At 72.1% G+C, this 57671-nt stretch carries 42 protein-coding genes (2 of these 42 cut by a window edge); 14 read left to right on the forward strand and 28 right to left on the reverse strand.

Going from position 1 to position 57671, the window contains the following annotated elements; translation table 11 throughout:
• A protein-coding gene (locus tag OG570_RS36300) for a discoidin domain-containing protein (protein WP_326953382.1) crosses the window boundary here: on the reverse strand, positions 1-3587 show its 5' portion. The gene continues 19 nt to the left of window position 1, outside the view; 3587 of the gene's 3606 nt are visible here — the first part of the coding sequence; its start codon is at positions 3585-3587; its stop codon lies beyond the left edge, outside the window.
• A gap of 331 nt (positions 3588-3918) precedes the next feature.
• A complete protein-coding gene (locus tag OG570_RS36305) occupies positions 3919-4353 on the reverse strand; it encodes a winged helix-turn-helix transcriptional regulator (protein ID WP_326953383.1) in 435 nt (144 codons plus the stop codon).
• 133 nt (positions 4354-4486) lie between these two features.
• Here OG570_RS36305 and OG570_RS36310 point away from each other — a divergent pair, with 133 nt between their 5' ends.
• A complete protein-coding gene (locus tag OG570_RS36310; protein WP_326953384.1) occupies positions 4487-5683 on the forward strand; it encodes a thiolase family protein in 1197 nt (398 codons plus the stop codon).
• 385 nt (positions 5684-6068) lie between these two features.
• Here OG570_RS36310 and ligD read toward each other — a convergent pair whose 3' ends face one another.
• Positions 6069-7022: a non-homologous end-joining DNA ligase gene (ligD, locus tag OG570_RS36315; RefSeq protein ID WP_326949495.1), complete on the reverse strand. Its 954-nt coding sequence runs from the start codon at positions 7020-7022 to the stop codon at positions 6069-6071.
• A gap of 39 nt (positions 7023-7061) precedes the next feature.
• Here ligD and OG570_RS36320 point away from each other — a divergent pair, with 39 nt between their 5' ends.
• The gene (locus tag OG570_RS36320) at positions 7062-7901 is read left to right on the forward strand and encodes a PHP domain-containing protein (RefSeq protein ID WP_326953385.1); all 840 of its coding nucleotides are present in this window, start codon (positions 7062-7064) and stop codon (positions 7899-7901) included.
• Positions 7902-8095: 194 nt separating this feature from the next.
• On the opposite strand, the gene OG570_RS36325 is transcribed toward OG570_RS36320, so the two are convergent.
• The 7 genes from OG570_RS36325 to OG570_RS36355 form a co-directional block, all read right to left on the reverse strand.
• Positions 8096-10135, reverse strand: a complete 2040-nt coding sequence (locus OG570_RS36325; RefSeq protein ID WP_326953386.1) for an MDR family MFS transporter — start codon at positions 10133-10135, stop codon at positions 8096-8098.
• Positions 10136-10481: 346 nt separating this feature from the next.
• Positions 10482-10937: a GNAT family N-acetyltransferase gene (locus OG570_RS36330; RefSeq protein ID WP_326953387.1), complete on the reverse strand. Its 456-nt coding sequence runs from the start codon at positions 10935-10937 to the stop codon at positions 10482-10484.
• A 47-nt stretch (positions 10938-10984) separates the two neighbouring features.
• The gene (locus tag OG570_RS36335; protein ID WP_326953388.1) at positions 10985-12148 is read right to left on the reverse strand and encodes a glycosyltransferase; all 1164 of its coding nucleotides are present in this window, start codon (positions 12146-12148) and stop codon (positions 10985-10987) included.
• Positions 12148-12954 carry an alpha/beta fold hydrolase gene (locus tag OG570_RS36340; RefSeq protein WP_326949490.1) on the reverse strand — a complete coding sequence of 269 codons (807 nt, stop codon included), beginning with the start codon at positions 12952-12954 and terminating at the stop codon, positions 12148-12150. Before OG570_RS36340 ends, OG570_RS36335 begins: the two co-directional genes overlap by 1 nt.
• Positions 12951-13256 (reverse strand): acyl carrier protein, encoded by a 306-nt coding sequence (locus OG570_RS36345; protein ID WP_247051642.1) that lies wholly within the window; start codon positions 13254-13256, stop codon positions 12951-12953. Before OG570_RS36345 ends, OG570_RS36340 begins: the two co-directional genes overlap by 4 nt.
• On the reverse strand, positions 13253-17563 hold the full coding sequence (locus OG570_RS36350; protein ID WP_326953389.1) for a beta-ketoacyl synthase N-terminal-like domain-containing protein: 4311 nt from the start codon (positions 17561-17563) through the stop codon (positions 13253-13255). The genes OG570_RS36345 and OG570_RS36350 overlap by 4 nt, the downstream gene beginning before the upstream one ends.
• Positions 17564-17568: 5 nt before the next feature.
• Positions 17569-24405, reverse strand: a complete 6837-nt coding sequence (locus tag OG570_RS36355) for an SDR family oxidoreductase (protein WP_326953390.1) — start codon at positions 24403-24405, stop codon at positions 17569-17571.
• 760 nt (positions 24406-25165) lie between these two features.
• On the opposite strand from OG570_RS36355, the gene OG570_RS36360 reads away from it, so the two are divergent.
• Both OG570_RS36360 and OG570_RS36365 read left to right on the forward strand, forming a co-directional pair.
• On the forward strand, positions 25166-26305 hold the full coding sequence (locus tag OG570_RS36360; RefSeq protein ID WP_326953391.1) for a threonine synthase: 1140 nt from the start codon (positions 25166-25168) through the stop codon (positions 26303-26305).
• Positions 26302-26919, forward strand: a complete 618-nt coding sequence (locus OG570_RS36365; protein ID WP_326953392.1) for a helix-turn-helix transcriptional regulator — start codon at positions 26302-26304, stop codon at positions 26917-26919. Before OG570_RS36360 ends, OG570_RS36365 begins: the two co-directional genes overlap by 4 nt.
• Here OG570_RS36365 and OG570_RS36370 read toward each other — a convergent pair.
• Positions 26916-27818, reverse strand: a complete 903-nt coding sequence (locus OG570_RS36370; RefSeq protein ID WP_326949485.1) for a glutaminase — start codon at positions 27816-27818, stop codon at positions 26916-26918. The genes OG570_RS36365 and OG570_RS36370 overlap by 4 nt on opposite strands.
• A gap of 170 nt (positions 27819-27988) precedes the next feature.
• On the opposite strand from OG570_RS36370, the gene OG570_RS36375 reads away from it, so the two are divergent.
• The 3 genes from OG570_RS36375 (at position 27989) to OG570_RS36385 (ending at position 33024) form a co-directional block, all read left to right on the forward strand.
• The gene (locus OG570_RS36375; protein WP_326949484.1) at positions 27989-29380 is read left to right on the forward strand and encodes an amino acid permease; all 1392 of its coding nucleotides are present in this window, start codon (positions 27989-27991) and stop codon (positions 29378-29380) included.
• Positions 29381-29528: 148 nt separating this feature from the next.
• Complete coding sequence (locus OG570_RS36380) at positions 29529-32342, forward strand: glycoside hydrolase family 2 TIM barrel-domain containing protein (protein WP_326953393.1); 2814 nt, start codon at positions 29529-29531, stop codon at positions 32340-32342.
• Between the two features lie 97 nt (positions 32343-32439).
• Positions 32440-33024 (forward strand): hypothetical protein, encoded by a 585-nt coding sequence (locus OG570_RS36385; RefSeq protein WP_326953394.1) that lies wholly within the window; start codon positions 32440-32442, stop codon positions 33022-33024.
• An 18-nt stretch (positions 33025-33042) separates the two neighbouring features.
• Here the strand turns inward: OG570_RS36385 and OG570_RS36390 are convergent, their stop codons facing one another.
• Complete coding sequence (locus OG570_RS36390) at positions 33043-33732, reverse strand: TetR family transcriptional regulator (protein ID WP_326953396.1); 690 nt, start codon at positions 33730-33732, stop codon at positions 33043-33045.
• Positions 33733-33823: 91 nt separating this feature from the next.
• Here OG570_RS36390 and OG570_RS36395 point away from each other — a divergent pair, with 91 nt between their 5' ends.
• Positions 33824-34969 carry an FAD-dependent monooxygenase gene (locus OG570_RS36395; RefSeq protein ID WP_326953397.1) on the forward strand — a complete coding sequence of 382 codons (1146 nt, stop codon included), beginning with the start codon at positions 33824-33826 and terminating at the stop codon, positions 34967-34969.
• Between the two features lie 27 nt (positions 34970-34996).
• On the opposite strand, the gene OG570_RS36400 is transcribed toward OG570_RS36395, so the two are convergent.
• The gene (locus OG570_RS36400) at positions 34997-35674 is read right to left on the reverse strand and encodes an NUDIX hydrolase (RefSeq protein ID WP_326953398.1); all 678 of its coding nucleotides are present in this window, start codon (positions 35672-35674) and stop codon (positions 34997-34999) included.
• Positions 35675-35759: 85 nt separating this feature from the next.
• Between OG570_RS36400 and OG570_RS36405 the strand changes: the two genes are divergently transcribed.
• From OG570_RS36405 to OG570_RS36425, 5 genes are all read left to right on the forward strand, one after another.
• Entirely contained in the window at positions 35760-36761 is a 1002-nt protein-coding gene (locus tag OG570_RS36405) for an SPFH domain-containing protein (protein ID WP_326949479.1), read from the forward strand.
• The gene (locus OG570_RS36410; protein WP_326953399.1) at positions 36758-37627 is read left to right on the forward strand and encodes a hypothetical protein; all 870 of its coding nucleotides are present in this window, start codon (positions 36758-36760) and stop codon (positions 37625-37627) included. Before OG570_RS36405 ends, OG570_RS36410 begins: the two co-directional genes overlap by 4 nt.
• Before the next feature lie 90 nt (positions 37628-37717).
• Positions 37718-38020: a DUF6403 family protein gene (locus OG570_RS36415; protein ID WP_326949477.1), complete on the forward strand. Its 303-nt coding sequence runs from the start codon at positions 37718-37720 to the stop codon at positions 38018-38020.
• Between the two features lie 22 nt (positions 38021-38042).
• Complete coding sequence (locus OG570_RS36420; RefSeq protein ID WP_326953400.1) at positions 38043-39383, forward strand: hypothetical protein; 1341 nt, start codon at positions 38043-38045, stop codon at positions 39381-39383.
• Positions 39380-40249: a hypothetical protein gene (locus tag OG570_RS36425; RefSeq protein WP_326953401.1), complete on the forward strand. Its 870-nt coding sequence runs from the start codon at positions 39380-39382 to the stop codon at positions 40247-40249. Before OG570_RS36420 ends, OG570_RS36425 begins: the two co-directional genes overlap by 4 nt.
• Here the strand turns inward: OG570_RS36425 and OG570_RS36430 are convergent.
• The 14 genes from OG570_RS36430 to OG570_RS36495 all read right to left on the reverse strand — a co-directional run bounded on the left by OG570_RS36430 (position 40237) and on the right by OG570_RS36495 (position 56200).
• The gene (locus tag OG570_RS36430; RefSeq protein ID WP_326953402.1) at positions 40237-42459 is read right to left on the reverse strand and encodes a glycoside hydrolase family 15 protein; all 2223 of its coding nucleotides are present in this window, start codon (positions 42457-42459) and stop codon (positions 40237-40239) included. The two genes, OG570_RS36425 and OG570_RS36430, sit on opposite strands and share 13 nt — an antisense overlap.
• Positions 42460-42760: 301 nt before the next feature.
• Positions 42761-43459, reverse strand: coding sequence for a TetR/AcrR family transcriptional regulator (locus OG570_RS36435; protein ID WP_326953403.1), 699 nt, complete (start codon positions 43457-43459; stop codon positions 42761-42763).
• Positions 43460-43494: 35 nt separating this feature from the next.
• The gene (locus tag OG570_RS36440) at positions 43495-44595 is read right to left on the reverse strand and encodes a glycerate kinase (protein WP_326953404.1); all 1101 of its coding nucleotides are present in this window, start codon (positions 44593-44595) and stop codon (positions 43495-43497) included.
• The gene (locus OG570_RS36445) at positions 44592-44969 is read right to left on the reverse strand and encodes an allophanate hydrolase-related protein (protein ID WP_326949471.1); all 378 of its coding nucleotides are present in this window, start codon (positions 44967-44969) and stop codon (positions 44592-44594) included. The genes OG570_RS36440 and OG570_RS36445 overlap by 4 nt, the downstream gene beginning before the upstream one ends.
• A 9-nt stretch (positions 44970-44978) precedes the next feature.
• A complete protein-coding gene (locus OG570_RS36450; protein ID WP_326953405.1) occupies positions 44979-46433 on the reverse strand; it encodes an NCS2 family permease in 1455 nt (484 codons plus the stop codon).
• A gap of 124 nt (positions 46434-46557) precedes the next feature.
• On the reverse strand, positions 46558-47040 hold the full coding sequence (locus tag OG570_RS36455) for a nucleoside deaminase (RefSeq protein ID WP_326953406.1): 483 nt from the start codon (positions 47038-47040) through the stop codon (positions 46558-46560).
• Position 47041: 1 nt separating this feature from the next.
• Positions 47042-49345 (reverse strand): xanthine dehydrogenase subunit D, encoded by a 2304-nt coding sequence (gene pucD / locus OG570_RS36460; RefSeq protein ID WP_326953407.1) that lies wholly within the window; start codon positions 49343-49345, stop codon positions 47042-47044.
• A complete protein-coding gene (locus OG570_RS36465; RefSeq protein ID WP_326953408.1) occupies positions 49342-49812 on the reverse strand; it encodes a (2Fe-2S)-binding protein in 471 nt (156 codons plus the stop codon). Before OG570_RS36465 ends, pucD begins: the two co-directional genes overlap by 4 nt.
• The gene (locus OG570_RS36470; protein WP_326953409.1) at positions 49803-50672 is read right to left on the reverse strand and encodes an FAD binding domain-containing protein; all 870 of its coding nucleotides are present in this window, start codon (positions 50670-50672) and stop codon (positions 49803-49805) included. The genes OG570_RS36465 and OG570_RS36470 overlap by 10 nt, the downstream gene beginning before the upstream one ends.
• A gap of 259 nt (positions 50673-50931) precedes the next feature.
• The gene (gene gcl / locus OG570_RS36475; protein WP_326953410.1) at positions 50932-52623 is read right to left on the reverse strand and encodes a glyoxylate carboligase; all 1692 of its coding nucleotides are present in this window, start codon (positions 52621-52623) and stop codon (positions 50932-50934) included.
• A gap of 1 nt (position 52624) precedes the next feature.
• Entirely contained in the window at positions 52625-53512 is an 888-nt protein-coding gene (locus tag OG570_RS36480) for a 2-hydroxy-3-oxopropionate reductase (protein WP_326953411.1), read from the reverse strand.
• A complete protein-coding gene (locus OG570_RS36485; RefSeq protein ID WP_326953412.1) occupies positions 53509-54327 on the reverse strand; it encodes a hydroxypyruvate isomerase family protein in 819 nt (272 codons plus the stop codon). The genes OG570_RS36480 and OG570_RS36485 overlap by 4 nt, the downstream gene beginning before the upstream one ends.
• Before the next feature lie 374 nt (positions 54328-54701).
• Positions 54702-55214 carry an NADH-quinone oxidoreductase subunit NuoE family protein gene (locus tag OG570_RS36490; RefSeq protein WP_326953413.1) on the reverse strand — a complete coding sequence of 171 codons (513 nt, stop codon included), beginning with the start codon at positions 55212-55214 and terminating at the stop codon, positions 54702-54704.
• On the reverse strand, positions 55211-56200 hold the full coding sequence (locus OG570_RS36495; protein WP_326953415.1) for a 2-dehydropantoate 2-reductase: 990 nt from the start codon (positions 56198-56200) through the stop codon (positions 55211-55213). The genes OG570_RS36490 and OG570_RS36495 overlap by 4 nt, the downstream gene beginning before the upstream one ends.
• 248 nt (positions 56201-56448) lie before the next feature.
• On the opposite strand from OG570_RS36495, the gene OG570_RS36500 reads away from it, so the two are divergent.
• Positions 56449-57186: a GntR family transcriptional regulator gene (locus OG570_RS36500; protein ID WP_326949460.1), complete on the forward strand. Its 738-nt coding sequence runs from the start codon at positions 56449-56451 to the stop codon at positions 57184-57186.
• Positions 57187-57217: 31 nt separating this feature from the next.
• On the opposite strand, the gene OG570_RS36505 is transcribed toward OG570_RS36500, so the two are convergent.
• Positions 57218-57671: the final stretch of an OFA family MFS transporter gene (locus tag OG570_RS36505; protein ID WP_326953416.1), read on the reverse strand. The gene runs 926 nt beyond the window's last position; the window shows 454 of its 1380 coding nt (coding positions 927-1380); its start codon lies off the right edge, out of view; its stop codon occupies positions 57218-57220.

A 57671-nucleotide genomic window follows, 5' to 3' on the forward strand; every position in this document is an offset into this window, starting at 1 on the left:
AACGTGCTCGTCGTGTTCCGGATGTCCTGGACGTTGTTGCTCAGCGTGAGCCCGGTGAACGTCGCCGAGCCGACGGCCGGGCCCTGACCCGGTTCCGGCAGCTCGTTGGCCCAGATGCCGATCCCGGACTTCGCGTCGAAGGCGTCCCCGCTGCGCTGGGCCCCGCTGATGTTCACGTTGGTGAACACGGTGTCCTGCACGGAGTTCTGCGGCTGCCCGCCGACGTAGTTCGTCTGGAACATGATCCCGCTGTAGGTCGGGCTCTGGATGTCCACATCGGACACCCGGATCCCGCGGAACTCCTTGGAAGCGGAAAACATCCAGATCGCCGGGAAGGTCTGCTGGCCCCAGAAGTGGCCACCCGCCCGGACGAGCGAGGCGTTCTGGACCGTCGTCGGCTGCGGCCCGAACCCGAGGAACGGGTAGCCGAAGTCGAGCGAGCTGATCGTGATCGCCGAGTACGTCAGCGTGTCCGCGATGTAGAGGTTGCGGAAGGTGTTGTTGTACCCGCCGTAGACCGCCAGCCCGGCCGCGCGCCACGGGGTGAGCGCGGTCAGGTTCTCGAACACGTTGTCGTACTGGTTGCCCTGGTTGATGTCCGTGGCGGCGAACAGCGCGAAGCTGTCGTCACCGGTGGACCGGGCTTCGTCGTTGACGACGTGGTTGCCGGTGCTCCCGTTCGTGAGGTTGATCCCGTCGGCGTAGGTGTCGCGGATCCGGGAGTTCTTGATCGTGGTGTTGTCCACGTTGGTGCCCCACACCATGACCACCTGGTGCTCCACCCAGATGTTGTCGATCGTCAGGTTCGCGACGTTGGCCAGGTTGAACACCTTGCCGGGGCCGTCGATGCGGGAGGTGTAGTTCCCGAACACCGCGAACCCGCTGACCGTCGACCCGTTGGCGGTCGACTGGACGTCGAAGCCGATGTCGGTGTTCTCCTGCCCGGCGGGCGCGGAGAACTTCGTGAACCACGGCCCGGCGCCGATCAGCGTGATCGCCTTGCCGTAGACGTTCACCTTGCTCGACAGCGAGTAGTTCCCGGCCGGCAGGTAGACGCCGGTGAGGGTGCTGTCCTGGCGAACCTTGTCCAGGGCGGCCTGGACGTCCTGCTGCGTGAACCCGGCCGGCACGGCGAAGTGCGCCGGGTCCGGGTTCGCCTGCGCGGTGGCCTGCTCGAAGTTCACGAAGTCGATCGCGTAGTTCGTGCTGTTCGCCGCGTCCTTCTGCAGCTTGATCTTGCTGCCCGCCGGCACCGTGGTGCCGAGCAGCGCGCTGGCCTCGTCGTAGATGTGGCGCGGCCCGGTGCCCGGCGAGTTGCCCGGGCCGGTTTCGGCGCCGTAGAGCCACGCGTAGTGCGAGGTCAGGTCGACCGCCTTGAGGAAGGTGCCGTTGACGTAGACGTCGATCGTCGAGTTGATCCCGCCACCGCCCGCCGAGTCCGGGATGGAGAAGCGCGTGACCAGCGTGTTCGTCGCCGCCCGCGTGGTGAACTCCACCGAGGAGCCGGTCGAGTTCAGCGTGACGGCCTTGCGTCCGGACGCCTCGCCGGCGAGGTCGCCGATGGTGCGGTTCGGGCCGACCACGGCCGCACCGCCCGCGAGGACGCCGTCCTCGGCCTCGTACATGTCGTAGGGCATGTTCGCGCCCTGGCCGACGAACAGCGTCTGCGTGCTGGTGTTGTTGGCCTGCTTCACCGGCAGCTCGTTGGCGTCGTTCGCGACGACCGTCTTCACGGTGTACTTGCCGTTGGCCGCCGTCCACGTGCCGACGTTGACCGGCGACGCCGTGGCCCCGGCCGCGATGGCGCCGGAGTACGAGCCGGTCAGCGTCTTCACGACGGTGCCGCTCGTGTCGGTGAGCGTCACGGTCACACCGTGCGCACCGGACGCCGACGCGATCGTGCCCTGGTTGCGCAGCGTCACGCTGAAGGTCACCGTGTTGCCCGCCGACGGGGAGTTCGGCGACCAGCCGGTCGCCGCGACGAGGTCGGAGCTCTGCACCGGGCTGACGACGAGCGCCGTCGAGCCGGTGAACGAGTTGTTGTTCTCGTTCTGCTCGAGCACGGCGTTGGCCTCGTCGACCTTCGCGGTCAGCTGGTAGCTGCCCGCGTTCTGGGCGCCGATGTTCGCCGACACCGTCGTCGACGCTCCGGCGGCCAGCGCGCCGACCGCGGCGGTGCCGACCTTCGTGGTGCCGAGGTAGAGGTTGACGTTCGTCGCGCCCGCGGCCGCCGTGCCGGCGTTGCGGACGGTCGCCGACGCCGTGATCGCGTCGGTCTCCACCGGGTTCTGCGGCGACCAGGACACGCCCGAGACCGTGAGGTCCGGGTTGGGCGCGGGGACGCCGATCACCTGGAACTCCGCGGTCTGCCCACCGCCGGCGCCGGAGTTGGCGGTGACGCGCAGCCGGACGTCGGCGACGCGGCCGCTCAGCGGGATGGTGACGCTGTTCCCGGTGCTGGGGTTGAAGTTGTACGTCTGCGCGGCGGCCAGGGTCGTGAACGTCGAGGACGCCTGCTCACGGCCTTCGACGGCGATGGTCTGGGTGCGCGGGCCCCACGAGGCGTCCGGGTTGAGCTTGACGACGACCTGGCTGAGGTCGGCGTTGGAGCCGAGCCCGACGGTCAGCAGGTTCGGGTAGGTCCCGCCGCCGCCCTCCCAGTACGTGCTGGTCGAGTTGTCGTTCGCGTTCGTGGCGACGAACGTGAACTCCGTCGACGACGCCGTGATCGGCTTGCCGACCGCGAGGTTCGTGCCGACCTGGGTGCCGTTGCGCGTCACCGTGTTGCTGTTCGCCGACTGGTTGCCCGCGGCGTCGTGCGCGCGGACGTAGTAGGCCACGGTCGTGCCGTCGGGCTGGCTGTCCGTGTAGGTCAGGACGGTGCCCGCGACGCTGCCGCGCAGCGCGTTGTTCGCGTAGACGTCGTAGCCGGTGACGCCGATGTTGTCGGTCGAGGCCGACCACGTCAGCCGGAGCTGGCCGCTCGCGGGCGCCGTGTAGGCGAGGTTGCCGGGCGCGGACGGGGCCTGCGTGTCGCCGCCGGAGGTGCTGCCGTGCACCTCGAACTCGGACAGCTGCGCGGCGGGCCAGCCCGTGTTGGCGGTGACGTTCAGCCGCACGTAGCGGGTGCTGCCGGTGACGTTGATCGTCACGGTGTTGGCCGTGGCCGGGTCGAACCGGTAGCCGGCCGACGCGACGAGGTCGCTGAAGCTCGTCCCGTTCGTGCTGCCCTGCACGGTGAGGGTCTCGGTGCGCGCTTCCCAGCCGGCCGGCAGCTTCAGCACGAGCTGCGCGAGGTTCGTGGTGGCACCGAGGTCGGCCTGGATCCACTGCGGGAACTGGTTGTTCGCGCTTTCCCAGTAGGTGGCCTGGTTGCCGTCGCCGACGTTCGAGGCGGGGTACTCGGCGATCTGGCTGCTGGCCGTGTAGGTCGCCGACGCGGCCTGGGCAGCGGGCTGGACCGCGGCGGCAGCGGCGGGGACGGCGGTCGCGGCCGGGGCGCCGCTCGCCGCGACGGCGGGTGCCGCCAGGAGCAGGGACAGGGCGGCGTAGGTCGCCGCGCGCGACAGGAGTCGCTTCGTTCTCATGGGGTTCCTCTGATCCGGGGAGGACGGGGAGACGACAGGAGCGAGGACCGGCCCGCGGAGCGCGGGCACGGCGGAGACCGGGGAACGGACGGGCGCGACCGGACGGGCCGGAGGCGCGCGTGGGCAGGGCGAAGCAGCCGTCATGGACACCTCGGCGTTGAGGAGCTGGGCGGGATCTTCCTGACTGCTGCCGCGATTTCTCGCGCTGCTGTCAGGTTCTTGCACTGATTCGTTCAAGAGTTACAGTGACGGGGGTCTCAAGTCAACGCCCAAACGGCCGGAAGGCCCCTCGCGAGTGCGAAGGGCCTTCCGGGAGATGGAGGTGCGGACGTCAGTGCACGGCGCCCAGCCGGATCGCGTGGGTGCCGGGCGCGTCGACCGGCTCGCCGCAGTGCTCGCAGACCGTCACCGCGCGCAGTTCGGCGCCACAGGCGTGCCGCCACAACGTGGGCGGTTCGCCCTGGTGGACGTACTTGTCGCCCCAGGCCATCAGACCGAGCAGGATCGGCTGCAGCGCGCGGCCGGCTTCGGTCGGGTAGTACTCGTGCCGCGGCGGGTGCGCCTCGTACTGGACCTTCTCGAGCACGCCGGCGTCGACGAGCTTGCGCAGCCGCGCGGCGAGGATGTCGCGGCTGGCGCCGGTGTTCTCGGCGATCTGGTTGAACCGCCGCTCCCCCAGCATGATCTCGCGCAGGGCGAGCAGGCTCCACCGCTCGCCGACGACTTCGAGGGCTTCCGCCACCGAACACTCGCGACCACGCCGCACGACGTCACCTCCACGGGTTGAAAATCCAACCTAGCACGTCAAGAACGTGTGACTTGGCGAACAGGTCAGTTGTGCAATCCAACTCACCCGGCGTATACCGAGGGTATCCCCGATCTGCGAGGAGGCAGACGCCATGACGGACGCGGTGATCGTCGACGCGGTACGGACCCCCATCGGCAAGGGCAAGCCGAACGGGACGCTGGCCGGGGTGCACCCGGTCGACCTGCACGCCCACGCGCTCCGCTCGCTCGTCGAGCGCACCGGCGTCGACCCGGCCCGGATCGACGACGTCATCAGCGGCGCCGTCGGCCAGATCGGCGAGCAGAGCATGAACACCGCCCGCTGGGCCGCGCTCGCCGCCGGCCTGCCGGAGTCGGTGCCCGCCGTGACCGTGGACCGGCAGTGCGGCAGCAGCCAGCAGGCCGTCCACTTCGCCGCGCAGGGCGTCATCGCCGGTGCGTACGACGCCGTGATCGCGTCCGGCGTCGAGTCGATGAGCCGGGTGCCGATGGGCAGCCAGGTGGCCGGGCGCGACCCGTTCGGCCCGCAGGTCGCCGCCCGTTACCCGGACGGCTTGGTGCCGCAGGGCATCAGCGCCGAACTCATCGCGGCCAAGTGGGGCCTGACGCGGGAGCAGCTCGACGCGTTCTCCGCCGAAAGCCACCAGCGCGCCGCGAAGGCGTGGGCCGACGGGAAGTTCACCCGCGAGGTCGCACCGCTCAAGGCTCCCGGCCCCGACGGCGTGCTCGTCGACGTCACGACCGACGAGACGGTCCGGCCGGGCACCACACCGGAGATCCTGGCCGGGCTGAAGCCCGCGTTCCGCGCCGACGTCTGGGAGCAGCGCTTCCCGGACCTGGACTGGCGCGTCACGGCGGGCAACTCGTCACCGATCAACGATGGTGCCGCCGCGCTCATGATCACCAGCAGCGAGACGGCCGCGGCGCTCGGACTGCGTCCGCGAGCGCGGATCCGGAACTTCGCCGTGGTCGGCGACGACCCGCTGTACATGCTCACCGGCGTCATCCCGGCGACCCGCAAGGTCCTGGACCGGGCCGGGCTGAGTGTGTCCGACATCGACGCCTTCGAGGTCAACGAGGCGTTCGCCAGCGTCGTGCTGGCCTGGCAGGCCGAGATCGGCGCGGACCTGGCGAAGGTCAACGTCCACGGCGGCGCGATCGCACTCGGCCACCCGCTCGGTGGCAGCGGCGCCCGCCTGATGACGACGCTGCTGTCGGTGCTGGAGGAAACCGGCGGCCGCTACGGCCTGCAGACGATGTGCGAGGCGGGCGGCCTCGCCAACGCAACGATCATCGAGCGCCTCGACTGACCGCACGAGGTAGGCGCGCAACGCCGCCACGGCTCCCCCGGGATCCGTGGTGGCGACCGGGAACGCGTCGTCGTAGCCGAGGTCGAGCAGGTCCGCGCGCGTGCCCGGCAGGCGGCCTCCGATCACCACGGGTAACCCGCCCAGCCCGGGCTCGGCGCGCACGCGGAGCAGCACGTCCACGCCCGAGGCACCGAATACGGTGGACAGCACCAGGCAGTCCGGCTGTTCACGGCGGCACGCCGCGAGCACGTCGGCCGCCACGCACACGACGTGGCCTTCGCGTTCGAGGATCACCTGCAGCGCGACCAGGCTCCACGCCCCGGCGTCCACACCGGACAGCACGACTTTCATACCGAGCGGAGCCGTGAGGCTGTCCGGAAATACGTCAGTCTCCGGGTGGTTCCTCGACAGCCTTTTCGATGCCGTCGCGGTCGGCCCACTCCAGCAGCGGGTCGAGGGAGAACACCGCGTCGTCGATGCCGGCGTGGAGGTCGCCCAGCTCGGCGAAGCGGGCCGGGACGGTCGCGATGGTGAAGTCGCCGGGCTCGGCGTCGTCGATCTCGTCCCAGCGGATCGGCGTCGAGACCGTGCCTTCCGGGTTGCCGCGCACCGAGTACGCGCTGGCGATCGTGTGGTCGCGCGCGTTCTGGTTGTAGTCGACGAACAGCGTGCGCGGGTCGCGGTCCTTGCGCCACCAGGTCGTCGTCACCTCGTCCGGGGCCCGTCGTTCCACTTCGTGCGCGAAGGCCAGCGCGGCGCGGCGGACGTCCTGGAAACCCCAGCGCGGCTCGATCCGGACGTAGACGTGCAGCCCGCGACCGCCGGACGTCTTGGGCCAGCCGACCGCGCCCAGTTCGTCGAGGATCTCGTGGGCCACGTGCGCGACCCGGCGGACGCGGTCGTAACCGCAGTCGGGCATCGGGTCGAGGTCGATGCGCCACTCGTCGGGCTTTTCCGTGTCCGCGCGTCGCGAGTTCCACGGGTGGAACTCCACAGTGGACATCTGCACCGCCCAGGCGACGTGCGCCAGCTCGGTGACGCACAGCTCGTCCGCGTGCCGCTTGTAACGCGGGAACTCGACCCGGACGGTCTCCAGCCACGGCGGCGCGCCGTTCGGGACGCGCTTCTGGTGCACCTTCTCCCCCGCGACGCCGGACGGGAAGCGGTGCAGCATGCAGGGCCGCTCGCGCAGCGCGTTGACGATGCCGTCGCCCACCGAGAGGTAGTAGTTGACCAGGTCGAGCTTGGTCTCGCCGCGGGCCGGGAAGTACACCCGGTCCGGGTTCGAGATCCGCACCGTGTGCGGCCCGACCTCCAGCTCCACCGCCTTCTGCGCCATACCGAGACGCTAGCTCAAATCCGGCGTTACGGTGGTCCGGTGAGTCTGCCGACGGACGGCCACGTCCACACCGAATGGTCCTGGGACACGGTCACCGGGTCGATGATCGGCTCGTGCGCACGCGCGCTGGAGCTGGGGCTGCCGTCGGTCGCGTTCACCGAGCACGCGGACCTCACGCCGTGGCTGATCCCGGAGCCGATCCGCCCGCTGCTGCCGGACCACTTCCGGGTGCGGCTGCGCCCGGACGGCGTCCTGGAGCCGCCGGACCTCGACGTCGAGGGCTACCTGGCGTCGGTCGACGAGTGCCGCGGCCGGTTCCCGGACCTGCGGATCCTGTCCGGAGTGGAGCTGAGCGAGCCGCACTGGCACCGCTCCCGCGCCGACGCGCTGCTGGCGTCCCACTCGTTCGACCGCGTGCTGGGTTCGGTGCACTCGCTGCCGGGCGACGACGGGCACCACCAAGAGCTGACGATCGTCTCGGACCGCCCGCCCGGCGAGATCCTGCGCGCGTACCTGTCGGAGGTACTGGGCCTGGTCGAGTCCACGGCGGACTTCGCCGTGCTGGCGCACATCGACTACGCCCTGCGCTCGTGGCCCGGCGAGGGCCCACCGTTCGTGGCGGCGGACTTCGAGGAGGAGTTCCGCACGGTGCTGCGGGCCCTGGCCGGCAGCGGACGCGCGCTGGAGGTCAACACGAAGGTGCCGCTGCCGGGCGAGGTGGTCCGCTGGTGGTTCGAGGACGGCGGCGAGGCGGTCGCGTTCGGCAGCGACGCCCACGAGCCGGGCCTGGTCGGCCACGGCTTCGCGACGGCCGCGGCCTTGGTGGAGTCCTGCGGCTTCCGCCCGGGCCGCACCCCACACGACTTCTGGCGCCGCTGACGGCACTTTCACGTGAAAGCGCCGCCCCCAGGTGGTCACTTTCACGTGAAAGCGCCGCCCCCGAAAGTGCCCGCCTCCGGTGACCGACCGGTCGCCACTTTCGCCAGGAAAGATGCGTCCGAAGGCCGCCTGGACGCATCTTTCCTAGCGAAAGCTCCGCTTTGCGGAGCAAAGGTTCACTCGAAGGTGACGGGTCACGCCAGGGCGTGGCGGCCGTAGGCGCGGACCTCCGTGCTCTGGTCCAGCAGACGCGTCGCCACCCGGCCGATCGCCGCGTCCAGCTCGGCCCGGTCGCCCGTGCCCCAGTCGCCGAGGCGGGACGCCAGCCAGTCGTGCCACGCCCGGACCACCTTGGCGAACTCCTCGCGGCCCGCCTCCGTCAGCTCCCAGCCGCCGCCCGCGTAACGCAGGTGGCCGGTCAGCTCCAGGCGGTTGAACGCCGGTTCCAGCACCGGCGCCGGGACGCCGAAGTGCTCGCCGATCGCCCGGAGCGTGGCCGGCTCGCCGCGGCGTTCCCGCAGGTGGACCTGCAGCAGGCACCAGATGCCGCCCTCGTCGAGGTCGCTGCCCGCGCGTTCGACGATCGCCGGGGCGACGTTGCGGCGCTCGCGGAAGAAGAGCGTCGCGACGGCGCGTTCCAGCTCGCGGTCGTCCGTGCGGGCCTCCGGCATCGCGAAGCCGTCGCCGAGGTCCGGCGCCGCGGCGCGCGCGGTGTCGCGCAGCGGGACCTCCTTGAGGAAGAACGCCAGCGCGAACGCGACCAGGCCGACCGGCGCGGCGGCGAGGAACACGACGTGCAGCGAGTCGCTGTAGGCCTGGATCACCGGCGCCGACACCGCGTCCGGCAGCGCGTGCAGGGCGCTCGGGATCTGCGTCACGTGCGGGTCGACGCCGGGTGGCAGCGGATGGGCGGCCGCCGCGGCGGCCAGGTTCGGCGCCAGCTGGTTCGCGTACACCGTCCCGAAGATCGCCGCGCCGAACGAGCTGCCGATCGACCGCAGGAACGTCACGCCCGAGGTGGCGACGCCGAGGTCGGCGTAGTCGACGGTGTTCTGCACGGCGATGGTCAGCACCTGCATGCCCAGCCCGATGCCGAAGCCGAGCACGGCCATGTAGGCCGACGCCTCCCAGAAGCCGGTGTCGGTGTCGAGCCGCGAGAGCAGGTACAGCCCGATCGTCATGCCCGCGGAGCCGACCAGCGGGAAGATCTTGTACCGCCCGGTCTTGCTGACGGCGTTGCCCGCGGCGATCGACGCCACCAGCAGCGCCAGCACCATCGGCAGCAGCCGCACCCCGGACGTCGTCGCCGAGGTGCCCTGGACGTACTGCATGTACGTCGGCAGGTAGGACAGCGCGCCGAGCATCGCGAAGCCGACGACGAAGCTCATGATCCCGCCGACGGTGAACACCGGGTTCCGGAACAGCCGCATCGGCAGCATCGGTTCCTTGGCTCTCAGCTCCACGAAGACGAACGCGCCCAGCAGCACCACCGAGCCGATCGCCATCCCGATGATCGTCGGCGACCCCCACGCGTACTGGGTGCCGCCCCAGCTGGTGACGAGCGTCAGCCCGGTCGCGGCCAGGCCGATGAGCAGGATGCCGAGGTAGTCGATCACCGGCTTGACCGCGGCGCGCGCGTTCGGCATCGCCGAGGACGCGACGATCAGCACCACGATGACCAGCGGGATGTTGACGTAGAACGCCCAGCGCCAGGACAGGTGGTCGACGAAGAACCCGCCGAGCATCGGGCCGGCGACGGTCACCACGCCGAAGACCGAGCCGAGCACACCCTGGTACTTGCCGCGTTCGCGCAGCGGGACGACGTCGGCGATGAGCGCGGTCGAGGTGACCATCAGCCCGCCGCCGCCGAGGCCCTGCACCGCGCGCCAGACGATCAGCCAGACCATGCTGTCGGCGAACCCGGCGCAGAACGAGCCGATGCCGAAGACGATCACCGACAGCTGGAACATCAGCTTGCGGCCGAACAGGTCACCGAGCTTGCCGACGACGACGGTCATGATCGTCTCGGCCAGCAGGTAGGACGTGACGACCCAGGACAGGTGCCCGGCGCCCCCGAGGTCGCCGACGATGGTGGGCAGCGCGGTGCCGACGATGGTCTGGTCGAGCGCGGCCAGCAGCATGCCGAGCAGCACCGCGCCGAAGACGGCGTTGACCCGACCCTTGCTGAGCTGCGCGGGCGCCGGCTCCTGGGCGACCTCCGCGGTGGCCGTCATGGCACCCTCCCTCGCTCGGCCTCCCAAGCTAGTGCGCGGGAGCGGCCGGCGCGGAGTCCACTGTGGAGAGTCACCCGTTCCGGTGACACGTCAGAGCGTCCAACGGGCCAGGGCAGCCCAGCGGCCTCATGAGTCTGCCGCGGCTTGTCGTGAGTGTTTAGGGCGGTTAGAACCGCCCTAAACACTCACGACAAGTCTGGGCGCTGTCGCCTCGGCGATGTGCTCCTCCACGATCGTGAAGTGGTTGCCCGGCACTCCGTCACCGCGCCTTTGGACGCCGGGTAGGCCGCGGTGCCGCAGTTGAGCGGGCCGAGCACGTTGGTCTCGACCAGGGCCCGAGTACGACTCAGGAGGTTCGCCGCAGGATCACCTCGAACGGCTCGAAGCCCTGCGCCCGGTAGAACTCCAGCGCGCCCTCGTTGGCCGCGAAGGCCTTGACCTTCGTCTCGGTCGCCCCGTTTTCCTTCGCCCAGGCGAAGAAGGCGGCCACGAGTTCGGCGCCGATCCCGGCACGCCGGTGCCCGGCGTCGACCCGCAGGCTCTCCAGATCCGCCGTCACCACGCCCGGCCGCAGCGGGTTCGGCCGGCACAGCCGCCCGACCAGGTGGCCACCGCCACCGGGGACCAGCAGGCAGAGGACGGCCGGATCCTCGACGAGCGCGGCGTAGTAGGACTCGCCCTCACGGGCGGGCCAGCCGACGTCCACGGACGGGTCGTGGCGGCCGCCGTCTTCGGCGAACAACCCCACCGCCGACGCCACGAGCTGCGGGACTTCCTCGGCCGTGCACACGGAAACTGTCATGCCGAGCACGGTAACCCGGATGATTTTTCGAAGTAAACAACATTCTTTCAGGGCCGCAGGTGCGCCAGGCTCTCCAGTGCCAGCTGTTCCAGGTGTCCCGCCGCGGCCGGGCTGCCGCCCGCGGCGTGGAACGACGCCGCCAGCGTCTCCGCGGCCCGGCGGTACGACGGCTCGGTCAGCACCTCGTCGACCGCCGCCCCGACACGGCCGGCGTCCGCGCGGCCGAACCGCAGGCGGACGCCCGCGCCGGCCGCGACCACCTGGGCGGCCACGATCGGCTGGTCGTCGCGGATCGGCGCCACGACCAGCGGCTTGCCGTGCCAGAGCGTCTCGCAGACGGTGTTGTGCCCCGCGTGGCACACCACGGCGTCGACGTGCGCGAGCAGCGGCAGCTGCGGGACACGCGGGCGCACCAGGACGTTCGGCGGCACGGCACCGAGCACCCCGCCCGGGTCGACGACGACGGCCCGGGCCTCCCGGCCGGCGAAGGCGTCCACTGTGGACGTGAGGAATCCCGTTCCCGCGTCGGTGTTCGCGGTGCCGAGTGAGACGAGCACGGTGGGCCGCGGCGGGTCGAGCCACTCCCACGGGAAGTCCGTTGTGGACGGCCGGCCGGAGATGGACGGGCCGACCAGCCGGACGTTCGGCGGCAGCGTGACCGCGCCGAGCAGCTCGCGGGTGGTGAAGGCGAGTACGCCGTGTGGCGAGAACCGGGGATCGGCCGTGCCGCCGCCGATCCGCGCGCGCAGGCCGTCGAGCAGCTCGGCCACCCAGTCCGCGACCTTGGGCATGCCCGCGAGCGGGTCGACCAGTTCGGCGGACGTCGTCGCGGAGGTGACCCACGGCAGGCCGCGCGCGTCGGCGAGCAGGCCGCCGGCGAGGGCCTGCTGGTCGGCGACGACCACGTGCGGTCCGAACGCGTCGATGGCCGCGGCGACCCCGGGCGCCATCGCGTCGGCCAGCGGGACGAGGAAGTCCTGCCAGAGGAACCGCAGCGCGGCGGGCCCCTTCAGCTCGGGCGGGCGCTCCGGCGCGTCCGGCGGCAGCGCGCACGAGAACACCAGCGCGTCCGGGCCGGCCAGGTGCCACAGCAGCTCGTCGTGCCCGGCCCAGGCGACCTCGTGGCCGCGCGCGGTGAGCTCGGCGGCCACCCCGGCGGCCGGGTTGACGTGCCCGACCAGCGGCGGGACGACGAACAGGTACCGGGCCACTACCGCACCCGGGCCGGGAGCCGGGAGACGTCGCGGACCCAGTCGAAGATCAGCTCGATGGTCTCGGCGGTCCGCTCGACCAGCACCGAGTGCCCCTGGTCGGGCAGCACGACGGTGCGGCAGTGGTCGAGGTGCTCCTCGAAGTGCGGCACCTGCGCCGCCAGCCCCGAATCGCCGCCGAAGAGGGCGAACACCGGGCAGTGGACGTCCGAGAGGTCCGCGTTGATGGTCGCGCTGCGCGGGATGTCGTCGGCCATCGTGGTCGTCTGGAGGATCCGGTTGGCCGCCTTGGACAGCCGCGCGGTGTGCGCGCCGTGGTTGTCCTTGATCCAGCCGATCACCTCGTCGATGGCGAGGCGGGTCTTCGCGTCGGCGAGGCCGTCGGCCATGTGCCGCGTCCACGCCGCCGTCGGCGGCTCGGCCTCGATGGCGATGACGCTGGCGACGCGGTCGGGCCGGGCGGCGGCCAGCCCGAAGGCCACCGAGCCGCCGAACGAGTTGCCGATCACGTGCACCGGCCGGGTGATGCCGAGCGCGTCGAGGACGTCGACCAGGTCGACGACGAACGATTCGAGGTGGTAGCCGCTTTCGGGCCGGGTCGTGCGGCCGTGCCCGCGCAGGTCGTACATCAGCACGTCGAGGCCGCGTTCGGCGAAGGCGGGCCCGAGGGTGAAGTAGTAGCTGGCCAGGCTGTCGGTGAGCAGCCCGTGGACGCACACCACGATCGGCGCGTCGCCGTCGAGCGGGACGTCGGGGGTCAGGCGCTGGACGTGGACGTCCAGCTCGCCCGCCCGGATCCGGCTCACGGCCGGTCCCGCAGCGAGGCGACGATGTACCGGACCAGCTCGCCGACGGTCAGCGCGATGATCTCGTCGAGGTCGCGCTCGGCGATGAAGGTCGCGAAGTTGACGCGCTCGCCGTAGTGCTCGCGCAGCTGCCCGGACAGCGCCACGAGGTCGACGCTCTCCAGTTCGAGGTCGTCGTGGAACGTGGTGTCCATGGTGATCTCCGCGTCGTCGAGGCCGTACTCCTCGAGCAGCTCACGCAGCATTCCGCCGAGCTGAGCGAGCACCGCCGCCTCGCCGGTGGCCGTCGTCTCGATGCTCATTCCGCAGTCTCCTTCGTCTCCTCGGTCCAGGCCACGACGTACCGGCGCGGCGGTGCGCCCGGCAGGTTCGCGGTCTCGGTGCAGCGGACGTGGTGGTCGTGCCCGGCCACCCGGACGATCAGCTCTTCCGGCGCCGCCGCGACGACCTCGAAGTCGCGGGGCTCACCCCGCAGCCCGGTGCCACGTAGTTTCGCGACGGCTTCCTTCGCGGTCCAGAACCGGGCGAACCAGACGTCCGGATCGCCCTCCTGGGCCGCGAACAGCGCCCGTTCGGCCGGCCCGAACGCCGCGTCCACAGTGGACTCCGCGCGCGGTGCGACCTCTTCGACGTCGATCCCGCACGGGCCGAACCGCGCGATCGCCACGCCGGCCTCGGCGCGGTGGGCCACCGAGATCGTCACCTCCGGCAGCTCCCGGCCGTACGCGCCGGTCGCGCAGGGGCGGCCTGCGTCGTCGTTGCCGATGCTCAGCTCGGCCGGGAACATCTCGGGTTCGCCGCGCGCCCAGAGGAAGTGGCGGACGGCGTCCTTCGCGGCGATCCGGCCGAGCAGCCACTGACGGCGGCCGCGCGGCGGGCGCCGGTCGTAGGCGCCGCGGTCCGGGCCGGCGAGGTAGTTGCGCATGATCAGCTCGCGCGTCGCCAGGTCCGGCCACTGCTCGTGCACCAGCGCCCAGCCCCCGGGTTGCTCCTTCGACAGCGTCGAGCGCTCGGGCGTCCGGTCGGCCTGGCGGATCTCCGGGTTGCTGTCGAACCGGCGATCGCGCCAGCCGGTGAACTCGGCCCAGACCTGTCCGTTGTGGACGAGCTGCATGTCGGCGTCGAGGAACTCGCCGGTCAGCGACGTGATCTTGACCAGGCACTCCAGCTGCTCCCCCGGCGCCGGGTGCGGGCCGTGGAACCGGATCTCGCGCATCGCGACCGGGAAGACGGTGGTGCGTTCCGGCAGCCGGGACATGATCCAGTAGCCGAGCACCTGGCCGACGTTGTCCAGCAGCGCGCCGGGCGCGGCCGGGGTGGTGAGCACGGCGCGGACGTGCCGCTCGCCGACGGCGGTCAGCTCGGTGACGCCCTGGAAGCGCGGGCCGTGGAACATCCAGCGGTCGTCGTACAGCTCGCGGGCCTGGGTCTCGGGGACCTCCTCGGCCGACGCCGGGAAGCGCCACGGCGCAACGCCGGCGGCCGGATAGGACCCGGCCAGCTCGACGACGGCTTGGGAGTAGCTGCCCAGTGCGGCGAACACCCGGTCATGACCTCGGGGCACGACGTGCACCGGCACGGTGACCGCCGGGATCGCCGTGATCCACTGGTTCAGCCGTACGTCGTGGACCGCGACCGCGCGCCGGCCGGGCGCCGCCTGCTCGGCGAAGCCCATCAGGTGGTCGATGACCGTGGTGGCGGGCACGACCGGCCAGCGGTCGCCCGGGTCGGCCCGCGGTGGCTGCTTGAAGAAGCAGTGGTCGAGCAGGTACGGCATCGCGTCGACCGAGACGTCCAAAGTGGTCCGCAGCTCGACCGGCGGCGGCGTGGCGGCCTTGCGCCCACCGAGCACAGTGGACGCCAGGTTCGCCGTGTCCTGCAGCAGCGCCGCGAACTCGGCCGCAAGGGGGCCCTTCCCGGCCAGGACGTCCACAGTGGACCCCTGCGCCAGCCGGGCGCCGACCTGCGCGCGGGTCCGGTCGTCGAGGGTGATGACGTGCCCGCCGAGGTCCAGCTTGACGGCCTTGCGGGTCACGGCGCGGGTCTGGCCCGGCAGCGCCGTGCCGTCGAGGGCCGCGCCCTCGGCCCACAACGCGGTGGCGACGCGCAACAGCTGCGCGAGCCCGGGCCGGTGCGGCGAGTGCGCCGCGACGACGAAGTGGTCCTCGCCGTGCAGGGTGTCGCCGATGAGCGAGCCGAGCTGACCGGCGCCGACCTGCACGAACGCCCGGAACCCGGCCGCGTGCAGTGTCTCGGCGAGCGGCCGGAACCGGACCGGTTCGAGCAGGTGCCGCACGAACAGCGCGCGGACGTCGGCCTCGGCGGCCGGGTACTCCGACACCGTCGTCGCCGACCAGATCGGCACCCGCGGCGGGTGCAGCGTGAAGCCGTCGGCGGCCGCGCGGATCGGGCCGAGGTAGGGCCGCAGCATCGGGGTGTGGAAGCCGGAGCGGAACGGCAGGACCTGGGACACGGTCCCGGCTGTCCGGAACGTCTTCACGAGCGCGTCGACGGCCGCGGCGGGGCCGCAGACCATCGCCTGGTTCGGGGAGTTGTCGTGGGACAGCACGACGTCGTCGCGGCCGGCCAGCTCGGCCAGCACCTGCGTGGCGGGCGCGCCGATCGCGGCGAACGCCAGGCCCGGCACGACCAGGCTGTCGGGGTCGAACCCGGCGAGGAACGCGTCGATCTCGGCCGTCGTGTGCATCCCGGCCGCGGCCATCGCGGTCCATTCGCCGAGGCTGTGGCCGGCGACGGCGTCCGGCGTCACGCCCATCCGCCGCAGGGCGGCTTCCAGGAGCCGGCCCAGCTCGAACACGGCGGCGCCCTGGCGGCCGACGTCGCCGACCGCGGCGTCGGAGTGCTGCCACGGGAGGCCGAAGTGGCGGGCGACGTCTCCGCAGTTCAGGGCCAGTTCGGCTTCGAGGCCTGGGAAGACGAACGCGACCTTGCCGCCGCCCGGGCCGAGCAGCGGCTTGTCGGCGAACCAGACGTCGTTGCGGCCGCGCCACGGCCGGCCCCGGCCGACGGCCTTGCGGGCCAGGGCCAGGCGTTTCCCGGTCGGGTCGACGATGCCGAGCCGCACGGGCCCGGTGCCTTCGGGCGCGGTGAGCACCGCGCGGTCCGGTCCGGAAAGGACGTCACGCAGCGCTTCGACGGTCGGCGCGGCGAGCCGCAGCACGCGCTCGGCCTCGCGCACGACGACCGCGGCCGCCCGGTCCGGAGCCTGCTCCAGCACGACGTGGGCGTTGATCCCGCCGAACCCGAACGCGTTGACCCCGGCGCGGCGCACCGCCGCGTCCCAGGGGCGCGCGGTGTCCAAAGTGGAGAACCGGGTCTTGTCGAGAGCGGGGTTCGGGTCGTCGCAGTGCAGGGTCGGCAGCAGGACGCCGTGGTGGACGGCGAGCGCGGCCTTGACCAGCCCGGCCACGCCGGCCGCGGGCATCGTGTGGCCGATCATCGACTTCACCGAGCCGAGCACCGCGCTCCCGGCCTGGCCGAACACCTCGGCGAGCGTGGCGAGCTCGGCCGCGTCGCCGGCCGGGGTCGCCGTGCCGTGTGCTTCGAGCAGCCCCAGCGAGTCCGGGTCCCGCGGGTCGAGCCCGGCCGCGGCCCAGGCCTGGCGGACGGCGCGGACCTGGCCGCCGGAGTCCGGGTTGGCCAGGCTGGCGGTCCGCCCGTCGGAGGCGACGCCGGTGCCGGTGACCACGGCGTAGACGCGGTCACCGTCGCGCTGGGCGTCGACGAGCCGCTTGAGCACGACGACGCCGGTGCCCTCACCGATCAGCACGCCGTCGGCGTCGCGGTGGAACGGCCGGATGCGCTCGGACGGCGACAGCGCGCCGAGCTGGGTGAACACGCTCCAGAACGTGATGTCGTGGCAGTGGTGCACGCCGCCGGCGAGCACGACGTCACAGCGGCCGGACGCGAGCTCGCGCACGGCGTGGTCGACCGCGATCAGCGACGACGCGCACGCGGCGTCCACGGTGTACGCCGGGCCGCGCAGGTCGAGGCGGTTGGCGAGCCGGGAGGCGGCCAGGTTGGGCACCAGCCCGATCGCCGACTCCGGCGCCTCCGGGCCGAGCTGGTCGGTGAAGGCCTGCCGAACGGCGTCGAGGCGGTCGGCGTCCAGCTCCGGCAGCAGCTCGCCGAGGGTGCGCACGAGCTGGCTCGCGGTGCGGACGCGCTGGTCGAGCCGGACCAGACCGGGCGTCAGGTAGCCGCCGCGGCCGAGGATGACGCCGACGCGGGAGCGGTCGGCGGGCAGCCGGTCCGGGCCACCGGCGTCGGCCAGGGCCTGGGCCGCGACCCGCAGCGCGATCAGCTGGTCGGGCTCGGTGGCGGGGATCGAGTTGGGCATGATCCCGAAGCCGGTGACGTCCACTTCGGCCAGTTCGTCGACGAACCCGCCGCGCCGGCAGTAGATCCGGTCGGCACGCCGCTCGGCGTCCGGGGCGTAGTGCGCGCTGTCCCACTTCTCCGGCGGCACCTCGGTGATCGCGTCGACGCCGCCGACGAGGTTGCGCCAGTACGTGTCGAGGTCCGGCGCGCCGGGCAGCAGCACCGACATGCCGACGATCGCGAACCTGCTGGCCGTGGGGTCCGGCATCCGCGTCACCAGCCCGAGGCGGTGTGGACGACGGCGGCGGTCTCCGGGCGGCCCCAGGCCAGCTCGCGCAGCAGGCCGAGGGTGCCTTCCTCCGGGTCGATCAGCTCGATGCCGCGGCGGGCGTACTCCCGCATCAGCGCCGGCGTGACCATGCCGTCGTTGGTGCCGGTCGGCGCCCACGGTCCCCAGTGGACGGTCACCGCGCGGCCGGCCGGCCAGCGGCGGCCGAGGGATTCCAGGGCGTCGTTGGCGGCGGCGTAGTCCGACTGGCCGCGGTTGCCGAGCGCCGCGGCGATGCTGCCGAAGAGGACGACGAACTTCGGCTCGTCGGGCAGGTCCGCCGTCGCTTCGAGGAGGGTTTTGGCCCCGTCCACTTTGGTCCCGTAGACGCGGGCGAACGACTCGGGCGTCTTCTCGGCGACGAGCTTGTCCTCGATGACGCCGGCCGCGTAGACGATGCCGTCGAGGCGGCCGTGCTCGGCGTGGATCTCCTTGACCGCGCGGTGCACGGCCTCGGCGTCGAGCATGTCGACGGACTGGTAGCGCACCGGGCTGCCGAGCGCTTCGAGCCGCTTCAGGGTCCCCCGGACCTCGCGTTCGCCGAGGATGCGGCGCACTTCGCGTTCGATCTCGGCCGGGTTCTTCAGGCCGCTCGCGATCAGGGCGGCCCGCAGTTCCCTGGCGTCCGTCGCGTGCGGGTATTCGTCCTCTGTGGACGGCACGGGTGTCCGGCCGACCAGTTCGAGCCGGCAGCGGGACGCGGCGGCGAGCGTCGCGGCGAACCGGGCGGTGATGCCCTTGGCTCCGCCGACGAGCAGCACGACCGAATCGCGGTCCAGCCCGGCCGCGGCCGCTTCGGCGGTGCCGTCGCCCGCCGGACCCGCGCCGCTGCTGCCGAGCAGGCCGAGGCCCTGTTCGGTCATCCGGAGCCCACTGCGCTTCTCGCCGTCCCGGAGCACGACGGGTTCGCGGTCCACAGTGGACAACTCTTCGACGATCTTTTCCGCCTGGTCGGCGACATCCGTGCCCGGCGACTGCTCGACGACCCGGGCGATCGTGTCCGGGTACTCGCGCGAGACGCTGCGGTAGAAGCCGCGGAGCCCTTCACCGGGACCGGCGGTCAGCAGCCAGGTGGGGTTCCCCACGAGGGCGTCACGGTAGCGGGGGAAGGCGGCGGGCAGCACCGGCCCGGCGTCGGCGGCGGGCAGGTCGATGACGCCGTCGAAGCCCGGGCGGACGGCGTCGGCGATCTCGGCCGTGGCGCCCAGGTCGGTCAGCCGAGTCCGGACAGCCTCGGCCAGCGGGCCGGCGCCGAGCACCAGGAACGTCCGTCCGGTGACGTCGGGGGCGTCGGCGGGCGCGAGGTCGAATTCGGCCATGACCAGGCGCTTCGGCGCAACGATCACCGGCTGCGGCCCGGCCGGGGTGCCGGGCTGCAGCCCGGCGCTCGGCTCGGCTGCGCCACTGACCAGGACCGGCTTCGGCTCGGCCGCCCCGCCCACGAGCGCGGCGATCGCGGCGGCGGTGCGGGCCTTGGCGAGCTCCTCGACGTCACCGTCCGGATCGAGGCCGAGGCGCGTGGCCAGTTCCCCGGCGATCTCGGCGCGCTTGATGGAGTCGATGCTCAGGTCGGCTTCGAGATCGAGGTCGGGCTCGATCATGTCCCCGGGGTAGCCGGTCCGGTCGGCGATCACGTCGATCACCGTGTCCAAAACAGACCGCTCAGCCACGACAACAACCGGCACGACAGGCTGCGGAGCCCCGGCCCCGATCAGCTCCGCGATCGACGCCGCGGTCCGCGCCTTGGCGAACGTCTCGATGTCCTCACCGGCATCCAGCCCCAGCCGGCTCGCCAGCTCACCCGCGATCTCCGCACGCTTGATCGAATCCACGCTCAAGTCGGCTTCCAGATCGAGATCAGGCTCGATCATGTCCACCGGATAACCGGTCCGCTCCCCGATCACCTCGATCACCGTGTCCAAAACGGACCGCACCGGCGCCGGGACAGCGACCGGCAGCACCTCGACCACCGGCGTGACGACGACCGGGGCGACGGCCGCCGGGATGTCGGTGCCGAAGTAGCCCAGCAGTACGTCGCGCTGGGCCGCGATCATCTCGCGGCTCGTGCGCAGGAAGTCCGCCACCATCGCGTCCGATGTGCTCGCCGCCACCGGGGCGGCGGCCGGGGCCAGGACCTGCGGGAGGCGTTCCGCGGGCCGGAGGGCGCCCGCCGGGATCGTGCCGTCCGCGGTGCGGAGCAGGTGGCCGTCCACCGTCCACCCCGGACGCTTCGGGCGTGGGACGGACGCCGCGTCGACGGCGTCGCGGCCGCGGAACAGCCAGCCCGTCTCGATCGGCACGCCGGAGACCGCCAGCTGCGCGAGTGCGCTGAGGAAACCCGGCACGCCGCGGCGGCCCGGCTGCTCGAACCCGACCGTCCGGTGTGGACGGTCACCGAGGATCGCCGTGATCTGCTTCGCCAGCACCGCGCCGGGACCCGCCTCGACGAACACCCGGGCGCCCGCCGCGTACATCGCTTCGATCTGCTCGACGAACCAGACCGGCGAACCGATCTGGGCGGCCAGTTCGCCGCGGACGTCGTCCGGGTAGGGCGCCGCAGTGCGGTTGCCGTACACCGGGATGGTGGGACGCACGACGCCGATCGCGCCTAGGGCCCGGCCGAACGTCTCCCCCGCGGCCGCGACCAGCGGGCTGTGGAACGCGCACGCGACCGTGAGCCGTTTCGCGCCGAGCCCGGCGGCCCGCAGCAGCCCGACCGCCGTCTCGATGTCGGCGGTCGGCCCGGAGATCACCGTCTGCGTCGGCGAGTTGTGGTTGGCCAGGACCACGGTGTTCAGGTCGGCGATGACCTCGCCGACGGCGGCGGCGGACGCCGAGACCGCGGCCATCGCGCCCGGGTCCGACGCCGGGATCGCGTCGAGGATCGCCTCGGCCCGGGCGTGGCTGGCGTGCAGCAGCGCTTCCGGCGTGAGGGCGCCGGCCGCGGCCAGGGCGATCAGCTCGCCGTAACTGTGGCCGCCGGCCATCGCGGGCCGGACGCCGGCGCGGGTCAGCAGCCGGAACGCGGCCAGCCCGGCGAGGCCGAGCGCGGGCTGGGCGACGCGGGTGTCGGTCACCCGGTCGGCAAAGGCCTGCCGCGCCGGTTCGCCGAACACGGCCGGGCCGAACACCGTCGCGGCGGTGGCCGGGTCGAGCCGCAGGTAGCGCTGCAGCTCGGGGAACGTGACGAACAGCTCGGCGAACATCCCCGGCCGCTGGCTCCCCTGGCCGGGGAACAGCACCGCGACCTCACCCGGCTCGAAGTCCCCGAAGCGGTACACGCCTGGCGCGTCGGAGCCGGCCAACGCCTGACGCAGCAACCCGGTCAGTTCATCCACAGTGGACGCGACAACGGCGAGCCGAACCCGACCGGCCGCCTCGGACCGGCGTGACGCGCTCAGCGCGAGGTCCCGCAGGCGCCACGGCTGCTTGCCCGCCGGGACGTCCTCGGCCAGCGCCAGCAGGTCCCGCGCCGCCGCGTCCGTCGCGAAGGTGAACAGCTCGGCCGGCCACTCGTCGCCGACCTGGGCGGGCGGGACGCCGTCGTGCGCGCCGAGCACGACGTGGAAGTTGGTGCCCCCGAAGCCGAACGCGCTGACCCCGGCGATCCGCTCGGCGGGCGGCGCGCTCCACGGCTGCGGCGCCGACTGGAACACGAACGGGCTGGTCGCGGCGTCCCACGCCGGGTTCGGCGCGGTCACGTGCAGGGTCGGCGGTTTGACGCCGGTGTGCAGCGCCATCGCCGTCTTGATCAGCCCGGCGAGGCCGGCGGCGCACTTGGTGTGGCCGATCTGGGACTTCACCGAGCCGATCGTGCAGCCACCCGGCGCGGCCCCGGCCTCGGTGAAGACCTTGGTCAGCGTGCTCAGTTCGGTCCGGTCGCCGACGACGGTGCCGGTGCCGTGCGCCTCGACCAGCCCGACCTGCGCGGGTGAGACGCCGGCGTTGCGGTAGGCGCGGGTCAGCGCGGTGTGCTGGCCTTCGGGCCGGGGCGCCGTCAGCCCGAGCGCGCGCCCGTCGGACGCCGCGCCGACGCCCTTGATCACGGCGTACACGCGGTCGCCGTCGCGTTCGGCGTCGGCGAGGCGCTTCAGCGCGACGCAGCCGACGCCTTCGCCGAGCGCGATGCCGTCGGCCGCGCCGTCGAACGTCGCCGAGCGCCCGGTCGGCGACAGGGCGTGCGCCGAGGCGAAGAGCAGGTAGTCGTTGATGCCGTTGTGCAGGTCCGCGCCACCGCACAGGACGAGGTCGCTGGTGCCGGCGGTCAGTTCCTTGCAGGCGACGTCGACGGCGGTGAGCGAGGACGCGCAGGCCGCGTCGACGGTGTAGTTCGCGCCGCCGAGGTCGAGCCGGTTGGCGATCCGGCCGGCGATGACGTTGGCGAGCACGCCGGGGAACGAGTCCTCGGTGATCTTCGGCAGCCGCTCGTCGAGCCCGGGCGGCAGTTCGCCCACGTAGGACGGCAGGACGGTCCGCAGGCTCATCGCGTTGGACAGGTCGCTGCCCGCCTCGGCGCCGAACACGACGGACGTCCGCGTCCGGTCGAAGGCGCGCTCGCCGTAACCCGCGTCGGCGAGCGCCCGGTGCGCGGCTTCGAGCGCCAGCAGCTGGACCGGCTCGATGCTGGCCAGCGACGACGGCGGGATGCCGTAGCGCAGCGGGTCGAACCCGATCTCGGGCAGAAAGCCGCCCCAGCGTGACGGCGTCTTCTCGCCTTGGCCCTCGGGATCGAAGTAGAGGGTGGTGTCCCAGCGCTGCGGCGGGACCTCGGTGACGGCGTCCGCGCCGGCCAGGACGTTCGCCCAGAACGACGCCAGGTCCGGGGCCTGCGGGAACATGCAGGCCATCCCGACGATCGCGATGTCCAGGGGTTCCGGCGCGGGCGGCTCCGGCGTCGTGACACCGGCCGCGGCGGCCCGCTCGCGCAGGAAGGCGTTCGCGCCTTCGCCGACGGCGGTGTGCAGCTCGGCGATCGTGGTGACGGCCGAGCGCAGCACGGCGACCTCGCCCGCCATGAACATGCCTTCGGTGAGCTGCCGGTCTTCGCCGACCGGCCGCAGGTCGGCGCCGACGCGCTCGATGCCCTTGCTGGCCAGGCGGAGGCGGCCGACGTTGAGCGTCTCCAGCTGCTCCCACGCGTCGCGGCTGGGCACGCCCTGCTCGGCGAGGTCCGCCTTGAGCGCGGCGTACTCCTCGGTGAACGGGCTTCGGACGCAGCGGGTGGCGTGGCCGGGCGCGGTTTCGAGCAGGTCGGTGTGCCGGGCTTCGAGCAGCTGCCGCTGGAAGAGCGGGAGCACCGCGCCGGCGTCGACGGCTTCGTGGGTGAAGAGGTAAGCGGTGCCCATGAGGACGCCGATGGCGGCGCCGCGGGCGGCGACCGGCGCGGCGAGGGCGGCGACCATCGCGGCCGAGCGTTCGTCGTGGATGCCGCCCGCGAACAGGATCTGCAGGTCCGCGGCGGCGTCCGGGGTGCTGGCGACGAAGTCGCCGAGGACGCCGAGCTGAGCCTCCCAGAGCGGGAAGCTGGTGCGCGGGCCGACGTGGCCGCCGCACTCCGAGCCTTCGAAGACGAACTTGCGGGCGCCGGCCTCGAGGAACTGCTTCAGCAGGCCGGGTGAGGGCACGTGCAGGAAGGTGGCGATGCCGGCGCCTTCCAGGGCCGCGGCCTGGGCCGGGCGGCCGCCGGCGATGATCGCGTGGGTGGGCCGCAGCTCGCGGATCACCTCGAGCTGCGCGGTTTTGACGTCGTCGGCGGCGAAGCCGAGCACGCCGACGCCCCACGGCGCGCCGCCGACGGCTTCGCGGGTTCGTTCCAGAACTTCGCGGGTCTGCTCCGGGCCGGACAGCGCGAGCGCGATGAACGGCAGCGCCCCGCCCGCGGCGACCTCGGCGGCGAAGGCGGCCTGGTCGCTCACCCGGGTCATCGGGCCCTGCGCGACCGGCTGGGTGGTGCCGAACGCGCGGCTGCCGGCGGTGCCCGGGCCGAGCACGGTGACGTCCGCGCGCAGCGCGTCGCCGATCGCGTCGCCGAGACCACGCACGGCCGCGGTCACCGTGCCCCAGCGGTCGCGGAAGCGGGTGGCGAGGAAGACGTCCTGGCCGGCCTCGATCGACGTCACGGCTGTCCCGCGGCGGGACAGCACGCGGACGCCGTCGACGACCACGGTCTCGGAGCCGTCGAGGCCGGTGACGGCGGTGGTGAGGGCCGACGGCAGTTCCGCCTCCGGCAGGAGCGCGAGCTGGGTGTCGACGACGACGCCGGCCGCGCCGCCCGCGATGGCGGCGGCCGCGGTGTGCGGGCCGATCCCGCCCGCCGCCCAGACCGGGACGGTCTTGTCGGCCAGCAAGGCCTGGAGCAACACGAAAGTGCTCAGCTCACCCGTCCGGCCGCCGCACTCGTGACCGCGGGCGATCAAGCCGTGGGCGCCGCCGTCGACCGCCCGCGCGGCCGACACGCGGCTCGTGACCTCGGCCAGCACCCGTCGTCCCGGGAAGTCGCGCGCGGTGCACGGCGAGTCCTCGGTCAGCAGGACGGTGCCGGCGGCTTCGGGCAGCTCCGTGCCCGCGGCCAGGCGCGTGAGCCGGATCCCGAAGGCCGGGATCCCCCATTCCGCCAGGAGGGCGAGCTCTTCCGAAGCGGTGCCGCCCGGGCCGGTGAGGTCGAGCACGCCGAGCCCGCCACCGCGCGCGGCGGCCGCGACGCCCCGCGCGGAAGGCCACGCGAGCGGCGAGACGGCGACGACCGGCACGGCCGGTTCGCGAACGTCTTTCGAGACACGCATGGGAACTCCCGCTACGCACGAAAGGGGGTGATGGGGTAACGGGGAGTACTTAAGCGCGTTCATCCCGTTCCGTCAACAACCCACCACGAATTCGTGGTGGTTGTGCAGAAAATTCGGGAGCGACCAGGCTGGAGACGCAAGAATTTAACGCGGCCGTCACGTACCACGAGCCGGGATCGGACGCGGGATTGCCTTGTACGGCGGTCAATAGTCATACCTCGTGGTACACGTGTCCCACACCTCCATACGGGGCAAGCCATCTCACCCGGTGGACGCAGCGGGACTGGCCACACCGGCCCACTCCGTCCGGCGGGCCCACTGTTTCCCGGGAGCCAACGCGAAGTGTCGTGGCGGTAAAATCGGCCATGCGCCGAAGCCGTCACGGCATTAACGCGGAACCGTGCCACAGATCACGTGGGGACTATTCACCCGGCAATTTTGCGGACGCCCCGTAAGAATAATCGTAAAAGACCGGACCGGGCTCGACACACCCCCGCGAGTCCACTGTGGATTCGCTACACTCCGGGATTCCCCGTGTTCACACGACCCGGAAGAGCCGGATCCCCGCGCCCGGACACCAGGGTGCACCCGCCCGCGCAGGCGACTGCGGGTATTCGCCCGGACACCATCGGTACCCCCGGATACCGGTCCCCGCGCGGCCGAGATCGAAATCTCCGCCACGCGCGTTACGGATCTTTCCTGAGAAGAAGCTGAAAACATTTCGCGTACTTGTCGGTAACCGTAGACACGACGTCTACCCTTGGACCAACTGTCCAACGTGGAGGTGGTCGTGGACTACTGGTACGCCGACGAGCGATCCGGAACGCGCTACCCCGGCGACCCGCGGCGCTGGCGGGGTGACGACGGCGCCCCGCTCACCGTCGCACCACGGCCCGGCCTGACGCCCGGCGACGTCGACACCGGCGTCCGGTCGCTCTGGCGCTACCGCGCCGCCCTGCCCGGCGACCTGCGTCCGCTCTCGCTCGGCGAAGGCTGCACTCCCCTGGTCCGGCAGCCGTGGGGCGAGGCCGAGGTCCGGTTCAAGCTCGAGTGGTTCAGCCCGACCGGCAGCTTCAAGGACCGCGGGTCCAGCGTGATGGTCGCGGCGCTGGCCGGCGCCGGCGTCACGGAACTGCTGGAGGACAGCTCGGGCAACGGCGGCTCGTCGGTCGCGGCCTACAGCGCCGCCGCCGGGATCGCCGCGACCGTCCTGGCCCCCGAGGGGACGTCCGCCGCGAAGGTCCTGCAGACCCGCGCGTACGGCGCGACCGTCGAGCTCGTGCCCGGCACCCGCGACGACACCGCCGCCGAGGCGGTCCGGCGCTCGGCGTCGACGACCTACGCCAGCCACAACTGGCACCCGTTCTTCCTGCAAGGCACCAAGACCCTCGCCTACGAACTGTGGGAGGACCTGGGGTTCCGCGCGCCGGACGCGGTCGTCACGGTCGCCGGCGCCGGCAGCATCGTGCTGGGCCTCGACCTCGGGTTCGGCGAACTCCTCGACGTCGGTTCGATCGCGCGACGCCCGCGTCTGCTCGTCGCGCAGCCCCGCAACTGCTCCCCGATCGACGCCGCGTTCCACGACCGGCAGCCACCGCCGTTCGCCCCGACCGTCGCCGAAGGCACCGCGATCCGGCACCCGATCCGGCTCCCCGAGGTCGTCGCGGCGATCCGGCGCTCGGGCGGCGACACGGCCGCGATCGAGGAGGACGCCATCGCCGCGGCCGCCCGGCGCCTCGCGTCCCTCGGCCTCTACGCCGAGCCGACCAGCGCGAGCGCCGCCGCGGCGATCGACGTGTTCCGCGAGCGCGGCGCGATCCGGCCGGGCGAGACCACCGTCGTCGTGCTCACCGGATCCGGGCTGAAGGCGCCGGACAAGCTGCGGGAGCTGCTCGGATGACCGAGGACGAGCTGCTGCTGCGCGAGGCGGAGAAGATCGCGCACGCCGTCGGCCGGATGTTCCCCGGGCTGTGCGAGGTCGTGCTGCACGACCTGCGCGACCCGGCCCACGCGGTGCGCGCGATCGAAGGCGGCCTGTCCGGGCGCGCCGTGGGCGACCCGGCGACCGAGCTGGGCCTGGCCCGGATCGCCGACCCCGCGTTCCCGGACGTGCTGCAGAACTACCCGAACCGCTTCCCCGACGGCCGCCCGGCCAAGAGCACGTCGATCGGCCTCCGCAACGCGGCCGGCGAGTACGTCGCGGCCCTGTGCCTCAACCTGGACGTCTCCGTGCTCGGCTCGGCCGCCCACGCCCTGACCCGCCTCACCCGCACCGACGACCCGGCACCCTTGACCGAGACCCTGCGGGCCCGCACGGCCGACGAGCTGCGAGCGCTGGTCGAGGACTACGCGGCCGACCGCGGCCACACCCCGCGCACCCTGCCGGCGGCCGGGAAGAAGGACCTCGTTCGGTTGCTGAAGGCGCGCGGGTTCCTGGAGCTGAAGAACGCGGTGCCGGCGTTGACCGAGCTGCTGGGCATCTCGCGGGCGAGCGTCTACAACTACCTGCGTTAGAAGACCGACCAGCCGGTCAGCGTCGTGAAGCGGTCGAGGGCCGCGACGCCCGCCACCGAGTTGCCGCGGGCGTCCAGACCCGGGCTCCAGACGCAGACCGCGCAGCGGCCCGGGACGATCGCCACGATGCCGCCGCCGACGCCGCTCTTGCCCGGGAGGCCGACGCGGTAGGCGAACTCGCCCGCGGCGTCGTAGGTGCCGCACGTCAGCATCACGGCGTTGATGCGCTTCGCCGAGCTGAGCCCGAGCAGGCGGGTGCCGTCGTTGCGGATGCCGTGGCGGGCGAGGAACAGCGCCGAGCGGGCGACGTCGCGGCAGGACATCGCGATCGAGCACTGGCGGACGTACTGGTCCAAAACGGACGGTACCGGGTTGCGCATGTTGCCGTAGGAGGCCATGAAGTACGCGAGCGCGCGGTTGCGGTCGGCGTGGCCGGCCTCGGACGCGGCCACCTCGGCGTCGACGTCGATGTCCGCGCGGCCGCTTTCCGCGCGCAGGAAACCGAGCAGCGCGCCCACGGCGTCGCCGTGGCAGGTGAGCTCGTCGGTCACCACCAGCGCACCCGCGTTGATGAACGGGTTGCGCGGGATTCCGTCCTCGTGTTCCAGCTGCACCAGGGAGTTGAACGGGTCGCCGGACGGTTCGCGGCCCACGCGCGTCCAGACGTCGTCGCCGCGGGCGAGCACCAGGGCGAGGGTGAAGACCTTCGACATGCTCTGCACGGAGAACGGCCGCAGCCAGTCGCCCGCGCCGTGCACGGCACCGTCCACATCGGCCACCGCGATGCCGAACCCCGGCCGGACCCGGGCCAGGGCGGGGATGTAGTCCGCGACGGCGCCCCGGCCGACCTCGGGTGCGACGTCGTCCGCGATCCGGTCCAGCAGCGCCGCGAGATCCACGGCCGTAGCGTAGAGCCGGGCGGAACGCGCGAGGATTCGGGGTCGAAGGTGATCTTGTCAAATCGAAACGGGAAACACGCGGGAAACCATCGAGGTGATCTCTCGCACACCTTAAGTCTTCCTTAGTGTGCTTGGTCACTTGCGGCTAACGCCTCTAGCGTCTGGCAACCATGGATTCCTCGCTGCTCACCGAAAAAGGTGAAAGCTACTCGAAAGCGCTCGGCAACCGCCAAGTGCAGATGATCGCCATCGGCGGCGCGATCGGTGTCGGGCTCTTCCTCGGCGCCGGCGGCAAGCTCCACCAGGTCGGCCCGTCACTGGTCCTGTCCTACGCGATCTGCGGGGTGGCCGCCTACTTCGTGATGCGCGCGCTCGGCGAGCTCGTGCTGCACGAGCCGAGCTCCGGCAGTTTCGTCACCTACGCCCGGAAGTTCATCGGGCCGTGGGCCGGCTTCGCCTCCGGCTGGATGTACTGGGTGAACTGGGCGATGACCGGAATCGCGGAGATCACCGCGGTCGCGATCTACGTCCACAAGTGGCTGCCGGACGTGCCCCAGTGGATCACCGCCCTGGTCGCCCTCGGCGTCCTGCTGGCCGTGAACCTGGTCTCGGTGAAGCTGTTCGGTGAGCTGGAGTTCTGGTTCTCGGTGGTCAAGGTGCTGGCCATCGTCGTCTTCCTGATCACCGCGCTCGGGCTGGTGTTCACCAGCGCCGACATCGGCGGCACCCCGGCCGGCGTGCACAACCTGACCGACCACAGTGGATTCTTCCCGGCCGGCATCGGCGTCGCCCTGATGACGCTGCAGGCGGTCATCTTCGCCTATTCGGCCATCGAGGTCGTCGGCATCGCGGCCGGTGAAACGAAGAATCCGCGCCAGGTCCTGCCCAAGGCGATCAACGGCGTGGTCTGGCGGATCGGCGTGTTCTACGTCGGTTCGGTGCTGATGCTGGCGATGCTGCTGCCCTGGCCGTTCTACAACGGCGATGAAAGCCCGTTCGTCACGGTGTTCAGCCGCCTCGGCATCCCGGGCATCGGCGACGTGATGAACGCCGTCGTGCTGACCGCGGCGCTCTCCAGCGTCAACTCCGGGCTCTACTCGACCGGCCGGATCCTGCGCTCGCTGGCCGACAAGGGCGAGGCGCCGGCGTTCGTCGGCCGGATGAACCGCCGGCAGGTCCCCTACGGCGGCATCATGTTCACCTCGATCGCCTACCTGCTCGGCGTGGTGCTGAACTACCTGGTGCCGAAGGAGGCGTTCGACATCGCCATCGCGATCGCGTCACTGGGCGTGATCACGACGTGGGCGACGCTGATCTTCTGCCAGATGCGGCTGCGCCAGGCGGCGCTGCGCGGCGAGCTGGAGCGGCCCTCGTACCGGATGCCGTGGGCGCCGTACTCCGGCTGGGCGACGCTGGCGTTCCTCGCCCTGGTGGTGGTGCTGATGGGCTTCTCCGACGGCGCCGAGAAAATCGCGTTCTACTCGATCCCGGTGCTGGCGATCGTGCTCGCGGTCGGCTGGCGGGTCATCTCGAAACGCCGCGAACGCGTCCCGGCCGAATAACAGCCGGGTGAGCGAAGGCCTCCTCGACGGCAATCCCGAGCCGCCGAGGAGGCCTTCCCGCATTCCGGCGGGCATACTCGGACGTCGGCAGGTGGGGATCCACGACGTCGCCCGCACGGCCGGCGCCATGAAGGGCTGAAGGGACGTCATGTCGTACGTCGAAGACCCGGGCCCCGGCCACGGCTCGGTGCCGCCGCGCGCGGCCTTCACCTCCGACGCGCCGGCGCTGTCGCTGAGCGGCACCTGGCGGTTCCGGCTCTTCTCCGCCGTCGCCGCGGCGCCGGCCGGCGTCGAGCGTGACGACTTCGACGACTCGGTGTGGGATGAGCTGCCCGTGCCGTCGATGTGGCAGCTGCACGGGTACGGCAAGCCCGCCTACACGAACGTGCGGTACCCGTTCCCGGTCGACCCGCCGCACGTGCCGTCGGACAACCCGACCGGCGACCACCGGCGGCGGTTCGACCTGCCCGCGTCGTGGCCCACCGGGCCCGCGGTGCTGCGCTTCGACGGGATCGACTCGTGCGCGCGGATCTGGCTCAACGGCGTCGAGCTCGGCGTCACGAAGGGCAGCCGGCTGCCCGCGGAGTTCGAGGTCGGGCCGCTGCTGCGGCCGCGGGACAACGTCCTGGCCGTGCGCGTGCACCAGTGGTCGGCGGGCAGTTACCTCGAAGACCAGGACATGTGGTGGCTGTCCGGGATCTTCCGCGACGTCACGCTGCTCGCGCGGCCCGTCGGCGGGATCGGCGACTACTGGCTCCGCGCGGACTACGACCACACGACCGGCCTCGGCACGGTCCGCGTCGAGACCGAGGCCGACGCGCTGCTCGGTATCCCCGAGTTGGGGGTGTCGGCTCACCCGGCCGGGTTACCGCTGGAGCTGCCGGTCGAGCCGTGGAGCGCGGAGTCGCCGCGGCTGTACGACGGCTCGCTGTCGACGGCGGCCGAACGGGTGCCGGTGCGGATCGGGTTCCGGACCGTGGCGATCGACGACGGCCTGCTGAAGGTCAACGGCCGCCGGCTGCTGCTGCGCGGCGTGAACCGGCACGAGCACCACCCGCGCACCGGCCGGGCCGTGCCCCGCGACGTCGCGCTGGCCGACGTCCTGCTCATGAAGCGGCACAACGTCAACGCCGTCCGGACCAGCCACTACCCGCCGGATCCGGCGTTCCTCGAGCTGTGCGACGAGTACGGCCTCTGGGTGATCGACGAGTGCGACCTGGAGACGCACGGCTTCGAGCCGCTGGAGTGGGAGCGCAACCCGAGCGCCGACCCGGCGTGGGAAGTCGCCTACCTCGACCGGATGCGGCGCACGGTCGAGCGGGACAAGAACCGGCCGAGCGTGATCCTCTGGTCGCTCGGCAACGAGAGCCACACCGGGCCGAACCTCGAGCGGATGGCCGAGTGGACGCGCCACCGCGACCCGACCCGGCCGGTGCACTACGAAGGCGACCACGACTGCTCCTATGTGGATGTCCACAGCCGGATGTACGCGACCCACGCCGAGGTCGAGTCGATCGGGCTTCGCGAGGACGTCGACGCGCGGCGGCGTGACCTGCCGTTCCTGCTCTGCGAATACGGGCACGCGATGGGCAACGGCCCGGGCGGGCTGCTGGAGTACCGGGAGCTGTTCGAGCGGTACCCGAACTGCCAGGGCGGGTTCGTCTGGGAGTGGCTCGACCACGGGTTGCTCGCCGGCGACCACTTCGCCTACGGCGGCGACTTCGGCGAAGCGATCCACGACGGCAACTTCGTCATCGACGGGCTCGTCTTCCCGGACCGGACGCCGTCGCCGGGGCTGGTGGAGTTCGCCAAGATCATCGAGCCGGTCCGGATCGAGGCCGCTCCCGGCGGGATCCGGGTGTCGAACCACTACGACTTCGTGAGCACCGCGCACCTCACGTTCACCTGGGTCTTGGAGTCCGAGGGAATCCCGGTCGAGGAGGGCATTCTCGACGTTCCGACCGTCCAATCCGGACAAAACGCGCTGGTGCCCCTCCCCCGGTTGCCCGCGACGGGCGGTGAATCGTGGCTGACGGTTTCGGCGTCGCTGACGTCCGGTTCGTCGTGGGCTCCGGCCGGGCACGTCGTCGGCTGGGGGCAGCTGCCGGTGTCGCCCGCGCCCGCCGTGGTGTGGCCGGCGGGTCGCGGCCCGGTGTTCCGCACCGGCGGGCGGCTGCGGCTGGGCGTCGGCGAGTTCGACCCGGTGACCGGCCGGCTGATCGCGCTCGGCGGCCATCCGGTGCGGGGGCCGCGGCTGAACGTCTGGCGGGCGACGACGGACAACGACCGCGCCGAGTCGGCTTCGGAGTGGCGGGAAGCGGGACTGCACCGGCTGCAGCACCGGGTGATCGCCGTCGACGCCGACGGCGACGACTTGCTCGTGCGGACCCGGGTGGCGCCGCCGGCGCAGGCGTCCGGGCTGCTCACGGACTACACGTGGACGGCGCTCGGCGATCGGCTGCGGCTGCGCGTCGAGATCACGCCCGACGGTCTGGCGGGCACGCTCCCCCGGCTCGGCCTGACGATGGCCGTCCCGGGCGCCTTCGGCTCGGCCGAGTGGTTCGGCGGCGGCCCCGGCGAGGCGTACCCGGACAGCCGCCAGGCGGCGCGGATCGGGCGCTTCTCCCGCGGCGTCGACGACCTGCAGACGCCGTACGTCTTCCCGCAGGAGAACGGCAACCGCGTCGACGTCCGCTGGCTGCGGCTGACCAACGCCGAGGGCACCGGAATCCGCGTCGACGGTGATCCGGCGTTCGACTTCACGGCCCGCCGCTGGACGTCGGCCGCGCTCGAAGCCGCGCGGCACACCACGGACCTGCACGCGGGCGACCTGGTCCACCTCACCCTGGACGTCGCCCAGCACGGCCTCGGCTCGGCGTCCTGCGGGCCGGGGGTGCTGCCGCGGTACCGGCTCCAGGTGCGGAAGACGGAGTTCACGCTGGGGTTCGGTGTCGCAAATTGAGACCGCCGGGGCGCGCCGGATGCGGTGTGGTGGAAGCTCAGACCGTCAGGAGCGTGCCCGGATGACCCAGCCTACGACCGCCCCTTCAAGCGCCCGGTTGCTGGCGACGCCCGGTGCCCTGGGCCTGGCCGACCTCGTCGGGATCTTCGACGACCTGCAGTTCGCGCTCAAGTGCTGCGAACGTCTCGTCGCCGAGCTGGAACGGCCCCCGGGCCGGCTGGACGCCGTGCTGGTCGAGTCGCTGTGGGTGTCCGCGCTGAACTCGTACGCGCGCTGCTTCCGCACCGGCGACCGGGGCATGGGCCTGACCGTGGAGGACGTCAAGGCCACCGAGGTGCCGGGTGAGGTCGCCGAATGGCACGAGCTGCTCGGCCGGATCCGCGACTTCGCGATCGACGGCGCGACCAACCCGCGTGAGGACTACTCGGTCGGCGTCTCACAATCCGAGTCCGGCCAGGCCGCGGGGATCGTCATCACGTCGGCCGTCCGGCCGCTGGTGGACGACGTCACGGTCCGCCAGACCGGCCGGCTGGCCTTCGAGCTGAGCCGGCTGGTCGACGAGCGGATCAAGGAGCAGCAGCAGAAGGTCTTCACGGCCGCCGAGCGGATGACGCCGGAGCAGCTCACGGCATTGCCGGCCATCGAGGTCGCGGTGGACCCGGCCGCGGCGCCGTCTCAATAAGTCTCACAAGTCGTCTCACTATTCCGCGTCCGGTAGATGCCGGTAGATCGTCGCGCGGGAGACGCCCAGCGCCGTCGCGATGTCGGCTGCCGAGTGGCCGGCGTCGTAGAGGCGGTGGGCCGCCTCCACCGTCTCGGGGCTCATCACGCTCGGTCGCCCCCGGCGGCCGCGAGCAGCCGCCGGCGTGCCGAACAGCCGGGCGACGCCGTCGAGGATCGTGGCTCGCAGCTCGTCGGTCGGGGCGTCGGCGAACAGGACCACCGGGTCGCTGAGCATCGCGATCGCCTGTGCCGCGCGGACCCGCGCCGCCAGGTCCGCGGCCGGGCCCGCGACCAGCACGTTCGCCTTCAGCATGCCGTCGCGGAAGCGCTCGAACACCGCTTTCGACGCCGTCAGGCCGAGGTCGCGCAGGTTCATCCGCAGCAGGTACCGGTGGCTCAGCCACACGTCGAGAACCCCCTCGATCGCCGCGGCGCGCGGGTCGGCGGCGGCCTCGGCCTTGTCCATCGTCGCCTCGAGGTCATCGAGCAGCGGCTCGGCCAGCGCCGTCACGATGTCGGCCTTGCCGGGGAAGTGGTAGAGCACCGCGGTCTTGGTCACGCCGACGCGTTCGGCCAGCTCACGCACCGACGTCGCGTGGTAGCCGCGCTCCGAGAACTCCTCCAGCGCGGCGCTCAGGATCCGGGCGCGGGTATCGGCCTCCGTCATCCCCCGAGCCTAGCCGCTTGCCTGACCGCCGGACAGTGGCGTACCTTCGGGACTGACCGATGGTCAGGAACATCATCCAGGGGGTACAACCATGAACGAGCAGACGGTATTGATCTCCGGCGCCGGCGTCGCCGGGCCGACACTGGCCTACTGGCTGGCCCGCGCGGGCTACCGGCCGACCGTCGTCGAACGCGCCAAGGGGCTGCGGTCGAGCGGCAGCCCGGTCGACGTCCGCGGCCCCGCCACCCACGTCGCGGCCGAGATGGGCCTCACCGGGAAGCTGCGCGAAGCGAGCACCGACGTCACGGCGTTGAAGTTCGTCGACGACGCGGGCCGGCGCACCGGCCGGGTGGCCATGAGCGTGCTGGGCAGCGGCGACGACGTCGAACTGTCGCGCACGGACCTCGCGGCCATCCTTTATGAGACGGCCGCGGACCGCGCCGAGTTCGTCTTCCACGACTCGATCACCGGGCTACGCCAGGACGACGGCGGCGTCGACGTCACCTTCGAGCGAGGTGCCCCACGGCGGTTCGACCTGGTGATCGGCGCCGACGGCCTGCACTCGGGCGTGCGGCGGCTGGCGTTCGGGCCGGAGCAGGCGTTCGTCGAGCACATGGGCGTCTACATCGCGACGCTGCCGCTGGCCGAGGCGCCGACCGACCGCACCGAGCTGGTCATGTACAACTCGCCGGGCCGGGCGGTCGCCGTCCACCCGTCGCGCGGCCACGCGATCGCGGCGTTCATGTTCCGCGGCGCCGAGGTGCCGGGCTTCGACTACCGGAACACCGCGCTGCACAAGGAAATGCTCGCCGAGGCGTACGCCGGCGCGGGCTGGCGGGTCCCCGAGCTGCTGGCGCAGGTGCGCGACGCGGACGACCTGTACTTCGACTCGGTGAGCCGCGTCCGGATGGACAGCTGGGCGGCGGGCCGGATCGTCCTGGCGGGCGACGCGGCCTCGTGCGTCTCCCTCTTCGGCGACGGCTCGACACTGGCGATGGCGGGCGCGTACACGCTGGCGCAGGAGCTGGGCCGGACGCCCGAGGACCCGGCGGCGGCGTTCCGGCGGTACGAAGCCGAGCACCGCAAGCTGGTGGAACCCAAGCAGCGCAACGTCTCGGCGGCCGCGGCCATGCTGATCCCGGCTACGCGCCGGGGTCTGGTGGCCCGCAACCTCGGGACTCGCCTGATGCCACTGGTGTCCGCGGCCCGACGGCTCGTGCCGGCGCGGGCGGCGTAGCCGGACCAGAACTTTGGCAGACGTGCGTCAGCCGCGCAGCATCGGTGGGTACAGCAGCTCCGCCTTGCCCCGCCGGTACAGCTGGGCCGGGCGGCCGCCGTCGCGGGTGGTCGTCCGGCCTGTCGGCTCCAGGAGGCCGTCCGCGCCCGTCACCTTGCGGTGGAAGTTGCGGGGGTCGAGGCGGGTGTCCCAGACCAGCTCGTACACCCGGCGCAGCTCCGCGACCGTGAACTCCGGCGGGCAGAACGCCGTCGCCAGCGGTGAGTACTCCAGCTTCGCGCGGGCGCGCTCCAGGCCGTCGGCGAGGATCCGGTCGTGGTCGAACGCCAGGCTTTCGCCCGCCAGGGAACGCACCGGGGCCCAGCGCGCGTCCGCCGCGTCGGTGCCCGCGCGCGGGGTCGGGAGGTCCGGGGCCAGCGCCAGGTAGGCCACCGTGACGACGCGCATCCGCGGGTCGCGGTCCGGGGCGCCGTAGCCGGCGAGCTGTTCGATGTGGACGGTGCCCGGCGCCAAGCCCGTCTCCTCCGCCAGTTCGCGGCAGGCCGCCTCCTCGAGATCCTCGTCCGCGCGGACGAAGCCGCCGGGCAGCGCCCAGCCGCCGAGGAACGGCGCCACTCCCCTGCGGACCAGGAGGGCGCACAGCTCGTCCCCGGTCAGGGTGAGCACGACGAGGTCGGCGGTGACGGCGAACGGTGGGTGACCCATGCCACCACCCTAGCCGGTAATCGTCAGCTTGACGATTAGGCCGTCCACCCCATATCGTCAGGCCGACGATAAGAGGAGGCATCAGATGGCCGACATCAACCGCCGGTTCGGGTTCCGGCACCTGCGCGGCGCCCCGACCGTGCACATCCGCCACTACCGCCGCGGCAAGCTCGCGCACGACGGGCTCGGGCTGTCGTTCTGGTACCGGCCGCTCACGGCGGTCGTCTCGGAGGTCCCGGTCGACGACCGCGAGCTGCCGCTGCTGTTCCACGCCCGCACGGCCGACTTCCAGGACGTCACCGTGCAGCTCGCGCTGACCTTCCGGATCGTGGACCCGGCGCTGGCCGCGCAGCGGATCGACTTCTCGATCGACCCCGACACCGGGCGCTGGAGAAGCGACCCGCTGGCCCAGATCAGCGGGCTGCTCACCGAGAACGTCCAGCAGTACGCGGTCGAGGTGCTCACCCGCACTCCCCTGGCCACCGCGCTCGTCGACGGCGTCGGCGCGGTCCGCGACCGGATCCGCGCCGCGCTCGCCGACGAGGACACACGCCTCTCGCAGACCGGCTCGGCGGTCCTCGACGTCCGCGTCGTCTCCATCCGCGCCGAGCCGGAGGTCGAGAAGGCCCTGCAGACGACCGCCCGGGAGAAGGTGCAGCAGGAGGCCGACCGGGCGACGTTCGAGCGGCGCGCGCTGGCCGTCGAACGCGAGCGGGCGATCAGCGAGAACGAGCTGCAGAGCCAGATCGAGCTGGCCCGCCGCGAGGAGCAGCTGCTCGCCCAGCGCGGCGCGAACGCCCGGCGTCAGGCCGAAGAGGCCGCGCAGGCGAACCGGATCGACACCGAGGCGCAGGCGTCGCGGGAAGAGCGGCTGACGCAGGTCAAGGCCGACGGCCAGCGCGCGCTCGGCGAGGCCGCGGCGGCCGGCGAGGCGGCCCGGCTCGCGGCGTACCGCGACCTGCCCGAAGGCGTGCTCACCGGGCTGGCGCTCAAGGAACTCGCCGGGAACCTGCCGAAGATCGACAGCCTCGTGCTCACGCCGGACCTGCTCACGCCGCTGCTGACCAAGCTCGGCGTGCGGTCGTGAGCCTCGCGCCGCGCGTGGTGCTGGTGCACCGGCGCACCGAGCTCGACGAGCTGCTCGCCCGGCACGGCACCCGCGGCCAGGCCGAGTTCTTCCTGCGCACGCGTGGCCGTGATCTGGCGGAGGTGACGGAGGCGGACGCCGCAGTACGCACGGCTTTGGCCACGGCGTCGGCGGCGATCCCGCTCGACTGGCGCCGCGGCGAGGTCGAACGCGGCGACCTCTCGCGGTTCCTGTTCACCCCCGAGGACGTCGTCGTCGTGGTCGGCCAGGACGGGCTGGTCGCCAACGTCGCCAAGTACCTCGACGGCCAGCCGGTCGTCGGCATCGCGCCGGGCGCGCCCGGGGTGCTGGTGCGGCACCCGGCCGCGGCGGTCGCGGACCTGGTGCGCGCCACCGGGAACGTCGAGCACCGGACGATGGCCGAGTTCACCGCGGACGACGGCCAGCGGCTGCTGGCGCTCAACGAGATCTACCTCGGCCACGCCGGGCACCAGACGGCCCGCTACCGGCTGGGGGTCGGTGGCGGGCCGGCGGAACGCCAGGCGTCGTCGGGGATCCTGGTCGGGACGGGCACCGGCGCGACGGGCTGGTGCGGCTCGGTGTGGCAGGAACGCCGCAGCCCGCTGCGCCTGCCCGCGCCCGGCGAGGCGCGGCTGGTCTGGTTCGTGCGGGAGGCGTGGCCGTCGCCGACGACCGGGACGTCGCACACCGAAGGCGAGCTGACGTCGGCGCCGCTGACGATCGAGGTCGAGTCGGACCGCCTGGTCGCGTTCGGCGACGGCCTCGAGACGGACAGCGTCACCCTCACCCGCGGCCAGAGCGCGAGGTTCGTCCCGGCCGCGAAGACCGTCCACTTGGTCCGGTGATCTTCTGGGACACGATGCGGCAACGTTGTCACATTCCCCAGCCACGCCAGCCAGAATGATCTCCTCCCCGACTAGCGGAGGTGGACCGGGATGACGTGGGTGGTGTGGGTGGTCGCCGTGGTGGTGGTCGTCGTCGCCGGGGCCGGGGTGGTCGCCGTGCCGCGGCTGCGGGACCGGGACCTGCGCCGGCGGACCGCCTGGTCGGCCGCGCGGGCCGCGATCGACAGCGCCGCCGTGAGCCGCGACGCCGCGACGACGTCCCAGCCGGAAGCCGAGCAGCTCCTCGCCCGCGCCGAGACCCTCGCCGCCGCGCACGGCGGGCCGCGGGCGGCCGAGTCGGCCCACGACCACGCCGTCCGGGCCGACGAACTCTGGCGGGCCGCCCGTGACTGAGCCGACTGTGACGAAGCAGCCCGTGACTAGGCACTGGCCGGACCGGGTCCGGTGGATCCTGCTCGCGGTGGCCGTCGTCGTGCTGGTGGCGTTCCTCCTGGTGCAGAAGCAGAGCACCCAGGTCAGCTACGGCCAGGCCCCCGCCGGCGCCGACCCGATCCCGGAGGGTTCCGCCGGCGAGCTGAGCGGCGCGACCATCCCGTCCACCGAGCAGCTGACGGCGATGGTGAAGGCCGCCCCCGTCGTGCGGCTGCCCGGCTCGATCGCGACCTGGGACGACCAGGCCGTGAAGGCCGCGGCGGGCAGCGCCGGGGCTCGCATCCTCGTCGCGCCGCCCGGGCTCAAGAAGGACGACAGCGCCCGGCTGCGGGACGTCGACGACGCGACCGTCCGCGTCATCGGCACCGAGGTCAGCGGCGGTGTCCTCCAGGCCTCGGCCGACCGCGCGGGCGAGTGGATCCGGCAGTTCGCCACCGGCGACGTCACCGAGTCGCTGACCACCCTGGTCGCCCACCTCAACCACCAGCCGGACGCGCCCGACCAGCCCGCGCTCGCCCGGCGCGACCCGACCGCCGGCGAACTGACCGCGGCCACCGCGGCGCTCCAGAGCACCGGCCGGTTCATCGCGCCGGGAGCGACGATGAAGGACGTCCCGGCGTCGACGGCGGCGTTCCCCGGCGCCCAGCCGCTGTACGTCGCGCTGCCACAGCAGCCGGCCGGTCAGCCGCTGATCCACTACGGCCCGGCGCTGGCCAAGGAGTTCCCCGGCCGCCCGATCGTCGCGGTGTACGGCTCGTGGGTGGAGTACGACGGGCCGTCGGCCGCCGCGTTCGCCGACGTCGCCACGGCCAGCTTCTACGGCCAGTTCGGCGACCGGCTCAGCGAGTACGCCTACCCGCAGCGCAACGTCCTGGGCGCCTGGCTCGACCGGGTCACGGCCATCCGCTACGCCGGGCTGTTCGACCGCCCGCTGCCCTACGTGCCGTTCGACCCCGTCCGCGTCGCGCTGCCCGCGCTGCCGTGGCTCTTCGCCGCCTGCGCGGTCGGGTTCCTCGCCCTGTCGGCGCGCAAGGTGCTGCGGCCCGGCCGGCCCGGCACCGGGGTCGGCGTACCCGCCCGGCTGGCCGGTCTGACGGCACTGGCCGTGGAGATCTCGGGCCTCACCGGCGGCGCGTCGGACGCGTCGCTCACCCGCGGGATCACCCAGCTGACGGCGGCCCGCGAAGCGTTCGACCAGAAGCTGCCGGACAAGCACGTGCACGGCCTGCTCGACGCGGCCGAGTCCGATTTGGACACCACCGCCGAGCTGCTGGGCCGCGCGGACTACCGGCCGGCCGCGTTCCTGCAGGGGAGGCTCGCGTGAAACGGTTCTTCCGCAGCGCGTTCGGTGTCGCGGTGCTCGGCTGCCTGGTGCTGGCGGGCTGGGCGGTGTGGTCCGCTGGCGTGTTCGATGGCCCGATCGCCCGGCAGCTGCGGACGTCGTCGGTGTACGCCGCGCCCGGCGTCGCGATCGACCAGGCCGCCGCGGAACGCGTGATCGGCAACCGGCGGCTGACCGTCGCGTTCCTCGAACCGGGCACCGACCTGAGCGACGCGTGCGACAGCGTGTCCGGCGCGGCCGACGGCACCCTCGCCCTGATGCTCAGCCGCGACGGCGACGACTTCGAGAAGTACGGCTGCTCCCAGCTGCCGGACAAGGACGACGAGAACTTCGGCAAGGCGTTCGTGGCGGAGTCGATGATCGGCAACGGCATCGACGCGTTCACGAACAACCCGGTCGACGCGCTGAAGGTGGCGGTCGTCAACTACGACCTGCTGGTCCGCTCCGGCGCGATCCCCGACGGCGGCCGCACGGTCAGCCCGTCCCTGCCGCGCTACCTCGTCGCGGTGGCCGCGATCGCGGCCGTGCTCCTGGGTGCGGCCGCGCTGTACCTGGCCGCCCGCCGGACCGCTCGCACGGCGCTGGCCCGTCAGGAACGCCGTGACGCCGAGGCGGACGCGCGAACCGAACTGTCGGCGGCCGCCGCCGTCCTGGCCCAGGAGATCATCGACCTCGACAAGCGGTACGCGCGGGAGAAGGCCAAGAGCAAATTCGTCCGCGGCTATCGGAGCCTGGTGTCGGACTACGCAAACCTGCTGCCGGACCTCGGTCGAGAGACGCCCGAGCTGCGGGCCCGGGTCGAGAAGCTGCTGACCCGGGCCCGGAAGCTGGCCGCTCAGGTGCCGTAACGGGCCTTGACGATCGACGGCGTGTCGAGGTTGTGGCCCGCGTCGATGTTCTGCGCGAGCCGGAGGTACTGGCCCTCGGCCCACATCAGCGGGCCCGCGCTGCCGGTCGGGCGGCCGAGGCCGAAGCAGCCGACGTCGGCGCGGTCCCAGACCTGCTCGGGCACGAAGTAGCCGTCGTTGGCCGAGTCCGCCATCGACTTGAGGTACACCGCCGCCGAGCGGCCGTTGGCCAGCTCGTACTGGCCGCGCTCCCCCGACAGCACCGGCCACAGCCGGCCGAACCGCTGCGCGCCGCCCGCGGGCCAGCCACTGCAGTTCGACGTGCTCTCGCCGTAGTTGTCGTGGGCGTACCGGTGGAAGTAGACGTCACCGTTGGGCAGCGTCACCTGCACCGTCGAGTTGCCGTCGGACGCGGCGGCGGTCGGGGCGACCGAGTTCGCGATCGTGGTGTCGTTCGCCGAGCGGATGCCGAGCCGCACCAGGTCGAGGAACCCGAAGTCGGTGACGTCGTGTTCGTAGAAGCAGCCTTCGTCGAAGCAGATCGTGCCTGTGTCGTTCGGGTTGCCGCTGCGGTCGAGGCGTTCGTAGTAGGTGTGGCCGCCCCAGTAACCGGACGTCGTGACCGTCCAGCCCGCCAGGGAGTTGCGCCAGGAGTCCGCGGTGGACTCCCACGACGTCGCGCTCGCGGTGTCGCCGTTGGCTCGGGCGATCGCGCCGGCCGCGACGAGCCCGGCGATCTCGGCGGCGATCGACGACGGCGACTTGCCGTACTGCTCCTCCCACCGCTCGGTGGTGTCCGGACCGGTCGCGACGATGTGGTTCGCCGTCGTCTTGACCTTGGCGTAGGTCGAGGCGTCGGTGACGCCGGTCAGCCAGGCCAGCAGGATCGCGTCGGCGTCCTGGTCGAGCTGCTCGCAGCAGCCGAGCTGCTGCGCGCTGGCCCCGGCGACGCCGGAAACCGGGCTGTAGCGCGGGAACGAGCCGGCCGGGTACGTCACGCCGTCACCCGCGGTCGGGCTGCCGATCCACTGGGAGTTCCAGAGGAACTGCGCCATCCGCTTGGCCTGCGCGGCGTCGCCGGCGGCGAGCAGGCCGGTCGCCTGCTGGTAGAGGTCACGGCCCCAGACGCGGTGGTAGCCGTCGTTGAGCTGGTCGCCGTTGGTGTAGTCGCCCCACGGCGTCGCCAGGCCCGCGACGCTCGCGCCCGGGTGCTGCTTGTCCTCGGCGGTCTTGAGCGCCATCGCCGCGACGTAGTAGGCGCGACGGCGTTGCGTGTCCCCGGAAACGCTGGCGGGGGCGGGTTTCAGGCTGCCGACGTAGGTGTTCCACCCGGAGCGGTAGCTCGCTGCGGTGGTGCTGAACCCGCTGCTCAGCGACCCGCTCGCGGCCGACGTCGCGGCGGCCGCGGTGCCACCGTAGCCGAGGGCGACGGTGAACGTCGTATCCGTGCCGACCGGGATCTGTCCACATTGGACGACGTTGCCGGTGCCCGAGATGTTGTCGAACTGGTTGTTCAAGGTCTTGTCGGCGCGCAGGTCGGTCAGGCAGTCGCTGCCGGCGCCGGTGTAGCCGTTGTCGTGCGCGGTGAAGCCGGTCGAGACGCGCAGTGCGGAGACGACGGTGGTGGCCGCGCCGCCGAAGAGCGTCTCGGTGCCACTGGCCAGCAGGCCACTGCCGTCCCACCAGGCGTTGTCGTGGGCGCCGCCGCCGGCCATCGACGGGTTGGCCAGGAGGTAGAGCCGGTAGCTGCCGCCGTCGAGGGACTGGAACCGGGTGTTTGTGACGAGCGTGGCGCGGGCCGGGTCGGTGACGTAGTCGGTGGTGATCCGGTACTTCCCGCTCTTGGCGGTGTTGGTGACGGTGTACTCCAGCGCCTTCTCGTCCGGCATGGTGACGACGTGGTTGGTGTTGTCGCGTTCCAGGTCGACGAAGCTGCTCCCGTCGGTGACGACGTACTGCATGTCCTGCATGTTCGGGACGTCGGCGCGCGGGTAGAACACCTCCGACGTGACGCCGTTCGCCACAGTGAACCACACCGGGCTCGCGCTGGTCGTCGACGTGCCGAGGGCGGATTTGTTGCCCGTGGCCCAGGACGCACCACCGCCGCAGCAGTCCGTCGCCGTGCCGCTCGCCAGCGCCGTGCCGGGCAGTGCGCCGGCGAGCAGAACGCTCGCTCCGGCGCAGGCCAGGACCGCTTTCCAGCTGATCATCGGGACCCTCCGACGTCGTTGTCGCAATATGTTGCGGGCCGCAACATATTGGGCCACGGAGCGATGACAGGCAATGTCCGATAGTTCTGAACCGATCCAGCTCTGACGGCCGACTCGGCAACCACGCCGACACCCGAACGCCGTGTCGTCCCTCAGATCACGCGTGCCGGCTTCCTGATCACGCGTGCCGGCGTTCCCGTCACAAGGTCCACCGGGCCCGCCGTGATCAGAACGCCGGCATGCGTGTCTGGAGGGTCGACACGCGTGATCAGCGAGACGACACGGTGATTCGGTTGCCGCCTCAGGCGTCGGCGATGCGGTCCAGCCACTCGGACAGCAGCACCCGCTCGGCGTCGGTCAACGCCGTCGTCCCGGTCAGCCCCGCCCGCAGCGCGATCGCCCGGCCCGGGAGGTCGTCCGCGCCCGACGGCGTCGACGCCTCCGTCAGGATCCGGGCCAGTACCGTCTCGCGGGCCGTCACCGACAGCTCGAGGTCGCGTTCTTCGACCGGCGTCGCGATCTGGTTCAGCACCACGCCCATGCCGGTCGCGTGGACCAGCCGCGCCGCGCGCTCGACGCTCACCCGCAGCCGGCCCGCTTCGGCGACTCGCGTGACGATGCCGTGCAGCATCGCCTCCGCCTCGCGCGCCGCCGGGGAGGTGCGGCCCGGGCGGGCGTCGCCGTACATCAGGACATAGAACTCCGGGCGGGACAAGCCGAACTCGATGTGGAGGTCCCAGCCGCGCCGGAGGTCCTCGACCGCGTCGCCGGTCGAGCCCAGCTCGCGCTTGCTCGTCAGGTACTCGTCGAAGCCGTACGCCGCGACCGCGTCCAGGAGACCGTCCTTGTCGCCGAACAGCCGGTACAGCGCCGGCGGCTGAACGCCCGCCGCGGCACTCACCGCGCGGGTCGACAAACCGTCGCGGCCCTCGGCGACCAGCAGGGCCGCCGCGGCCTCGAGGATCCGCCCACGGGTATCCGCTGCCGTCTTCGTCACCATGGTTCCGATGATAACAAAACCGGCGTAACGGCTGTTCAGAGCCGGTCGACCGCGACCCTATGGGCCAGCCGACGCAACAGCGCGAAGGCGTCGGCCATGCAGCGGGCCGGGTCAGGTTCGAGGTCCGTCAGCGCGTACGCGGCCGAAATGCCCGCACCCGAAAGCTCCTCAGTGGACAGTTGACAGCGTCCGGCGACCGCGACGCACGGGATGCCCTTGTCCGCCGCCGCCCGGGCGACGCCGGCCGGGGCCTTGCCGGACAGCGTCTGCCGGTCCAGTGATCCCTCGCCAGTGACGACCAGCGACGCACCGGCCAGGGCATCGTCGAAGCCCAGCAGCTCCAGCAGCAATCCGATGCCCGGACGCATCCGGGCACCGAGCACCGCCATCGCGGCGAACCCCACTCCCCCGGCCGCGCCCGCGCCCGGCCGGCCGGCGAACTCCGGGCCGGCGTGGGACGCCCAGTGCCGCAGTGCTTCGTCGAGCACCTCGACGTCGTCGGGCGACGCACCCTTCTGAGGCCCGTAGACCACAGCGGCACCGTTGAGGCCGAACAGCGGGTTGTCGACGTCGCTCGCCAGCTCGATGTCCACTTCGGACAACCGCGGGTCCAGACCGGACAGGTCGAGCGCGGCGAGCCGGCTCAGGGCCGCCCCGCCGGGCGGCAGCTCGCGACCCGCGCCGTCCAGGAGCCGGGCGCCCAGGACGGCCAGCATCCCGGCACCGCCGTCGGTGCAGGCGCTGCCGCCGACGCCGAGCACGATCCGGCGGCACCCCGCGCGCAGGGCGGCCGCGATCACGTCGCCGGTGCCCGCGCTGGTGGCCTCGCGCGGCGCGGGCGCGCCGGGCAGGCGGTGCAGCCCGGACGCCTCGGCCAGCTCGACGACGGCGGTGTCGCCGCGCACCGCGTAACAGGCGGTCAGCGGCCACCCGGTCGGCCCGCGCGCCGGCACCCGCACCCGGCGGAAGCCGGCGGCGACGGCCGCGTCGACCGTGCCGTCACCGCCGTCCGCCACCGGGAGGCACTGCACCGCGAGGGCCGGGTGGACGTCGGCGAGGCCCTGGGCCACCGCCGACGCCACCTCGGCCGCGGTCAGCGACCCCTTGAACTTGTCGGGCGCGACCAGGACCCTCACGCGCTCGCCTTGTACGCCCGCCAGTCGCCGACCTCGGTGATGTCCCGCAAGGCGACGTGCGAGGTGTAGGGCCGCCGCAGCAGCATCGCGAACGCCGAACTGCCGTCGGCCAGCTCCACCACACCCAGCTCCAGCTCGTGCGGCTCGGACGGGAGCACCTTGTCCCGCAACGCGTCCAGCGAGACGTCGTACACCTCGCCGGTCACCGCCGCGCCGCCGTGCGACACCGGGTACAGCGCCGGGCACTGCTCGCCGACGGCGTAGAACCGGTACTTCGGCGCGGTCTTGGCGCTCGTCACGAAGGGCGAGCCGTCGAGCAGGTGGTGCAGCGGCTCGCCACGCATGGCGCCGCCGTTGAAGAACATCAAGGCCACCGGGAACTCCTAACGGAAGAGGGCTTCGACGCCGTCGACGGCGAAGTACACCGCGAACACCAAGGCCAGCAGCGAAAGCAGCCAGCCTGCCTCACGCCACTTGCCGCGGCCGATCTTGATCAGCACGAACGCGATCAGGCCCGCGCCGACACCGTTGGTGATCGAGTAGGTGAACGGGATCAGCGCGGCGGTCAGAAACACCGGGATCGTGTAGTCCGGGTCGTGCCACGGGATGTTGCGGCACTGGGCGACCATCATGCCGCCGATGACGACCAGCGCGGGCGCCGCGGCCTGGGCCGGCACGACCCCGGCGAGCGGCGTGAACAGCAGCGTCCCGGCGAACAGCAGCCCGGTGACGACGCTGGCGAGGCCCGTCCGGGCGCCCTCCCCGACGCCGGCCGCGGACTCCAGGAACACCGTGTTCGGCGACGAGCCGGTGACCCCGCCGGCGATCGCGCCCGCGCCGTCGACCAGCAGGATCCGGCCCATCCGCGGCACCTTGCCGTTCTTCGACAGGCCGGCCTCGTCGGAGACGCTGGTGATCGTGCCCATCGCGTCGAAGAACCCGGACAGCACCAGCGTGAACAGGAACACCGTGGCGGCGAGCGCGCCCGCCGAGGCGAACCCGCCGAAGAGGTCGATGTGGCCGAACAACCCGAAGTCCGGCGCCGCGACGACGTGGTCGGGCAGGGCCGGAGACGTGAGGCCCCAGCCGCCGACGCCGAACCCCTCGTGCAGCACGACGGCGAACACCGTGGCCACGCCGATGCTGATCAGCACCGCGCCCGGCACCTTGCGGGCCATCAGCACGATCATCAGCAGCAGGCCGAAGCAGAACACCACGATCGGCCAGCCGTGCAGGTGCCCGCTCGCCCCGAGGCGCACCGGGACCGTGGTCTCCGCCGCGTCCGGCACCCGGGTCACGAACCCGGCGCTGACCAGGCCGACCAGGGCGATGTAGAGCCCGATGCCGACGGTGATCGCCGTCTTGAGCGGCCGCGGGATGGCGTTCATGATCCGCTCGCGGACGCCGCTGACGGCCATCAGCACGATGCAGACGCCTTCGAGCACCACCAGCCCGAACGCCTGGGGCCAGGTCATCGTCGGCGCCATCTGGAACGCGACGATGCCGTTGATGCCGAGGCCGGCGGCCAGCGCGAGGGGCGCGTTGCCGACGAGTCCCATGAGGATGGTCATCACGGCGGCGGCCAGCGCGGTCGCCGTCGTGACCTGCGCGGCGGACAGCCGGGCGCCGGTGATGTCGGTGGCGGCGCCGAGGATGAGCGGGTTGAGCAGCACGATGTACGCCATCGCGACGAACGTCGTGAGGCCGCCGCGGACTTCGCGGCCGATCGTCGTCTGCCGGGCGCGGATCTCGAACAGCCGGTCCAGCAGCGTCCTGCGGCCGGGCGGCGGTTCGGGTACTTCGTCGCGTACGGGGTCCTTGATTTCTGCCTGGGTCATGCGTCCTGCCCTTGCCGGTGGGTGTGCTCGGCCAGGCCAAGGCACAACACCGTGCCTGGGCGAGCGGGACGTTCTCTTCGGGAATGCTCCGGTCAGCTGGCCTTGTGGGTCAGTAAGCGGCGGGTCAGTAGTCGGTGCGGTCGCTCTTGTCGAGCCAGGCCGCGAAGGGCGCGAAACCGTCCGTTGCGGACAGCCGGGTCACGGGGACCGTCCAGGTCTCCCGGGGACGGTCGAACAGTTCGTAGAAGGCACGGTCGTCGAAGCCGGCCTTGGCCGCGTCGTCGCGGTCGGCGGCGTAGACGACCTTGTCGACGCGCGCCCACAGCGCCGAGGACAGGCACATCGGGCACGGCTCGCAGCTGGAGACGAGCACGCAGCCGTCCAGCGTGAAGGTGCCCAGCGCCTGGCAGGCCGCGCGGATGGCGACGACCTCGGCGTGCGCGGTCGGGTCGAGGTTCGCGGTGACGCGGTTGACGCCGGTGGAGACGATCTCGCCGTCCTTCACGATCAGCGCGCCGAAGGGGCCGCCGCCGTTCGCGACGTTCGTCTCCGCGATGCGGATGGCTTCCGCCAGCCACTCCTGCTCGGCGGAAATCGACGTGGTCATCTCAGACTCCAGTGATGTGTTCGGGGCGGATGGGGACGCGCGGCAGCTCGAGGCCGGTGGCCGCGCGGATGGCGTTGGCGATCGCCGGCGTGGCGGAGATCGTGGGTGGTTCGCCGACGCCGCGGACGCCGTAGGGCGCGTGCGGGTCGGGGCGCTCCAGGACGTCGACGCGCATCGGCGGCATGTCGAGGATGGTCGGGATCAGGTAGTCGGTGAACGACGGATTCCGCACCTTCCCGTCCTTGACCAGGATCTCCTCCATCACGGCGAGCCCGAGGCCCTGGGCCGAGCCGCCCTGGATCTGGGCGACGACGGCGTCCGGGTTCATCGCCTTGCCGACGTCCTGGGCGCAGTCCAGCTGCACCACCTTGACCAGGCCGAGGTCCAGGTCGACGTCGACGACCGCGCGGTGGGCGGAGAAGCCGTACTGCACGTGGGCGTCACCCTGGCCGGTCTCCGGGTCGAGCGGGTAGGTCTTGCGGTGGTGGAACTCGCGGGTCTCCTCGATGGCCGTCTCGCCGAGCAGGTCGGCGAGGTCGGCGACGACCTCGCCGTCGGCCGCGACGATCTTGCCGCCGGCCAGGGTCGCGCCTTCGACGGCGCGGCCGAGGCGGAGCGCGGCGAGCGCGTACACCGCGTCGGCGACCGCGCGGCAGGCGTTGCGGACCGCGCCGCCAGTGACGTAGGTCTGGCGGGACGCCGAGCTGGAGCCCGCGTCGCCGACGCTCGTGTCGGCCGGGTGCACGCTCACCCGCGTCAAGCCCAGCTCGGTGCGGGCGATCTGCTGCTGCAGCGTCACCAGGCCCTGGCCGACCTCGGCGGCCGCCGTGTGCACCAGCGCGACCGGCTCGCCGCCGATCACCTCCAGCCGCACGCGGGCGGTCGAGTAGTCGTCGAGGCCCTCGGCGTAGGAGATGTTCTTGATGGTGACGCCGTACCCGACGCCGCGGACGACGCCTTCGCCGTGGGTGGTGTTGGACGCGCCGCCGGGCAGGTCCCGGATGTCGCGCTCGCCCGTCGGTTCCGGCGGCAGCGGCAGGTCGCGGACGCGCTGGACCAGCTCGGCCACCGGCGCCGGGAAGTCGACCACCTGGCCGGTGACCACAGTGGACCCTTCGCTCATCGCGTTGCGGATCCGCAGTTCGGCCGGGTCCAGGCCCAGTGCGGCGGCCAGTTTGTCCATCTGGGACTCGTAGGCGTACGTCGGCTGCACCGCGCCGAGCCCGCGCATCGCGCCGCAGGTCGGGTTGTTGGTGTAAACGCCCCAGCCCTCGATGTGCGCGTTGGGCACGTCGTACGGGCCGACGCTCAGCGTGGTGCCGTTGCCGACCACGACCGGGGTCTTCGACGCGTACGCGCCGCCGTCGAAGTACATCTTCGCGCGGACGTAGACGAGCTTGCCGTCACGCGTGGCGCCGTGCTCGTAGTACATCTTCGCCGGGTGGCGGTGGACGTGCCCGAAGAACGACTCCAGCCGGTTGTAACTCATCTTCACCGGGCGGCCGGTGCGCAGCGCGAGCATGCACGAGTGGATCTGCATCGACAGGTCTTCGCGGCCGCCGAACGCGCCGCCGACGCCGGACAGCGTCAGCCGCACCTTCTCCAGGGGCAGGCCGAGCGCCTTCGCCGTCTGGCGCTGGTCGACGTGCAGCCACTGGGTGGCCAGGTAGAGGTCGACGCCGCCGTCCTCGGCCGGCACCGCGAGGCCCGACTCCGGGCCGAGGAACGCCTGGTCCTGCATGCCGATCTCGTAGACGCCGGAGACCACGACGTCGGCCGTCGCGGCCGGGTCGCCCTTGACGATCCGCTGGTGGCGGACCAGGTTCCCGCCGGGGTGGAGCTTCGGCAGGGTGTCGTCGTGCGCGGCCCGCTCGGGGTCGGTGATGGGCTCGAGGACGTCGTACTCGACGACGATCTCCTTGAGCGCCTGCCGCGCGATCTCCGGGTGGTCCGCGGCGAGGATCGCGACCGGTTCGCCCTGGTAGCGGACCAGGTCACCGGCCAGCGCGGGGGTGTCCTGGTACTTGAGGCCGTAGACGTTCTCGCCGGGCACGTCCTCGTGGGTGAGCACCGCGTGCACACCCGGCTGGGCCAGCGCGCGGGAGACGTCGAGGCGGACGATCCGGGCGTGCGGGTGCGGGCTGCGCAGGGTGGCGCCCCACAGCATGTCCTCGTGCCACAGGTCGGAGGAGTAGGCGAACTCGCCGCGCACCTTGAGCGTGCCGTCCGGGCGCAGCGGGCTCTCGCCGATGCCGCCGGCGATCGTGTCGTGCAGCTCCTGCGGGGAGCGGGCCGGGGCGCTCATCGGACCGCCTTCTTGGCTGCGGCGTCGCGGACCGCGTCCAGGATCTTCTCGTAGCCGGTGCAGCGGCAGAGGTTCCCGGCCAGCGCCTCGCGGATCTCGACGTCGCTGGGGTCGGGGACGCGCTCGATCAGGTCGTGCGCGGCGACCAGCAGGCCCGGCGTGCAGAAGCCGCACTGGACGGCGCCCTGCTCCACAAAGGACTCCTGGACCGGGTCGAGCGCGTCGCCCTCGGCGAGACCTTCGACCGTGACGACGTCGCGGCCCTCGGCCTGCCCGGCCGCGACCAGGCAGGCGCAAGCGGGGACGCCGTCGACGTAGACCGTGCACGAGCCGCATTCGCCCTGCTCACAGGCGTTCTTCGAGCCCGGCAGGCCGAGCCGCTCACGCAGCACGTAGAGCAGGCTTTCGCCTTCCCAGACGTTGTCCGCCCGGCGGGGTTCGCCGTTGACGGTGACGTTCACGCGCACTTCGCGCTCCCTTCGCAGTATTCGCCCCAGGCCCAGGTCAGGGTGCGCCGCGCCATCACGCTCAGGGCGTGACGGCGGTAGGCGGCGCTCCCCCGGACGTCGTCGATCGGCGCGGCGGCCGCCGCGACCAGGTCGCCGAAGCGGCGTTTCACGGAGTCTGTCAGCGCTCGAGGTGAGTCCCAGTCCAGCTCGCCGGCCAGGAACTCCTCGGCGTCGAACGCCCGGCGCGGGGTCGGTGCGGCCGAGCCGACGCCGGTGCCGACCCGCTTTTCGGCGGGGTGCAGCGCCAGCCCGAAGGCGGCGACGGCGATGACCATCGCGTTGCGGGTGCCGATCTTGCTGAACTGCTGGGGCCCGGTGGCCGGTTCCAGCAGCACGCCCGTGATGAGCTCGTCCGGCTCCAGGACGTTCTTCTTGACCCCTACGTAGAAGTCCTTCGCCGCGACGATCCGGGTGCCGCGCACCGAGGCGATCTCGACCTCCGCGTCGGCCGCGAGCAACGCCGGGTGCGAGTCTCCCGCGGGCGAAGCCGCGCCGAGATTGCCGCCCACGGAACCGCGGTTGCGAATCTGCGGGGAGCCGACGGTCCGCGACGCCATCGCGAGGCCGGGCAGCTGTGCGCCCAGTTCGGTGATGATCCGGGTGTAGGGCACGGCGGCCCCGATCCGGATCCGGCCGCCGTCGGTGCCGTGCTCGTGCAGCTCGGCCACGCGGCCGAGGTCGAGCAGCGCTTCGGGCCTGCGGTGGTCGAAGTTGATCTCGACCATCACGTCCGTGCCGCCGGCGAGGGGGACCGCGCCGGGGTTCGCGGCCTTCGCGGCGAGCGCGTCGGCCAGCGAGGCGGGTCGGAGGAATTCCACTGTGGACGTCCTTTCGGGGGTGCTTCGTGAAGAAGTACACACGCTCGGCTGTGGCCGGGACCACGGCAAAACCCCTGAAAGAGGGGTGAATTTCGGGCCCGCGTTTGTACTTTCCGACAACCGCCGTCCCGCGGACGCGGAAAGGCCGCCGCGCGAGGTCGGGGGTCTCGCACGGCGGCCGGGGTCACGCTGGGGGGTCGTGAGTGCGTAACAGTGTTAGAACACTGTTACGCACTCACGACGAGCTGCGGCAGACTGCTCAGCCCGCCGGTTCGAACTCGCGGACCGAGTCGAGGGCGGCGCCCATCGCGGCGTTGCCCTCGCGTTCGATCATGATCTCCACCAGGACCGGGCGGCTGGTGCGCTCGGCCTCCTTGCGGGCCCACTCCAGCGACGTCCGGATCTCGCCGGGCTCGTGCACGCGGGTGCCCGAACAGCCGTAGGCCTCCATGATCTTCACGTTGTCCGTGCCGATCGCGTCGTAGTGGATGTCGACCTCGAAGTTCATGTCGTAGCCGGTCTCGGCCTGGCGGATCAGGCCGAGGTACTCGTTGTTGAGCATGATCAGGACGAACCCGACGTCGTACTGGGCGGCGACGGCCAGCTCCTCGACCAGGAACTGGAACGAGTAGTCGCCGACCACGCCGACGACCTCGGCCTCGGGCCGCGCCTTCTTGACGCCGATCGCGGCCGGGATCTCCCAGCCGAGCGGGCCGGCCTGGCCGCACACCTGGTAGTGACGCGGCTTGTGCGCCTTCTGGAACTGGCCCGACCAGATCTGGTAGAGCCCGATCGCCGTGACGAAGTAGGTGTCCTCGCCGAAGGTCTCGTTGATCTCCTTGAACACCCGGGGCGCCTTGATCGGCAGGGTGTCGAAGTCCTCCCGGCGGGGAAGCGCTTCCTTCAGCTCCGCGATCCGGCCGACCCACTCGCGCCGGGCCTTCAGCTCGCGCTTCTCCAGCGCCGCGAGCAGCGCGTCGAGGAACTCGCCGGTGTCCGAGACGATCCCGAGGTCCGGGCCGAACACCTTGCCCAGCTGCGTCGGCTCGATGTCGACGTGGATGAACTTCCGGTCGCCCCGGTACACCGAAAGCTCACCGGTGTGCCGGTCGCCGAAGCGGGCACCGAGCGCCAAGACCAGGTCGGCCTCCAGGAAGGCGGCGTTCGCGTAGCGCTGCGACGTCTGGATGCCGGCCATCCCGGCGAACAGCTCGTGGTCCTCGGGGAAGCTCCCCTTGCCCATCAGCGTGACCTGCACCGGGACATCGAGCCGCTCGGCCGCGGCCCGCAGCTGCTCGCTCGCCTCGCCGAGCACGACCCCGCCACCCGCCAGGATCAGCGGGCGCTCGGCCGCCAGCAGCAGGTCGAGGGCCCGCTCGACGCGCGCGGGCGCCGGGCTGATCGTCGGGACCGGCAGCGCCGAGTCGATCGAGGAGTCCCACTCGATGTCCTGCTTCTGGACGTCGATCGGCAGGTCGATGAGCACCGGGCCGGGACGCCCCGAGCGGGCGATCCGGAACGCCTCCCGGAAGATCCACGGCAGCTGCGCCGCCTCCTTGACCTGCACCGCCCACTTGGTGACCGGCTTGGCGATCTCGACGATGTCGACCGCTTGGAACGCCTCGGTGTGCAGCTTGTCCGACGCCGCTTGCCCGGTGATGCAGATGATCGGGATCGAGTCCGCGTGCGCGGTGTAGAGGCCGGTGATCATGTTCGTGCCGGCCGGGCCGGACGTGCCGATCGCCACGCCGACGTTGCCGGTCGTGCGCGACCAGCCGTCGGCCATGTGCGTGGCCCCTTCTTCGTGCCGGACGATCAGGTGCTCGATCGCGCGGCCTTGTAGGGCGTTATACAGCGGGAGGATCGCGGCGCCGGGGCAGCCGAAGACGGTGTCGACGCCTTCGCTCTCCAGGACGTCGACGACTGCCTGCATGACGGGGATCCGGGGCATGTCACACCTCCGCCGGGACGCGGCCCGACAACTGTTCGACGACCTTGAGCAGGGCCGAGTGGTCCAGGGAGCCGTACCCCATGGCACGGCCGGCGGCGACGAGCTGGGCGACCAGGCCCGTCAGCGGGAGCGCGACGTCGGCCTGCCGGGCGGCGGCCAGCGCGATCCCCATGTCCTTGTGGTGCAGGTCGATCCGGAAGCCGGGCGCGAACTGGCGGTCCACCATGGACTTGCGTTTGAGCTCGAGGATCCGGCTGCCGGCCAGGCCGCCGGCGAGCACGTCGAGGCCCGTCGCGGCGTCCACCCCGGACGCTTCCAGCAGCACGATCGCCTCGGCGACCAGGCCGTAGATCCCGCCCACCACGAGCTGGTTGGCGGCCTTCACGACCTGGCCGGCGCCGTGCGGGCCGACGTGCACGATGGTCTTGCCGAGCGCCTCGAACAGCGGCTTCGCGGCCTCGAAGTCGGCCGCGTCGCCGCCGACCATGATGGACAGCGCGGCCTGCTCGGCGCCGGCCTGGCCGCCGGACACGGGTGCGTCGAGCACGCGGATCTTCTTGTCCCGCGCGACGTTCGCGACCTCGATCGACGTCTCGGGCCGGATGGTGCTCATGTCGATCAGCAGCGTGCCGGGCGCGGCGGTGGCGAGGACCCCGCCGTCGCCGAGCGCGACCGCTTCGACCTGCGGGTGGTTCGGCAGCATCGTGATCACGACGGCCGCCCCGGCGACGGCGTCGGCCACGTCGGTGGCGGCGTGCCCGCCGGCAGCCTGCAGCTTCTCGCCGGCCGCGGCGGTGACGTCGAAGCCGCTGACGTCGTGCCCGGCCGCGACCAGGTGCGCGGCCATCGGCGCGCCCATCACGCCCAGTCCGATGAATCCCAGTTTCATGCTCGTCCCCTTCGGGTGATCGGCAGCCAGTCCAGCGAGGCGAGGGTGTCGGGTTCCGGGACGTACTCGATCCCGACGAACCCGTCGTAACCCGCGGCCTGGAGTTTGTGCAGGTGGCCGTCGAGGTCGACGGTCCCGGTGCCGGGCTGGTGGCGCCCGGGCGCGTCGGCGATCTGCACGTGCCCGATCCGGGCGATGTGGGTCGTCGACAAGGCGTCCAGGTCGTCGCCGTTGACTGCCAGGTGGTACAGGTCGGCCAGCAGCCGCACGTTGCCGCGCCCGAGGTCGTCGAGCACGGCCACGGCGTCCGCGGCGGTCTTGAGCGGGTAGCGGTCCGCGCCGGAGAGCGGTTCGAGGACCAGCTGCGCGCCGATCTTCGCCGCGCCTTCGGCCGCGTTCGCGAGGTTGACCAGCGCCAGGTCGTCCTGCTTGGCGGGGTCTTCGCCGTCGAGCCGGTTGCCGTAGAGCGCGTTGAAGCTGCGGCACCCGGTGCGTTCGGCGATCCCGAGCGCGACGACGAGGCTGTCGGCGAACTCGGCTTCCCGGCCGAGCCACGACACCAGGCCGCGCTCCCCCGCCGCCATGTCGCCGGCGTAGAAGTTCAGCCCACGCAGCCGGACGCCCGCGTTTTCGAGCGACGCGACGAAGGCGTCGACCTCGTCCCGCGCCGGGACCGCCACGTCGAACGGCCACCAGTACTCGACGTCGGTGAAGCCCGCCGCGCGCGCCGCTCCCGCCCGGTCGAGCAGCGGTACCTCCTTGAACAGGGTCGACAGGTTGGCGACGTACGGCAGGGTGTGCCCCTCTTCTGGCATCGTGTCCTCAAATTTCGCTATCCGGAATTTTTCTTTCGCATATCGAGAATAGCCCGCGACCTGCACTGAGGTCAACGGGTGCCGGCCCGCCCTCGATCGCGGCGCGGCAGGGATCCTCAGCGCTTCTCGCGGCCACGTCCCAGCCGGACGATTCCCGCGCGGACGGCGCCCCCTCACCCAAGGTGGCCTGCGGTGCCGCGCCACGGCAGAGGGTCCTCGGCTTTCCTCGATGGAGGATGCTGGACGCTCGACGTCCCAAATCCTCCATCGACACCTCGCGGCCATGTCCCAGCCGGAAGATCCCCGCGCGGACGGCGCCCACGCACCCGCGGCACTACCGAACCCCTGTCGACGAAACCTCGGGACGCGTACGCCTAGGAGCCGTCCACATCAGACTCGGGCACCAACGGGCGCCGGGTGCTCAGTACCGCCGACGCGCCCGTCGCCGGGGCGAGCCGTTCGGTCACCGGCGGGTCGCCGGCTTGGAACGCCAGCGCCGCGGGGGCTTCTTCGCAGGCGCCGAGGCACGGGCTACGCAGCCACATGACCCCGGCGACCGCCTTCCCCGCGGCGCCGACGTGCTCGGTGAGGACGTCGCACACGGTGTCCGCTCCGGCGTTCCGGCAGGCGACATCCGTGCACACACGCAGCTGCCGTCCCGGACGTTCCTCCAGCGAGAACCGCGGGTGCGTGCGGACGACCGTCGCCACCTCGGCCGGCCGGACGCCCAACGTCGACGCGATGAGACTCAGGGCATGCGGGCTGATCCAGCCGATCCGGTCGGTGACCGCGTGCAGGACGGGCAGCAGCTGGTCGTGGGCGGTGAACCCGCCGATCACCTCGCGTTCCTCGCGGGCCTGGCGGACGTCGAGGAACTCGATCGTCATCCGACCGGGACCGGAGCGTTGACCGTGCGGTCGAGCAGGCCGACGGCGGCGTGGACGTGCCGCAGCGCGGGTGCCGCGACGCCGGTCAGCTCGGCCAGCTCGACGACCGCGCCGATGATCGCGTCGATCTCCAGGGGCTTGCCGGCTTCGAGGTCCTGCAGCATCGACGTCTTGTGGTGGCCGACGCGCCAGGCGCCGTCGATGCGCTTCTCCACCGACACCTGCGGGTCGCTGCCCGCCGCGCGGGCGATGTCGAGGGCCTCGGTCATCATCGTGGCGACGAGCGCGCGGGTGTCGTCGTGCTCGCACATCTGCGCCATGGTCGCCCGGGTCAGCGCCGAGAGCGGGTTGAACGCGACGTTGCCCATCAGCTTGACCCAGATGTCGTTGCGCAGCGCGGGTTCCACCGGTGCCTTGAGGCCGCCGGCGACCATCGCCGCGCTCAAGTCCGTGCAGCGCGCGGAGATCTCGCCGTCCGGTTCGCCGAGGGAGAACCGGGTGCCTTCCAGGTGCCGGATCACGCCGGGTTCCTCGATCACCGTCGAGCAGTAGACGACGCAGCCGATCGCGCGACGCAGCTCCAGCACGGCCGTCACCGCGCCGCCCGGGTCGACCGTCTCGACGCGGCGGCCTTCGAGCGGATGCCCCTTCAGGCCGTGGAAGTACCACCACGGGATGCCGTTCTGCGCGGCGACGACCGCCGTCTCCGGGCCCAGCAGCGGCGCGAGGAGCGGACCGCTCGTGGCGTAGGAATTCGCTTTCAGGCCAAGGAAAACGTAGTCGACCTCGCCGACGTCGGCCGGGTCGTCCGTGACGTGCGGGTGCGCGGTGAAGTCGCCGCGCGGGCTCAGCACGCGGACGCCGTGCTCGCGCATCGCCGCGAGGTGGGCCCGCCGGGCGATCAGGTGCACCTCGGTCCCGCCGCGGTGCAGCGCGGCCCCGACGTAGGCGCCGATCGCCCCGGCTCCGAGAACAGCCACCTTCATGATGTGCCTCCCACTTCGGTCGAGCACGTGATTGCATACAGTATCCTGAATCCACAATCGGAACCAGGTGTGCCACCCGGGCGGCGCAGCGAAGCGTGACAATCCGGCACAACCGGTCATTTCCGCTGGTGACCGCTGATCCACATCGACCGAAAACACCCACTCCGGGTGAGATTCCGGGATTTTGCATACCAAAACCTGTATCCTGAGAACAGACAGCCGTGTTCCACTCCGTTTCGAGGTGTCCCGTGAGCCAGCCCGCTTCCCCGCTCCCCGACCGCGGCCCGACCGGCCGCCGCACGGCCAAGGGCGCGCTCGGCTCGACCCCCGCCAAGCGCGTCGAACGGCCGGCGCCGCTGCGCCAGGTCGTCTACGAGGCCCTCGCCGAGCTGATCATCAACCGCACCCTCGAACCCGGGCAGCACCTGGTCGAAGCCGACCTGGCCGAGTACCTGGGCGTCAGCCGCCAGCCGGTCCGCGAGGCCCTGCAGCGGCTGCAGAGCGAAGGCTGGGTCGACCTCCGCCCCGCCCAGGGCGCGTTCGTGCACCTGCCCACCGACGAAGAAGCCGACCAGCTGCTGAGCGTCCGCAGCGTGCTGGAGACGCACTCCGCGAAGCTCGCCGCCGGGCGGGCCACCGCGGACGACGTCAAACGCCTGTGGGATCTGCAGAACATCGGCGTCAAGGCGCTCGCCGACGAAGACACCGAGGGGCTCGTCGCCGCGAACGCCGCCCTGCACGCGTACATCACGGAACTGTCCGGTAACGCCGTGCTCGCGGAACTCATCGGCCTGGTCGACCGCCGGGTCCGCTGGTACTACACGCCGATCGCCCGCCCCCGCGGCCAGGACGCGTGGCACGAACACGAAGAGCTGATCAACGCCATCTCGGCCAAGGACACCGGTGCCGCCGAGCAGATCATGACCAAGCACACCGAACGGACCCGCCAGGCCTACCACGAACGTCCGGACGCGCCCCGGTCCTGATGTCCGCAGGACCGGGGCGCGGGCTACCGGACTAGCCGCCAGTGGCGGCAGACGGTCGCGCCACCAGCTCGGTTTCGGCGAGCTGGTGGTGCGTCCGCTTGGGCTGGCGCAGGAAGAGCGTCAGCACCGCGGACAGCAGCGCGATGCACCCGGCGAGGATGTACGCGCCGGTGTAGCCCCACGCGCTGATGACCCCCGCCGCGAGGCCACCGCCGCCGACGCCACCGATCAGTTTCGCGCTGTAGACCAGACCGTAGTTCGACGCGTTGTTGTTCTCGCCGAAGTAGTCCGGCACGAGCGCGGCGAACAGCGGGTAGAACGCCCCGCCGCCGAACCCGGTCAGGAACGCGAACACCATGAACAGCACCAGGTTGTGCGTGTTGCCGGCGTACATCACGCCGAACTGCGCACCACCCGCGATCACCAGCACGACGGTGAGCGTCTGCCGCCGGCCGATCCGGTCCGACACCCAGCCGACCACGGCG

Origin of the sequence: Amycolatopsis sp. NBC_01286 (assembly GCF_035982555.1) — a bacterium.
GTDB lineage: Bacteria > Actinomycetota > Actinomycetes > Mycobacteriales > Pseudonocardiaceae > Amycolatopsis.

Excerpts from the sequence above, each read along its gene's own strand:
- OG570_RS36400 (WP_326953398.1), bottom strand. The coding sequence starts at position 35,674 with ATGGGTCACCCACCGTTCGCCGTCACCGCCGACCTCGTCGTGCTCACC.
- OG570_RS36375 (WP_326949484.1), top strand. The coding sequence starts at position 27,989 with ATGGATTCCTCGCTGCTCACCGAAAAAGGTGAAAGCTACTCGAAAGCG.
- ligD (WP_326949495.1), bottom strand. The coding sequence starts at position 7,022 with ATGGCGCAGAAGGCGGTGGAGCTGGAGGTCGGGCCGCACACGGTGCGG.
- OG570_RS36395 (WP_326953397.1), top strand. The coding sequence starts at position 33,824 with ATGAACGAGCAGACGGTATTGATCTCCGGCGCCGGCGTCGCCGGGCCG.
- OG570_RS36345 (WP_247051642.1), bottom strand. The coding sequence starts at position 13,256 with ATGAGCATCGAGACGACGGCCACCGGCGAGGCGGCGGTGCTCGCTCAG.
- OG570_RS36325 (WP_326953386.1), bottom strand. The coding sequence starts at position 10,135 with ATGACGGCCACCGCGGAGGTCGCCCAGGAGCCGGCGCCCGCGCAGCTC.
- OG570_RS36485 (WP_326953412.1), bottom strand. The coding sequence starts at position 54,327 with ATGCCAGAAGAGGGGCACACCCTGCCGTACGTCGCCAACCTGTCGACC.
- OG570_RS36350 (WP_326953389.1), bottom strand. The coding sequence starts at position 17,563 with ATGCCGGACCCCACGGCCAGCAGGTTCGCGATCGTCGGCATGTCGGTG.
- OG570_RS36365 (WP_326953392.1), top strand. The coding sequence starts at position 26,302 with ATGACCGAGGACGAGCTGCTGCTGCGCGAGGCGGAGAAGATCGCGCAC.
- OG570_RS36430 (WP_326953402.1), bottom strand. The coding sequence starts at position 42,459 with ATGATCAGCTGGAAAGCGGTCCTGGCCTGCGCCGGAGCGAGCGTTCTG.
- OG570_RS36405 (WP_326949479.1), top strand. The coding sequence starts at position 35,760 with ATGGCCGACATCAACCGCCGGTTCGGGTTCCGGCACCTGCGCGGCGCC.
- OG570_RS36495 (WP_326953415.1), bottom strand. The coding sequence starts at position 56,200 with ATGAAGGTGGCTGTTCTCGGAGCCGGGGCGATCGGCGCCTACGTCGGG.
- pucD (WP_326953407.1), bottom strand. The coding sequence starts at position 49,345 with ATGAGCGCCCCGGCCCGCTCCCCGCAGGAGCTGCACGACACGATCGCC.
- OG570_RS36450 (WP_326953405.1), bottom strand. The coding sequence starts at position 46,433 with ATGACCCAGGCAGAAATCAAGGACCCCGTACGCGACGAAGTACCCGAA.
- OG570_RS36380 (WP_326953393.1), top strand. The coding sequence starts at position 29,529 with ATGTCGTACGTCGAAGACCCGGGCCCCGGCCACGGCTCGGTGCCGCCG.
- OG570_RS36490 (WP_326953413.1), bottom strand. The coding sequence starts at position 55,214 with ATGACGATCGAGTTCCTCGACGTCCGCCAGGCCCGCGAGGAACGCGAG.
- OG570_RS36390 (WP_326953396.1), bottom strand. The coding sequence starts at position 33,732 with ATGACGGAGGCCGATACCCGCGCCCGGATCCTGAGCGCCGCGCTGGAG.
- gcl (WP_326953410.1), bottom strand. The coding sequence starts at position 52,623 with ATGCCCCGGATCCCCGTCATGCAGGCAGTCGTCGACGTCCTGGAGAGC.
- OG570_RS36330 (WP_326953387.1), bottom strand. The coding sequence starts at position 10,937 with ATGACAGTTTCCGTGTGCACGGCCGAGGAAGTCCCGCAGCTCGTGGCG.
- OG570_RS36455 (WP_326953406.1), bottom strand. The coding sequence starts at position 47,040 with ATGACCACGTCGATTTCCGCCGAGCAGGAGTGGCTGGCGGAAGCCATC.
- OG570_RS36355 (WP_326953390.1), bottom strand. The coding sequence starts at position 24,405 with ATGCGTGTCTCGAAAGACGTTCGCGAACCGGCCGTGCCGGTCGTCGCC.
- OG570_RS36480 (WP_326953411.1), bottom strand. The coding sequence starts at position 53,512 with ATGAAACTGGGATTCATCGGACTGGGCGTGATGGGCGCGCCGATGGCC.
- OG570_RS36415 (WP_326949477.1), top strand. The coding sequence starts at position 37,718 with ATGACGTGGGTGGTGTGGGTGGTCGCCGTGGTGGTGGTCGTCGTCGCC.
- OG570_RS36435 (WP_326953403.1), bottom strand. The coding sequence starts at position 43,459 with ATGGTGACGAAGACGGCAGCGGATACCCGTGGGCGGATCCTCGAGGCC.
- OG570_RS36310 (WP_326953384.1), top strand. The coding sequence starts at position 4,487 with ATGACGGACGCGGTGATCGTCGACGCGGTACGGACCCCCATCGGCAAG.